Here is a 57,504-nt window from a genome sequence, read left to right on the forward strand (position 1 = left end):
GCGAGAATGGCCGGCCCATGCGCAAGGAGGGTTCCATCCTGGAGCCGGTGCCACGCAAGCGGCGGCTGAAGGCGCAGGAGATGGTGGGCGATTATTGCACCCGCTTCGTCCATGGCGCCGCCTTCCTCATGGAACGCCGGGCGTTCCTCGCCATGGGCGGTTTCGACGAGGCGATCTTCCTCTATCACGAGGATGACGATCTGGCGCTGCGGGCTCTGCGGAGCTACATCCCCATCACCGTCGTTGCCGATGCCCGCGTGGTTCATGCAGGTGGAAAATCCTCCACGGCGAGCTGGCGGCAGACCTTCCGCATCAGCCGCTTCAAGAAACATTCCGAGCGCTATGTCCTTGGCAAATATGGCGCATCGCGTGGAAAAGCTGCGGAATGCCTCTATCTCGCGGCCGGTTGTCTGCTATCGGTACTGATGTTCGATATTCATCGCCTGATGATCCGCTCCGGCAAGATCGCGGGCCTTTTTGACACCTTGCCGTCCCCGCCGGAGCCATCCGAGGACCGATCCCAAGGTCGTCCCGGTGATCGCCCCGGTGATCGTCCCCCAGCCATGAGGCGGCCTTGACCAATCCCGTACCCGTGCCCGTCAACATCACCCGCGCCTCGAAACATCTGTTTCTGGCGGCGGTGAAGATGTTCACCGGCTTCGACGGCAGCGCCAACGTGCGCAAGGCGCTGGGCCTGTTCGCCGCGCCGGACCTGTCGGCGGAAATCGCCGACGACAAGGATCTCAACACCCTGCGCAAGCGCGTGGTGCGGCCGCTGGAAATGGTGGGCAAGCGCCCGGTCTGCCTGTTCGCCTCCTACTCGCCGGACGGCCGGATCTGGCCGCACGTGGTCAGCTATTGCAAGGATCTGAAGGCGCAGGGCTTCGTGGTGGTCCTCATCGTCGCCACCGACCGCGCGGACCTGCGCTGCGACGATCCCGGCGCCGCCGTGGCCGACGCCATGCAGGTGGTGGAGAATTTCGGCTTCGACTTCTCCGCCTGGGCCCGCACCCTGCGGCTGTGGCCGGATCTGTGGAACGCCTCGTCGCTGCTGTTCACCAATGACAGCATCTATCATTCGCCGGCGGGCCTCGCGACGCTGATGGAGCGGGTGAAGGCCAGCACGACCGACGTGGTGGCGCTCACCGAGAGCACCGCCTTCCGCCGGCATTTCCAGAGCTATTTCTTCATCCTGCGGGAGAAGGCGCTGGCCAACGAAGCCGTGCGGGCCTTCTTTTCCGAGATCCGGGCGTTGGGCGACAAGCAGAAGGTGATCGAGGCCTGCGAGGTCCCCTTGCCGAGCCTCCTGTCCACGCAGGGGCTCAGCGTGGATGTGCTGTTCGAGCTGCCGGAGAGTGACCCGCGCGCGGCCAATCCCACCCTGGCTGCCCATGGCGATCTGTTGCGCAAGGGCATGCCCTTCGTGAAGGTGCAGCTGCTGCGCGAGAATCCCTTCAATGCCAACATCGCCAACTGGCGCACGGATCTGAAGGAGCGCGGCTTCCGTATGGATGAGCTGGAAATGCACCTCGGCAGCCTGAAAATTCCGGCGGCAGCCTTCCTCCAGCCCTGATGGGGGTGCAGGACGGGCGATCACGACATAAATGGGAGTATGTGGCTAGGGTCTGAGCCGCTTGCGCGTTGCGCCGGCTGGCCTGACTGTGTAACCCCTGATTTCCCGGCGCGATGCCGGCGCGGAGTGTATGGTGACGGTTAGCAATACGCCGCTTCTCGATACGGTGCGCGACGCCTCAGACGTCAGGCGCCTGCCGGAAGAGAAGCTTTCCCAGTTGGCCGATGAATTGCGGGCGGAGACCATCAGCGCGGTCTCCGTCACTGGCGGCCATCTGGGCGCGGGTCTTGGTGTGGTCGAGCTCACGGTGGCCCTGCACCACGTATTTGACACGCCCCACGACCGGTTGATCTGGGACGTGGGCCACCAGTGCTACCCGCACAAGATCCTGACCGGCCGCCGCGACCGTATCCGCACGCTCCGGCAGGGTGGGGGCCTCTCCGGCTTCACCCGCCGTTCGGAGAGCGAATACGACCCCTTCGGCGCCGCCCATTCCTCCACCTCCATTTCCGCCGGTCTCGGCATGGCGGTGGCCCGCGACCTCAAGGGCGAGGAGCGGAACATTGTCTGCGTGATCGGCGACGGCGCCATGTCGGCGGGCATGGCCTATGAGGCCATGAACAATGCCGGCGCCATGGACAGCCGGCTGATCGTCATTCTGAATGACAACGACATGTCCATCGCCCCGCCCACGGGCGCCATGTCGGCCTATCTGGCGCGCCTGATCTCGGGCCGCACCTACATGTCGCTGCGCGAGATGGGCAAGCAACTCGCCCACCGCATGCCGAAGTTCGTCAAGGACGGCGCGGCCAAGGCCGAGGAATATGCCCGCGGCTTCTGGACCGGCGGCACGCTGTTCGAGGAGATGGGCTTCTATTACGTCGGCCCCATCGACGGCCACAATCTGGAGCACCTGCTGCCGGTGCTGAAGAATGTGCGCGATGCCAAGACCGGGCCGATCCTCGTCCATGTGGTGACGCAGAAGGGCAAGGGCTATCCGCCCGCCGAGGCCTCCGCCGACAAATATCATGGCGTCGTGAAGTTCGACGTGGTGACTGGCGCGCAGATGAAGGCCAAGTCCAATGCGCCCAGCTACACCAAGGTGTTCGCCGAGACCCTGATCAGTGAGGCCGCGCGCGACGACAAGGTGGTGGCCATCACCGCCGCCATGCCCTCCGGCACCGGGCTGGACCTGTTCGGGCAGGCCTATCCCACGCGCACCTATGACGTGGGCATCGCCGAGCAGCATGCGGTGACGTTCGCCGCCGGCCTCGCGTCGGAAGGCTACAAGCCCTTCTGCGCGCTCTATTCCACCTTCCTCCAGCGCGGCTACGACCAGGTGGTGCACGATGTGGCCCTGCAGGGGCTGCCGGTGCGCTTCGCCATCGACCGCGCCGGCCTCGTGGGCGCGGACGGCGCCACCCATGCGGGCGCCTTCGACATCGCCTTCCTGGCTTGCCTGCCGGGCTTCACGGTCATGGCCCCCTCCGACGAGGCGGAACTGACCCATATGATCGCCACCGCCGTCGCCCATGACGCCGGCCCCATCGCGTTCCGTTTCCCCCGTGGGGAAGGGGTGGGCGTGGAGCGGCCGGAGCGCGGCGAGGTGCTGCCCATCGGCAAGGGCCGGGTGCTGCGGGAAGGGCGGGATGTCGCCATTCTCTCACTGGGCACCCGCCTTGCGGCGGCACAGGATGCGGCCGAGCGGCTGGCGAGCCTCGGCTACAGCGCCACCGTGGCCGATGCCCGCTTCGCCAAGCCCATCGACAGCGAGCTGATCCTGAAGCTGGCCTCCAGCCACCCGGCGCTGATCATCGTGGAAGAGGGCTCGGTGGGCGGTTTCGGCAGCCAGGTCATGCAGTTGCTCACCGACGAGGGGCTGCTGGACGACGGCCTGAAGGTGCGCTCGCTGGTGCTGCCGGACACCTATATCGACCACGACACGCCGGCGGTGCAGATGGCGGCGGCGGGGCTGGATGCGGACGGCATCTTCAACCGCGCTCTGGCGCTGGTGAAGGCGGGCGAGCGGCGCCCGGTCGCGACAAAACGCGCCTGACAAACAAAACGCGCCTGAGAGCCGAAGCTCCAGGCGCGCAAGTTGCTCTCATGTTGAACTGAAAAACCTTGTCCCGCCCGCGTTTGCGCGGGTCGGGAAGAGCCTGCGCGTCAGCCGCGGCAGGCCTTGTCGAATTCGGCATAGGCCTCGGGGGCGCCGGTCAGGGCGATGGGCTGCTTGGCGCCTTTCACCTCGACTGTCAGCACCTTGCCGGCCGCGAGGACCGCCTTCACATCGTCGAATTTGCCGCCGCCTTCCACGTCCACGGCGCTGGTCATCTCGTTCGCCACGGCCTTGCCGGGGAATTCCTTCTTCACCTTGCCGGCGGAGAGGAGGATGCGGGCCGGGTCGTTCGCCTTCAGGCCCTTGGAGCCGATCATGGAACTGACCAGCACCATGGTGTTGCCCGTGTTGCAGGTGAAGGTCAGCATCACATGGTCGCTTTCCGGCGCACCGAACGCCAGCGTGGCGCCGTTGTCGGTGGTGGAGGCAGCCCACACGAGCTTCTCCTGCGCCGCCAGAGGCAGGCTGGAGGCCACAAGCAGGCCAGCGGCGATGAAGGTGCGCAGCATTGGTCTTCCCCAGAACGGTTGTCGGGGATCATACCCAAGGATGCGCGGGCGGGAAGGGCGTCGTTAATTTTAGGTTAAGACGTCCGTGCGGCTGCCGGAAAAGCCTTTCATCTCAACGCCGGGCGAGACACACCCGCTCGAAGTCGGCAAGGCGGGAGCGGGCGCCGGCCAGCGGCAGGTTCTGGCTGGAGCCGGGCATCTTCACCACCAGCGTGTCGCCATCCCGGAACAGGTCCAGCACGCGGGCATCCAGCGTCACCGCCGCTTCCACCACCAGCAGGCCCTCATTGTTGACGAGGAAGGCGCTGGCGGCCAGCTCCAGCTTCCGCTTGCCGCTGGAGAGGGAGAGCGGCACGCCATCGCCGGAGCGGATCTTCTTGTCGTTGGGCACTTCCACGGCGATCTGCAGCAACTGGGCGCTGGGTTGGCAGGTGGCTGCGAAGCTGGGATCGGTGGCGCGGGGCAAGGCGTAGCGCAGCACATAGGCATCGTCGGCCTTGACGATGCTCCAGACCCGCGGATCGGGTGTTGCTTCTGCCTTGCTGCTCTTGTTCGTGCGGGGCGCCGCGTCGGCCGCTCCGGAAAGTCCGAGGCCCATCAGGGCTGTCAGGACCGCTGCCGCGATCACTTTCTGCATACTCACTCCCACCGGCAGGGTCCAGGACGCTGACGTATCGCTGCCCACAGGCGCGCCGCCGCACAGAAAACGCCCAAGACCGCGCTTGGTTCACAGCGCTTGAGGTATCTTTTCAAGTTCGTGCAAGTTCAAGGTCGTGGAAGCGCGGGCCCGCAACTGCGCCGCGCGGATGATGGTCTGTCCGCCCCTCTGCTCCGCATACCACGGACAGGCCCGTCTGCGCGACGGGTAAGCCTGTCCCGCGCCCTTGTGCCTTGCATCACCGGGCAAAATGGTAAAAGCCTCGCACCCTGAAACTCTTCCAGACGGAAAGCACACATGGCCGCGCGGGCGCGCATCGACAAGCTGCTGGTGGAACGGGGGCTGTTCGACAGCCGGGCCCGGGCGCAGGCGGCCGTGCTGGCGGGGCACGTGACGGCCGATGGTGCGGTGGTGCGCAAGCCGGCGCAGGAGGTGGACGAGACTGCCGTCATCACGGCACAGGACGTGCACCCCTTCGTGTCGCGCGGCGGGCTGAAGCTGGTGGCGGGGCTCGATGCCTTCGGCTTTGATCCTGCGGGCAAAAGGGCGTTGGACGTGGGTGCGTCCACCGGCGGCTTCACCGACGTACTGCTCTCGCGCGGCGCTGCCGCCGTGGTGGCGGTGGACGTGGGGCATGACCAGTTCCACCCCCGCCTGCGCGAACGTCCCGAAGTGACCGTACTGGAAGGTACGGACATCAGAAAGCTGACGCCGCAACAGGTTGGCGGGCCGGTGGACCTGATCGTCAGCGACGTCAGCTTCATCTCGCTGGCCCTCGTGCTGCCGGCGGCGCTTCCCTTTGCCGGGCCGAAGGCGGAACTGGTGGTGCTGGTGAAGCCGCAGTTCGAGGCCGGGCCGGAAATCGTGAGGAAGGGCAAGGGTGTGGTGCGCGATGTGACCGTCCACGAGACGGTGTGCGCGCGGGTGAAGGGCGAGGTCGAGGCGCTGGGCTGGCGGGTGCTGGGCATTGTGCCATCCCCCATCGAAGGCGGTGATGGCAATAAGGAATTCCTGCTGGGAGCGGTGCGGCCGTGAGTGAGATCGAGGCGGAGGTCCTGCGGGTCGGGGCGCAGGGCGACGGGCTGGCGGCGGGCGGGCTGTTCGTGCCCTATGGTTTGCCGGGCGAGCTGATCGCCGGCCAGCGGGAGAAGGACAGGCTCATCAAGCCGCGGGTGCTGAAGGCCAGCCCCGAGCGGGTGGAGCCGGAATGCCGGCACTTCGGCATCTGCGGCGGCTGCCTGCTCCAGCATTGGGAGACCTCTGCCTATCGCAGCTGGAAGCGCGGCCTCGTGGTCGAGGCGCTTTCGCGCGAGGGCGTGGAAACGCAGGTGCATCAACTGGTTGATGCCCATGGCGAGGGGCGGCGGCGGGCCATCTTCCATGCCCGCCAGATCGGGCCGCGCACCATTGTCGGCTTTGCCGAGCGCAAGTCCCATTCCATGGTGCCCATCGTGGAATGCCCCATTCTGGCACCGGCGCTGGATCAGGCCTTGCCGGTTGCCAAAGCGGTGGCGGAGGCGCTGGCGGGGCAGAAGAAGCCGCTCGATCTACATGTGACGGCCACTGAATCCGGGCTCGATCTGGACTTCCGGGGCTCCGGCCCGTTGCCGCCTATGCTGTTGATGGATCTGGCGGAAATCGCCGAGCGGTTCGATCTCGCCCGGCTCACCCGGCATGGGGAGATGGTGGTGCAGCGGCGTCTGCCCTTCCTGCCCATGGGCCTTGCCCGGGTCGAGCTTCCGCCCGCCTCCTTCCTTCAGGCCACCGCCGCCGGCGAGGCCATGCTGGCCGGGGCGGTGGAAGAGGGGGTGAGGGGGGCGAAGAGCGTCGCCGATTTGTTCTGCGGGGTCGGCACCTTTGCGCTGCGGCTGGCGTCCCATGCGCGCGTAAGGGGTTATGAATTCAGCGAAAGTGCCATCACGGCCATGCTGAAGGCGGTGCGCGGCACGCCGGGCCTGAAGGGCGCCGAGGGCGAGGTGCGTGATCTCTTCCGCCGCCCGCTCATGCCGGACGAACTCCAGCGTTTCGAAGCGGTTGTGATCGATCCGCCGCGTCAGGGCGCGGAGGCGCAGGCCCATGAGCTGGCCCGCTCCAAGGTGGAGCGGCTCGCCTATGTGTCCTGCTCGGCGGCCACCTTCGCCCGCGATGCCCGCATCCTCATGGCCGGCGGCTTCAGGTTGGCGGGGGTAACACCATACGACCAGTTCCGCTATTCGCCCCATGTGGAGCTGGTCGGACTGTTCCATCGCTGACGGTGGCACACGGTGACACGGACGGTCGCCGATGGCCCCGCCTTGTCCCCGTTATGGACAGGGACAGTGTCCGTGCCGGCGGCGGGGGCTCGCGCCTTCTGCCGCAAGGCGCGGCCTGCTGAGCGCCTGCCCAGTGTGCCATCGGATGGCCACAGATGGACAGGGACATGTCCGCGCCATGGGACAGTGGCGCGGGCGACACACGGCGATGCGTGCGATGGAGAGGCGCGGAAGGGATGCACGGGCCTCCGTTCTGCCGGGCTCACGGTGCCGAGGCGGCTCGCAATATTTCCTGCTCATAAGCCACGATGAACGGGAGGCTGGTTTTCACCTGCTCATCACGCTCCCTGGCATCCTTGTAGGGAGGGTGCCAATAGCCGAGATTGTGAAGGGCTTCATGCGCGATCTTGGAAGCCCAGAAGGATGGATTGTCGAAGCTGTCGCTTCCCGATGACATTTTGTCTGTGCTCAGACGAATGTACAGAAAGGATCCGGGAGGTGATAGCCGATTTAATTGCGTGTCAGGGCGATAGTAAAAATCATGATATCCACCGCCCCACCAAGTCTGGTCGGAGTAAGAGGAGATCACCAGCGCGGGGCGGCGATCCGCAGGTCCTGTGAGGGCGTGCTTCATTTCGTCGTAGAATGCTTCCGCGCTCACGGGCTTCAAGCGGCTCTTCAAGTACAGCCGATACCCGTTCGTAACGCCGGTGACGGTTCCGTCCGTGACTGTTCGGCTGGGAGTGGGAAGAGGATTGTCCGCAGCCCGGCGGAAGGCATTTTCGATGACCTCCCTGTTCAGGGCGGTCTTCAGAAAGAGGTGCCCGGCTTTTTCAAGAACCGGCTTCATATGTTCCGGAAAGGCCGGGTCGAGAATGAGTGACATCGCTCTGCCGGATGCGGGGTCTTCCACATTCGGAGCCAGGCGGCTGAAGTCTCTCAGGGAAAAATATTGAGCGAGGGCGCGATTGAGCTGGAGGGTCTTCTCATCTGCTTCGGCGGTTCTGCGGGCCGTATCCAGCTTTTCGATTTCAGCGATACGCAGCTTGAAATCATCGATCTGCTCCGCCCGAAGCAGATCGGAATAAGGTTCGTTTTGCCAGATCCATTGAGGCAGCCAAATGGGGTAACGGTCCTCAGCATTGGCGCCCGTAAGCGATGCCAGAGTGAGAGCTGTCACCATTAGAGAAATATAGCGCACCGTTCATTCCCCCCAACCCAAGGAGGGAATGTAAATTTAGGTTGCATAAATTGGAAGTAGTATTTGGGTTTGCTGTATCCCTTTCGGGAGCGACGCCCCGCCCCGCTCAATTATTCCAGCGCTCGCCCCAGATGCGCTCGCCCACGGTGCAGGAGACGCGGGGCGGGTTGACGGCCGGAACCACCAGGGGCGCGCGCGGCGGTGGCTTCACGCCCGCCACCTCGAGAACCATCTTGGTCTTGATGGCGCGGATGAATTCCTCGCGCTCGCGCACCGGGATGACGAAGGCGCCGGGGCCGCCGATCACGCAGTCCTCGTAATATTGATCGAGGTTCTCGATATCGAGGGACGCGGAATTGGGCCGCTTCAGCATCAGGGGCAGGCCGTTGATGGTGATGCCGCGCGATACCACCTCGTCGCGGGTGGTATCGACGCGCGGGCCCTGATTGTTCACCCCGTCGCCGGAGACGTCGATCACCTGCCGGAGCGCCTTGTAGCCACTGTCCGGAAACAGCGCCGCCGAGAACAGCAGGCCGCCGGAAATGGAGGTGCGGTAGACCCGGCGTAGCGGGGCGCTGGCGATCTCGGCGGAAACGGCGCGGGCGCTCTCCGGCCCGTCGATCATCCGCCACGGCATCACCAGCTTCTGCTCGCCATCTCCAGCCCATTCCACATAGGCGACGATGATGCGCCCGTTGGGGCCGAGCTTCAGGGCGGTGAGGAATTCCGGGGAGACGAGGGCCTGCGCATAGCCTTCCCGTTGCAGCGCCTGCTCCTCCACATCCATGGAATAGGAGACGTCCACCGCCAGCACGAGGGCCACGTCCACCGTGGGCAGGGCGGTGGAGCGGGAGACGCCGGCCGCCTGCGCCATGGGGAGGGGCAGGGCGCCGGCAAGACCTGCGGCAAGAGCGGCGGCGAGGGCGAGGCAGGCGAAGCGACGTCCTCGATGAGGGCGATCCGCCTCGCGGCCCTCGGCGATGCGGGAACCGATGGTGCGGCGCGCTTCCATGCGGGAACCAATGGTTCGGCGCCCGATGGTCAAGCCGTTCTCGATCCAGCGTCTGACTGTCCAGCGTCCCATTCGGCAGCCTCCGCTACCGGCTCGGCGGCCGGCTCAGGCGTGCGACACTTTGGTCATGCTGCCATTGATACGGTCGCGGCAAAAGAGCGGATGTTGCCAGATCGCCGCGTGTTCATATGACCTCGCGGAAGGGCTGGCGCCCCCTGTTACCGGCAGGGCGTGGCACGGGCCATGTCGGGTGCTGCCGCCCGGCCATCCGCCCCGTCTGCGGCAGGGGGCCGGAATGCCTGCGGCAGCGCCCGCCGCCGGTCAGCGGCGCAGGCTTTCCGCCACAGCCACGGCATCCACCCCGGCCGGCTGGCGCATGGGGGCGGCGGGATCGGTCGCCGCCCGCCATCTGGTGGCCGGCGGGCGGGAGAGCATGGCCGGGATCGCGCTGAAGGTGGGCTATGGCCCGGCGAGCGCCGTCTCCGCCGCCTTCGCCCGCCACGTTGGCCTTCCGCCCGCCCGATATGCGCAGCAGGCGCTGATGGGGCAGGTGCTGGCGGGATAGGTGCTGGCGCTCCAGGGGGTATGAGCGAGGCAGGTGAGGCGCGTGTGGCGAGAGTGCGCGGGCATCGGATGTCGCGCCGTGCCCCCTCCCTAACCCTCCCCCGCAAGCGGGAGAGGGGACCTGTTGCGCAGGCGAGGTGGGGAGTGCCCGGACGACGGGCCTTGGAATGCAATATTGAGCGGTTGAAAAACACAGCCTGGGCTTTCACCTGCGGGCGGGAAAGCCCTCTCCCGCTTGCGGGGGAGGGTTGGGAGGGGGCAGCGTGGGGCGCCACACACAGGCGGCCGCCCTCCGATCGGCGTTTGCGGCCGCTCGCCGATCCGCCCTCCCGCACGCCCTGCCTCAGGCTGCCCCGCCTCACCCCTTCCCCTTCTCCTTCCTGAACTCCGCATAGCGCTCATCCGCCATGCCGCGCAGGGCCCGGCCGATGGCCGCGTATTCATATTCGTTGAGGTTCGCCAGAGACGCGCGCCCCGCCGATTGCTGGGCGCCGAAGCCGCTGCCCGGCAGCAGCACGATGCCCGTCTCGTCCGCGATGCGGAACAGGAAATCGCTCGCGCCCGGACGCTTCACCAGCCAGTCGGAGAATTCGTCACCATAGATCTTGCGCGCGATCTCCTTCATGTCGAGCAAGGTGTAATAATCCACCGCGTTCGGATCGCTCTCCGGCTCCAGCCCCAGCTCGCGATAGAGGGCGGCCTCGCGGCGGCGGATCAGGGTTTTGAGTTCCTTCTTGTAACCATCGCCCGCATCCATGAGCGCGAACAGCGAGAACAGAACCATCTGCACCTGTTGCGGCGTGGAGAGGCCGGCGGTGTGGTTGAGCGCCACCGCGCGGCTGTCGGCGACCAGCCGATCAATAAAGCGCAGCGAGCGCACATCCGGCAGCAGCGAGCCGTAGCGGACATCCATCTCCTTCTTGAAGTCCTCGGGCAGGGCCTCAAGCTGCGCGTCCATCACATTCTGCTTGTGGGCGGCGATGACGCCCAGCCGCCAGCCGGTGCAGCCGAAATACTTCGAGAAGGAATAGACCAGCAGGGTGTTGCGCGGGCACACGGCGAACAGCGAATGGAAATCGTCCGCAAACGTGCCGTAGACATCGTCGGTGAGGATGATGAGGTCCGGCCGCTCCTTCACGATTTCGGCGATGCGGGCAAGGCCGGCATCGTCCATCTTCACCGATGGCGGGTTGGAGGGATTGACGCAGAAGAACACCTTCACCGCCGGATCGCGCAGCTTGTCCAGCTCCGCGTCCGAATACTGCCAGCCGGCGTTGGGATCGGCATTGATGGCCACTTCATGCAGGCCGTATTCGGCCAGCTCCGGGATCTCGATATAGGGCGTGAAGACAGGGAGGCCGATGGCCACCTTGTCGCCGCGCTTCACGAGGCCGTTCTGCTTCATGGTGTTGAAGATATAGGCCATGGCGGCGGTGCCGCCCTCCACCGCAAACAGGTCGACGCTGCCGCTCGGTATGAAGCCGCCGATCATTTCCTTGACGATGTACTCGCGCACGATCTTTTCAGACAGCTTCAGCATGCGCGGCGGCACAGGATAATTGCTGCCCAGAATGCCCTCCACCATCTCATGCAGGAAGGCGGAGCCATCGAGGCCGATCTGGTCGCGCACATAGGAGAGGGCACGGCCGAGGAAGACCACGCCGGGCTGGTCCTGATGATCGGACACGAAACGCTCGAACCGGCCCTCGATGCCCTCGATCTTGGGCAGCCCTCCGATGCCGTTGGGCATGTAGGAGAAGGAGAGTTCCGCCTCGGCGGTGGCGAACAGGCCGAGGCGGAAGAAAGCCCGCCGGGGCAGGGTGGCGAGAAAGTTCGGGTTGCCGCGCCCGGCATTCAGCATCAGCCGGTTCTCGCGCGAGGAGGCGAGCTTGATCAGCTCATCCTTCAGCTCGAACGGGCTCAGCTTCGCATATTGCGCATAGTCGGTTGTCATGATCGTCCCTCCCGAAACGCTCACGCGAAGGCCACCACCAGCGGGCCGAGCAGCGTGAGGAAGACGTTGGCGAGCGCATAGGTGATGGCGAACGGCGTGGTGGGGATGGAGTTTCCGGCCTTGTCCAGCACCTCGCCGAAGGCGGGGTTGGCGCTGCGCGAGCCGGACAGGGCGCCGGCGAAGATGGCGGCGTTGTCGTAGCGCAGCACATAGCGGCCGAAGAGCATGGTGATGACCAGGGGCACGATGGTCACGACCACGCCGATGAGAAACAGCGAGATGCCCCGATCGGCGATGGTGCTCACCGCCTGCAGGCCCGATTGCAGGCCCACCACCGCCACGAAGCCGGCAAGGCCGAGATCGCGCAGCAAGGTGGAGGCGCCCGTGGGCATGTTGCCGATGGCAAGGTTGCGGGTGCGGATCCAGCCGAACAGCAGGCCCGCCAGCAGCGCGCCGCCGCCCGAGCCCAGCGTGAGCGGAATGGAGCCGAGGCGGATGACGATGAGGCCGATGAGCAGGCCCACCACGAGGCCGAGGCCGTGGAAGACGAAATCGGTCTTGTCGGAGGGAATGATCGGCGCGCCCACCACCTTGACCACGCGCTGCACGTCGTCGGCGGAGCCGTAGAAGGTGGCCACGTCCCCCGGCTGGATCAGCGTGTCCGGCGTCAGGGGCAGCGGCTGGCCGCCGCGCTTGACCGCCAGCAGATAGATGCCGTGGCGCGTCTCCGGTTTGGTGGCGGCGCGGATCTCGCCGATGGTGCGCTTGGTGAGCTCCGGATTGGTGACGGCCACGTCGCGGGTCAGCGTCACCACGTCCATGCCCTCGGAGGACTGGATCTCCGGCCCGATGGCGTCTTCAAGGCCCACCACGCCCGCGCGGCGGCCCACCACCAGCACGATGTCGCCGGTTTCCAGCTTGAGATCCGGCTGAAGGCCGATGATGGCCCCCTTCCGCTTCACCCGCTCGATGCAGACATCGCCGGGGGTCGTGTCCCCCTCCAGCCCCGCCACGGTGCTGCCGGCGGCGCGCTCCACCTTGTAGAGGCGGCCCACCAGGTCCGGCAGCGCCGGCTGCTCGCCGGTGCCGAACACATGGGCGCCGGCCAGCAGCTCCGCCTCGGCCTTCAGCGCATCGTCATGGATGGTGCGGCCCATCAGCCATTGCAGGCCGTTGACGCACACGAGGATGGCCCCGAACGAGCCGAAGATGTAGGTGACGGCATAGCCCACGGCCACATTGCCCTGCAGGCGCTGCACCTCGTCCGCCGCCAGCCCCAGCTTGGAGATGGCCGCACCGGCGGTGCCGATGATGGCGGACTGGGTGAGCCCGCCCGCAGCCACGCCCGCCGCCAGCCCCTTGTCGAGCCCGAACAGGCGGGCCATGACGATGACGGTGAGCAGGCCGGAGAGGGCCAGCACCGCCGCCATGAGGATTTCGCGCAGCGACTTGCGGCCCAGCGAGCGGAAGAATTGCGGCCCGCTCTCGAAGCCCACCGCATAGATGAACAGGGCGAAGAGGACGGATTTCACCCCGTTGTCGATCTTCACGCCCACCTGGCTGATGATGACGGCGGCCAGCAGCGAGCCGGCGACCCCGCCCAGCTGGAACTTGCCGAACTGGAACTTGCCGATCCAGTAGCCGACGGCCAGCGACAGGAAGAGCGCGATCTCGGGGGACTGGTTGAGGATGTAATGCAGCCAGGACATGTGCGCCTCCATGGAGTGGATCGACAGCTCACAAGACGGCAAGGCCTCGAAAAGCAAATCCGCAATGGCAATGGCGCGACCGGCAAAAAGGGAAGACCGGCAACAGGCACGAACAGGAAAAAAGGGCACGGAAAAAGCGACACGAACCGAACCGGGAAGACGGCAGAGGTATGCGCGGCAGCCGCCCTTGCGGGGGCAGGAATATCTGGAACGCTGAACCCGAAACGCATGGCGTGAAATAGCGGGCCCAACGGCCCGAACGCCCTGAACGCAAGCCTCCCGGACGGGGAGGGGAAGATAGCTTGAAACGGCTAAATTATTGGGAACGCTCTATTTCCTAGCCACTATCAAGGCAGAAACTTAAGTTGTCCGCAAGCCTTTTGCTCGCCCGCGCTGCATTATCTGCTAAGCTTGCGGGATCGCTGGGAATTGCTGCGGTGCGGTGCCCGTTGTGCACGCGATCAAGTGGGGGCGCCCATGATTTTCGACAGTCCGCTGGCATTGAAGGCCCTGCGCGAGGTGGCGGCGGGGGAGCTGCTGGTGGTGGACTGGACCGACGCCCGCGGCGTCGCGCTGGTGATCAGCATCACAACAGAGGGGGTGCTGCTGATTCCCTTGTCCGATCCTCCCGGCGGCACCTCGGCCATGGAAGCGGTGCTGCACGGGCCGCAGGCCGGCACGCGCTGCCTGTCCTATGGCCATGACTGGGTTCTGCGCCCCATGGCGTCGCCGGCTCTGATCGCCTTCGAGCCCGATCCCGGCCCCGGCGCGGGCGTGGTGCATCTGACCGACGCCGGCCCGGTGCTGGGCTTCCGGCAGGCGCCCGCAGGCACGACGGATGCGGTCCCGGTGGCGGGCTACAATCTGGCGGGCGGCGGCACGGTGGCGGCCATCGCGCCGCCTTATGCCTCGATCTTCGACTGGGACATCTACCCCTCCGCGCGCGCCGCCGCCGATCCCGATGCCCGGCCGCTGGTCAGCTTCCGCTACAAGGGGGTGGGGTAGGGGCGGGCTGAAACGCGAACGGCGCGCCATAAGGCGCGCCGTTGCTGTCTCGAAGACGGCCGGAAGTCGGTCGCCTCAGCCTTCCAGGTGCTCGGTCTCGGTGATCTCGATGCCGAAGCCGGACAGGCCCACATAGGTGCGCGCCTTGGAGGCCATGAGGCGGATGGAGGTGACGCCGAGATCGCGCAGGATCTGCGCGCCGAGGCCGACCTCGCGCCAGTGGGCATCGCGCTCCACCTCGCTGGAGCTCTTCTCGCCCGCGCCGATGGCGGTGGCGGGCACGCCCGCCGTGCCGTCGCGCAGATAGACCAGCACGCCCCGGCCTTCCTGCTTGATGCGCTCCAGCGCCTTCTGGATCACCTTGGCGCCGCCGAAGGCGTCGGAGACCGGATCGGCGCGGTGCAGGCGCACCAGCACGTTCTCGCCATCGCCGATGCGGCCATAGACGAGGGCGAGGTGGTTCACCTGATCGAACGGGGTGAGATAGGAGAAGCCCTGCATCTCGCCGACCGAGGTGGGCACCGGGAATTCGGCGGCCCGCGTCACCAGCTTCTCGCGCGCCTGCCGGTAGGCGATGATGTCGGCCACCGAGATGGAGAGCAGATTGTGCTCCTGCGCGAAGGCCGCCACCTGCGGGCCGCGCTTCACGGTGCCGTCGTCATTCACCAACTCGGCGATGACGCCGATGGGCGGCACGTTGGCGAGGCGGCACAGGTCCACAGCGGCTTCCGTGTGGCCGGAGCGCATGAGCACGCCGCCTTCCTTGGCGATGAGCGGGAAGACGTGGCCGGGGCGCACGAAATCGGCGGCGCCCATGTTGGGATTGGCGAGCGCGCGCACGGTGTTGGTGCGCTCTTCCGCCGAGATGCCGGTGGTGGTGCCGTGCTTCACGTCGATGGAGACGGTGAAGGCGGTGCCGAGCGGGGCGTCATTGTTCGACACCATGGGGTCGAGGCGCAGGCGCTTGGCCTCGGAGGGCGGCAGCGGCGTGCAGACGATGCCCGACGTGTGGCGGATCAGGAAGGCGAGCTTCGCCGGGGTGGCCTGCGAGGCGGCGAGGATGAGATCGCCTTCATTCTCACGGTCGTCGTCATCGGTGACGACGATGATCTCGCCACGGGCGATGGCTTCGATGGCGAGCTGGACGCGGGACTGGGCAGTGTCGATCACGGGAAGACCTCGGATGCTCGGGGCGGGCAGCCCCAGAAAGTCATTGGGCGTTACCTGATGGCCGGTGGCGTCGGCGATCTTCAGCGCGCTCTCGCGGGAGAGCCAGGCGCTGTCGTCATTGCACAAGGCTGTGACGCTGGCGGGCGAGAGGCCCACCTGCCGGGCAAAGGCGCTGCGGGTGACGCCGGCATTCAGGAGCCAGTCGGCGAGTTTCATGACAGCAGGTTTAGCAGAGGCGAATTTCAGCGGCAATGAAAAGCTGGATCATTTCAGTGTGACTGAAATTCGTGCGGACGGTAGGGACTGACCGCGCCCGGCGCGAGCGCCGCCTTAAGCTGCCGGACGAATCCTGAGGAGATCCGCTTATGGCCGCCATCACCCGGCTCCAGCCCGCCCGCACCCTCGCCTCGGATGCCGACCGGACATGGTTCTGGACCCGCATCGACGCCACGCTGCCTGCCGACGTGGGCGACCAGTGCGCGCGCCTCGCCACGCAGCTGGAGCCGCTCACCGACCAGGAACTGGTGGACTTCATCCATCTGTTCCATGGCGTGAAGAACCAGCTCTATTCCTGGCGCCTGTGGGCGGCGGCCTATCTGATGAACGGCGGCTGCTCTGACGACGGCTTCATGGATTTCCGCAGCTGGCTGATCTCACGGGGGCAGGCGATCACGGAAGCGGCCATGCGCGACCCGGACACGCTCGCCGCCCTCGGGGTGGAGATGGACGAGGCCACCTTCGAGCCGTTCGGCTATGTGATGTCCGATGCCTTCCGGGCGCGGGCCGGCGGTTCCTTCCCCGCCATCGCTGGCGAGGCGGCCAGCGACGAACCGGCCGATCCGGACTGGGGATTCGATTTCGAGGACGGCGCGGAGATGGAGCGGCGGCTGCCGAAGCTCGCCGCCGAATATCTCGCCTGATCCGCGCCTTGCGGCCGGTCGGGCCGGGGCGGCTTTTCGTTTCGTTGCAGTCCCGCGCCCCAGCCTGTAAGCACCGCCTGACCTTCGGCCCGGCCGGAGGACGGACAGGGGGCGGATCGGGTCGGAGGCAGTCCGATCGGTGCATCCGCCTCCCGTGCTCAGGCGGAGGCGGCGCATGCGTATTCTTGTGACCAATGACGATGGCATCCACGCGCCGGGGCTCGATGCCTGCGCCCGCATCGCCGCTGCTTTGTCCGATGACGTGTGGGTGGTGGCCCCCGAGACCGACCAGTCCGGCGTTGCCCATTCGCTCTCGCTCAACGATCCGCTGCGCCTGCGCCAGGTGGGCGAGCGGCGCTATGCGGTGAAGGGCACGCCCACCGACTGCGTGATCATGGCCGTGCGCCATCTGCTCATCGACAATCCGCCCGATCTCGTGCTCTCCGGCGTCAACCGGGGCCAGAACATCGCCGAGGACGTGAGCTATTCCGGCACGGTGGCGGCCGCCATCGAGGGCACCATTCTCGGCATTCCCTCCATCGCTTTGTCGCAGTCCTTCGGGCCGGCGACGCGGGACAATCCGACCTATGCCACCGCCGAGGCGCATGGCCCCAAGGTGGTGCGCACGCTGCTGGACGAGGGCATTCCGGCGGGCATTCTGGTGAATGTGAATTTCCCGGATCGCCTGCCCGATCAGGTGGCGGGCATCGCCGTGACCGCGCAGGGCCGGCGCGACCAGAAGCTCATGCGCATCGAGCCGCGCAAGGACGGGCGGGGCAACGATTATTTCTGGATCGCCTTCGAGCGCCGCACCTCGCCCACCTCTCCGGGCTCCGACGTGCGGGCACTGGAGGAGGGCCGCATCTCGGTGACGCCGCTGCGCGTGGAGCAGACCGACGAGCCGCTGATGACCCGGCTGGCGCAGGTTTTTGAAGGCGTGAAGTAGGCCGCCTCCGCCGAAGCCGGCGAAAAAACATCGAACAGGATGGCGCTCTCGGGCGTTGCAGAGCTGAAGCCGGACAATCCGGCGTTGCTGCAACAGGGGAGGACCAGCAATGGCGCGCACTGAACGGGACAGGATGCTGGCGGGCGAGCTTTATCTCGCCGCCGATCCGGAACTGGTGGCCGAGCGCCGAGCCGCCGCAGACTGGATGGCCCGCTACAATGCGCTCGGCCTTTCGGACGCCGAACGTCTCGCGCTACTGCGCGAGCGCTTCGCCAGCGTGGGCGAGGCGGTGGAGCTGCGCGCGCCCTTCTTCTGCGACTATGGCGGCAATATCGAGCTGGGCGACCGGGTGTTCCTCAATTTCAACTGCGTCATCCTCGACGTGGTGAAAGTGACCATCGGCGACGGCACGCAGATCGGCCCCGCCGTGCAGATCCTGACCGCCGATCATCCCCGCGATGCCGCCGAGCGCGCCTCGGGGCTGGAATTCGGAAAATCCATCGTCATCGGCCGCGACGTTTGGATCGGCGGCGGCGCCATCATCCTGCCCGGCGTGCATGTGGGCGACAACGCCATCATCGGCGCCGGCAGCGTGGTGACGAAGGACGTGCCGCGCGGCGCCACTGTGGTGGGCAATCCCGCCCGGCAGGTTGGCGGGCGGCCGGTGGCGATCCCGTCTCAGGCCATGGGCTGAGATCCCGTAAGCACCAGCCGCCGCCCGATGCCGATGGCATCGAGAAAGGCGTCGTCATGGCTCGCCACCAGCAGGGCGCCGTCGAAATCCCGCAGCGCCTCTTCCAGCACTTCGATGGAGGCGAGGTCGAGATGATTGGTAGGCTCGTCCAGCATCAGCAGCCACGGCGGTTGCGCGCCCGCCAGCAGGCAGGCGAGGCCCGCCCGCAGCCGCTCACCGCCGGAGAGGGCGGCCACCGCCTTCTCCGCATCGCGATTGCGGAAGGCGAAGCGGGCGCAGGCCGCATGCGCCGCCTGCCGTTCCAGCGCCGGATTGAGACGGCGGAAATTCTCCACGATGCTCAGCGCCGGATCGAGCAGCCGCACATGCTGGTCCAGCAGCGCAACGCGCCCTGTTGATCGGCGCGCAATGCCGGTGGCGGGCGCCGCCAGCCCCGCCGCCACCCGGAGCAGGCTGGATTTGCCCGCGCCGTTGCGCCCCGTGAGGGCCACCCGCTCCGGCCCGTGCAGGGCCAGCGTCCACGGGCCGAGGGTACGCCCGCCCGCATGGAGCGTCGCGTTTTCCAGCGCCAGCACTTCCGTTCCCGCCGGCAGGCCGGTGGGCGGCAAGGCAATGGTGAGGGGCGTGAGCACCTCCACCTGCGCGCGGGCGGCTTCAAGCCTTGCCTCGGCCTCGCCGATCTGCCGCTCCCCGATGCGCTGAAGCTGGCCGCCGGTGGCCTCCGCGCGGGCGGCGCGGGCGCCCAGCAGGATCTTGGGCTCGGAGCCCTTCGCCGCGAAGCTGCGGCCGGCCTTGTCGCGCCGGTCTTTCGCCTCGCGCTGCTGCTGGCGGGCGCGGGCGGCGTCTCTCAAGCCTGCCTCGGAGCGCTCCAGCTCCTGCGTGGCGCGCGTGCGCTCGGCGGCGCGGGCGGCCGCGAACGCGCTCCAGCCGCCGCCGAAGATGCGGATGCCGATGGGGCTCAGCTCGACGATGCGGTCCATCTGCTCAAGCAGGGCGCGGTCGTGGCTCGCCACCAGCACGCCGCCCCGCCAGTCACTGACGAGCGCCGCGATGGCGGCGCGGCCATCGGCATCGAGATTGTTGGTGGGTTCGTCCAGCAGCAGCAGGTCCGGCTGTTCGAGGCGCAGGCGGGCGATGCCGATGCGCGTGCGCTCGCCGCCGGAGAGCGTGCCCATGGCGCGCTCCAGATCCATGCCCGGCAGGCCGACCGCCGCCAGCGCTGCGGCAAGGTTCGCCTCAAGCTCCCAGTCAGCAGTCTCGAAATCCTCCGCCCCGCCGTCGCCGGCTAGGATGCGGGCGAGCGCCTTCAAGCCTTCGGCCACGCCGAGGGCTTCGGCCACCGTTTCCTGCGCGGGCCACTCCTGCGCGAGGCTGCCCATGCGGCCGGCACGCAGAATGGAGCCGGCGGCGGGCGGCATCGCCCCGGCGATGAGCCGCAGCAGCGTGGACTTGCCGCAGCCGTTGCGACCGATCAGGCCGACGCGCTCGGGGCCGACGGACAGGCTCAGATCATGGAAGAGGCGCTGGCCGTCAGGCGTGGTGGCGGAAACGGAGTCGAGCGTGAGGAAGGAGGTGCGTGACATGAGGTGCCGTGAAGCTGGAGCGGGCGCATGGGTTCGACTGGGTCATGCGGCTGCTGTTCACGACACGGGCTCCTTCCCTCTGGATCGGTGGGCACTCTAGCGGCGGGCGGGGGCAAAGTTAAGGCGCGCCGGTAGCTATGTCTCCGAGCTGCCACCCGGACTGCCCCCTCCCAACCCTCCCCCGCACCGAAGTCGGATGTTTCCGACTTCGGCACCTTGTTGCCGAAACCGGCATGAGCCGGTTTCAGGCGGGAGAGGGCTTTTCTGGCAGGCGCGGGAGAGAGGGCGGGCCTTGCGGCCACGCGCGACAGGTCCCCTCTCCCGCTTGCGGGGGAGGGTTAGGGAGGGGGCAAAGGCGCGCCCGAACCGATGGCCGGCCGCCAGTCTTAGGCTCTCCACCGCAAGCCCTGTCCCCAACCCCACCCCCCAGCCACGCGCCCGGCCTCTCTCTGCCAGCCATGCGCCGCCCGCGCTTCCGCCATCCCCGCATTGCCTCTATATACGCCTCAACGGACGGGCCTCGCGGCCCGGCCGCGTTCGTGTTTGTCAGTCGCGAGAGGAGAGGCCCCATGTCGGGAAGCGAGATTTCGAGCGCCGGTCTGGATGTGCGGCGCCGCCGCATCATGTTCCGCGCCTGGCACCGGGGCACCCGCGAGATGGACCTCATCATGGGTCGCTTCGCCGATGCCCATATCTCGCTCCTCACCGAGGACGAGGTGGATGCCTTCGAGCAGATGCTGCTGATCGAGGATCCGGACCTGTTCAACTGGGTGAGCGGCTCCATCCCCGCCCCCGAAGAGGTGGCGACCCCGCTGTTCCGCCGCATCCAGGGGTGGCACCTCGCCGGCGGCTCGTTACCTGACTGAGCGCGCCAAGCGCTTTGCCGGACTGAGCGCCCCTCAAGCCCCCGTCGCCCGCCGCTGTTTGATTGGATAGACCCCCGTGAAGCGTCCCCGTTCCCTCGCCGAAGATCTCGCTCCGGGCCGTCCCCTCACGCTCTCCCGCGTGCCGGAGGGCATGGAGGGGCTGGTGGTGGCGGACCTTGCCCGCAGCGCCGCCGCCAGGAAGGATGCGCCGTGGCCGAGCCTCACCATCATCTGCCGCGACGGCCGCCGCCTCGCGGCGCTGGAGCGCGGGCTCGCCTTCTTCGCGCCCGAGATCGAGGTGCTGAGCTTCCCCTCGTGGGACTGCCTGCCCTATGACCGCGCCTCGCCCAACGCCGCCATCACCTCCCGCCGCATGGCGACGCTGGCGCGCCTTGCCCGCGTGAAGGGCGGCTCGGTGAGCGTGCTGCTCACCACGGTGAACGCCACCGTGCAACGGGTGCCGGCGCGCGAGCTGCTGGCGGCGCAGTCGCTTTCCGCCCGGCCGGGCAATGCCATCGCGCTGGAAGGCGTGACCGAATGGGCCGAGCGCAACGGCTATCTGCGCACGCCCACCGTGCGCGACACCGGCGAATATGCGGTGCGCGGCGGCCTGATCGACCTGTTCCCGCCCGGCCTCGATGCGCCGATCCGGCTCGATTTCTTTGGCGATACGCTGGAGAGCATCCGCGCGTTCGATCCCGAGACCCAGCGCTCCTCCGGCACGTTGTCCGCGCTGGAGCTGGTGCCCATGGCTGAGTTCCAGCTCACCACCGAGACCATGCGCCGCTTCCGCATGGCGTATCTGGCTGAGTTCGGCGCCAACACCAAGGGCGACACGCTTTATGAGGCGGTGAGCGAAGGCCGCCGCCATGCGGGCATGGAGCACTGGCTGCCGCTGTTCCACACCGGCCTCGACACGCTGTTCGACTATCTGGACGGCACGCCCCTCGTGATCGAGGCGCAGGCCGAGGATGCCGCCGCCGAGCGCATCGGCCAGATCGGCGATTATTACGCCGCCCGGCAGGAGGCGCTGACCTCCGGCGCGCCGGGCGCGGTCTACAAGCCGCTGCCGCCCGATCGTCTGTATCTGACGGAGAAGGAATGGCGCGGGGCGCTGGAGCGCACCCCGCTTGCCCGCATCACCCCGTTCGCCGTGCCTGAAAGCGGGGCGGGCAAGGTGATCGACGTGGCCGGCGTGGAAGGCCGCTCCTTCGCCGCCGAGCGGGCGGACCCGGAGGCCAATGTCTTCGACGCCGCCATCGCCCATGTGCGCGAACTGCAGGAGCAGCGCAAGAAGGTGATCCTCGCCGGCTGGTCGGAAGGCTCGCGCGAGCGCCTCGCCACCGTGATGGCTGATCACGGGCTCAAGGGACTGGTGCCGATCTCCAAGTTCGCCACCGTGGAGCCGACCCCGCGCGACAAGGTGACGCTCGCCATCTACGGCCTTGAGCGCGGCTTCGTGACGCCGGACTTCGCCATCCTCGGCGAGCAGGACATTCTCGGCGACCGCCTCGTGCGCCCGAAGCGCAAGGCGCGCCGCCCGCAGGACGTGATCGGCGAGCTGACCTCGCTCACCGCCGGCGACCTCGTGGTGCATGTGGACCACGGCATCGGCCGCTTCATCGGCCTGAAAGCCATCGAGGCCATGGGCGCCCCCCATGACTGCCTTGAGCTGCATTATGCCGGCGGCGACAAGCTGTTCCTGCCGGTGGAGAATCTCGAACTGCTGACCCGCTACGGCTCGGAGGATACCGAGGCGCAGCTCGACAAGCTGGGCGGCGGCGGCTGGCAGCAGCGCAAGGCGCGCATGAAGAAGCGCATCCGCGAGATGGCGGGTGAGCTGATCAAGATCGCGGCCGCGCGCAAGCTGTCGCAGGCGCCGCGCCTCGTGCCCGCCGCCGGTCTCTATGACGAGTTCCGCGCCGGCTTCCCCTATGAGGAGACGGACGATCAGGAAGCCGCCATCGAGGCGGTGCTGGACGATCTCTCCTCCGGCCATCCCATGGATCGCCTCGTGTGCGGCGACGTGGGCTTCGGCAAGACCGAAGTGGCGCTGCGCGCCGCCTTCGCGGTGGCGCTGTCCGGCAAGCAGGTGGCGGTGGTGGTGCCCACCACACTGCTCGCCCGCCAGCATTTCCGCACCTTTGCGGAACGCTTCAAGGACCTGCCGGTGAATGTGGCGCAGGCCTCCCGCATGGTGACGGGCAAGGACCTCACCGCCGTGAAGAAGGGCCTTGCCGACGGCACCGTGGACATCGTGGTCGGCACCCATGCGCTCTTGAGCAAGAGCATCCAGTTCAAGGATCTGGGCATCGTCATCGTGGACGAGGAGCAGCATTTCGGCGTCGCCCACAAGGAGCGCCTGAAGGCCCTGCGCGCCGAAGTGCATGTGCTGACCCTGACCGCGACCCCGATCCCGCGCACGCTGCAGCTCGCCATGACCGGCGTGCGTGAGCTGTCGCTCATCGCCACCCCGCCGGTGGACCGCCTCGCGGTGCGCACCTTCATCACCCCGTTCGACCCTTTGATCGTGCGCGAGGCGCTGCTGCGCGAGCGCTATCGCGGCGGCCAGAGTTTCTATGTGGTGCCGCGCATCGACGATCTCGCCGAGGTGCGCGAGTTCCTCGAAAAGTCGGTGCCGGAAGTGAAGGTGGCGGTGGCCCACGGCCAGATGGCGGCGGGCACGCTGGAAGACATCATGACCGCCTTCTACGACGGCCAGTATGATGTGCTGCTCTCCACCACCATCGTGGAGAGCGGGCTCGACGTGCCCAATGCCAACACGCTGATCGTGCACCGCGCCGACATGTTCGGCCTCGCCCAGCTCTACCAGTTGCGCGGGCGCGTGGGCCGGGCCAAGGCGCGCGCCTATGCCATCTTCTCCGTGCCGGCCACCAAGCCCGTGACCACGCAGGCGGAGCGGCGCCTGAAGGTGCTGCAATCGCTTGAAAATCTGGGCGCGGGCTTCCAGCTCGCCAGCCACGATCTGGACATTCGCGGCGCGGGCAACCTGCTCGGCGACGAGCAGTCCGGCCACATCAAGGAAGTGGGCTACGAACTCTATCAGGAGATGCTGGAGGAGGCGATCGCGCATCTGAAGGCCGGCATCACCGATTATGTGGACGACAAGTGGTCGCCCAACATCACCATCGGCATGCCGGTGCTGATCCCGGAGGATTACGTCACCGATCTGCACGTGCGCCTCGCGCTCTACCGGCGTCTTGCGGACATCACCGAGGATGCGGAGCTGGATGCCTTCGGCGCCGAACTGGTGGACCGCTTCGGCCCCGCGCCGGAGGAGGTTTCCCACCTGCTGCGCCTCTCGCAGATCAAGACGCTGGCGCGCCGCGCGAACGTGGAGAAGGTGGACGCCGGCCCGAAGGGCGTGGTGCTGGCCTTCCGCGAGAACCAGTTCGCCGATCCGTCCGGCCTTGTGCAGATGATCAATGCCGAGGGCCCGCAGGCCAAGGTGCGGCCGGACTTCAAGGTGGTGTTCCTGCGCGACTGGGCCAATGCGGAAGCCCGCGTGAAGGGCACGCTGCAGGTGCTGCGCAAGCTCGCCCAGCTGGTGGAGAAGCGCAAGGTGGCGTGAGGGGCGAGGGGCGGTCCGGGCAGTCAGTCACGTTGTCGGGGCTTGCGGCCCTTATGGTCGTGTTCGCACCCTCTCCACTCGTCATGCCCGGGCTTGACCCGGGCATCCACGTCCCTCCGCCGGGTGGGGCGTGGACATGTTCGCGAACGGTCGCCGCTTGCCGGTTCTCGCGCGGGCCGCTGTCGGCCTGACGTGGATCCCCGGATCAAGTCCGGGGATGACGATGCTCTGTTGGGTGGACGCGGTGTTCCATACTTGGGCAAATGCTTATCATCGCTTCCTATCCCCGCTCCCCCCGCAGCCGCGCCCGCAGGAAGGCCGCGAAATAGAGCCCGCCCACCGCCGCCGTCACCGCGCCCACGGGGAGTACGCGCGGGGCGAAGGCGGTGCGGGCGAGGAGGTCGCTACCCATCAGGAACACCGCACCGGTGAGGCCAGAGGCCAGAAGCGGCAGCCCCGGCCCACCGGACAGCCGCCGTGCCACCTGCGGGGCGATGAGGGCGACGAAGCCGATGGGGCCGGCCAGCAAGGTCGCGATGGCGGTGAGCAGAAGGCCGAGACCGGCCAGCGCCAGTTGTGCCCGGCCGACCCGCAGGCCCAGCGCCTGCGCCTTGTCCGGCCCCAGCTCCAGAGCCCGCACCGCGCGGGCGGCGGCCAGCACCAGTGGCAGGATGCCCGCCAGCAGCATCGCGCCCAGCGCGAGGCGGCCGGCATCCATGCCCGCCAGCGTGCCGAGCTTCCAGCTCGCCGCCGCCACCGCCGCATCCAGCCGCACGGTCATGATGATCCAGTCGTTGAGCGCCGTGAACAGTGCCCCCACCGCGATGCCGATGAGCACCAGCTTTCCCGGCTGCGCGTGCCCCGGCCCGGCGCAGCCATAGACGAGGCCGCCGGCCAGCAGCCCGCCCGCGAAGGCGGCCGCCGCCATCAGCACCGGGCCGCCGCCGGCAAGCAGGACGAGGAGCGCGCCGGTGAAGGAGCCGGCATCGAAGCCGATCACATCCGGGCTGCCCAGCGGATTGCGCAGCAGGGTCTGGAACAGCGCGCCCGCAAGGCCGAGCGCCAGCCCCACCAGCAGGCCGCCGGCAATGCGCGGCAGGCGCCACTCCATGACCACGAGATGCAGATCCGGCCCGCCGGTGCCGGCGAGGGCGCGGAGCACGTCGGCAGGGGCAAGGCGCAGCGTGCCGAGGGAGAGCCCGGCCAGTGCCAGCAGGGCGCAGGCGGCGAGCAGCGCGAGGCAGACGATGAGCGCGCGCGGGCGCACCGGCAGGGACAGGCCACCGACGCGCAGGGCGGGGCGGCGGGGCAGGGGGGTGTCGCTCATAGCCCCTTTGGAAATCCCCATCAGCTTGCAGCCATGCGCATTGTGACCGGCCTCGCCTGCCCCCTCCCAACCCTCCCCGCACAGAAGTCGGATGTTTCCGACTTCTGCACCTCGTTGCCGCAACCGGCAGGAGCCGGTTGCAAGCGGGAGAGGGCTTTCCCCGCCAGGCTTTCGAACCGGTCAGGACTGTTGGCGCGACAGGCTCCCTCTCCCGCTTGCGGGGGAGGGTTGGGGAGGGGGAAGGGTCCGGCGGACATTCTCAAACGGGTGCTCACAGGGCCACCCGGCGCCAGCGCAGGCGGGCGAGCGCGATGAGCACCGGCGCACCGATGAGTGCCGTCACCACGCCCGCCGGCACTTCGGAGGGGGCGGCGAGGCTACGGCCCAGCGCATCGGCGGCGATCAGCAGGGCCGCGCCAAGCACGGCGGCATTGGCCAGCACCTGCCGCTCATCGGCAAGGGTGAGGCGGCGGGCCATGTGCGGGGCGGCGAGGCCCACGAAGGCGATGGGGCCGGCGGCGGCGGTGGCACCGCCCGCCAGCAGGATCACCGCAAGCAGGGACAGCACTTGTGTGCGCGCCACGGAGAGGCCCAGCGCCGCCGCCCGGTCCGCGCCCAGCGTCAGCACGTTGAGCCGGGGGGCAAGGAGCGCCGCCAGCGCCAGCCCGGCGCCGATGGCGGGCAGCACGGCGGGCAGGATGACACGCGCATCGCCCGCCAGCGCGCCCACGCGCCAGTTGCGCACGAGGTCGAACCGTTCGGGATCGGACAGCGCGAACCCCTGCGCGAGGCCGAAGCACAGCGCGCCCACGGCGACACCCGCCAGCGTGAGCTGCACCGGGGGCACGCCGCCCTTCAGGCCGCCGGCGACTGTTCCCACCGCCAGCGCAGCGAGCCCCGCGCCCATCGCCGCCAGCGCGAGCAGGGCGCCGGTGCCGGTGAGGCCCAGCACGCCGGCGCCCACCACCACGGCGAGGCTCGCCCCGGCATTGATGCCCAGCAGGCCGGGATCGCCCAAAGGGTTGCGGGTGGCGGACTGGATGATGGCGCCGGCCACCGCCAGCGCGGCCCCCACCGCCAGCCCCAGCAGCACGCGGGGCAGGCGCAGCTCGCGCACGATGATCAGCGCCTCATCGGAGCCCTGGCCCATGAGTGCCGACAGCACGGCGGCGGGGGAGAGCGGCTTTGCCCCCGCCGCCAGCCCGGCCAGAACGGCGAGGGCGAGCAAAGCGAGGCTGAGGGCGAGCACGCCGGCCGCGCGCAGGAGGCGACGGGGTCTCATGCGGTGGCCCGCGCATAGAGCGCATCATACGCGGTGGCGAGATAGGCGGCGGTGTAGCAGGCGCCGAAGGTGCAATTGCCCTTCACGATCTCCACCCGCCCGGCACGCACGGCAGGCAGGCGCTGCCACAGCGCCTCGCGCGTGAGCGCCTCAAGCGCGCCATTGCCGAAATCCTGCAACAGCATGGCGTCCGCGGGGCCGAGCACGTCGCCCAGTGCCTCCAGCGCCACCTCGCCATAGGGGCCGAGGCGGGCGGCATCGATGCCATGGCCGCCCAGTTCCGCCAGCACCTGCGCCGGCATCACCTGCCCGTAGCCGGTGCCCGCCGTACTCACCATGGTTCGCCGCTTGATGGGATCGAACCAGATCGCGGCCACGAGGTTTTTGGCGATTGCCGCGCCATGGCGGGCGCGGATGGAGGCGATGACGGCGGCATGGGCGGCGATGGTCTTTTCCGCCAGCGCCTCCCGGCCGAGCCATTGGCCGAGGCTGGCGAGGTTCTCCTGCCAGGTGAGCCGGTGATTGCTGGGCAGCACCGGGGCGATGGCGGCAAGGCGCGTGAGCGGCCACCAGTCGGAGGCGGGCGCGGTGTCCGGACAGAGGATGAGATCGGGTTTGAGCGCAAGGATCTGCTCAAGGTCCGGCGGGGCGGCGAGGAAGGGCACGCTGGCGGGCACCGGCACCCATGGCCGGGCGCGGCTGTGGCTGTAGCCGATGAGCGGCAGATCGAGGGCGAGGGCGCATTCCAGGCTGATGCGGCTGTCGATGGCGATCACACGCTGCGGGTCGGCGGGGATGCCTGTGGCGCCGGGCGGCGTGCCGGCCCGCGTCTGCGCGGGGGCGGCAGCGGCGAGCCGGAACGCAGGCACGGCGCCCCCGAGGCCCATCAGGCCCCCGAGCACGCCGCGCCGGGAGATGCCCCTCCCCATGGAACTCAGAACTGGAACGTGGTCGAGATCTGGAAGGTCCGCGCCTCGCTGGGATAGAGCAGGCCGAAGCCGGGATAGACCGTCCAGTAGCCCTTGTTGAAGGCGTTGATCAGGTTCGCCTGCACGATCACCGGCTTGCCGCCCTCGCGCTCGAAGGCATAGCGGGCGCCGAAATCGAACGTGGTCCAGGCGGGGAGCTTCTGGTTGTTGATGCTGTTGGCCCAGGCCGCACCCGTGGCGTTCAGGCGGCCGGTCAAAGTGAGGTTCTTCAGGAAGAAGGGATCCCACTCCAGCCCCAGATTGGCGGTGTAGTCCGGCGTGCCGGTGGGCGTCTTGCCGTCATAGGTGCCGTTGGCGGTACGGGTGTTCTCCGCATCCAGCAGCACGAAGCCGCCGAGTACCCGCAGGTCGGGCCGGATCTCGCCCGCCACGTCGAACTCAAGGCCGCGATAGACGGTCTCGCCATCGGCGGTGAAGGTGTTGGTGGCGAGGTTGGCGATACCGGACTGCTGGGTGGTGTGGAACAGGCTCACCGTGGTCAGCAGCTTGCCCCAATCCACCTTCACGCCGGCCTCATACTGCTTGGTCACATAAGGCGGCAGCACCTCGCCGCCATTGGCATAGGTGGTGGGCACCACCACGCCGGCGGTGAGGCCCTCCGCATAGCTGGCGTAGAGGGAGACGTTCTCCCACGGCTTCACCACCAGGCCGATCATGGGGGTGAGGGCGTCGCTGTCGTTGAGGCTGGTCTGCGCGCCGGTGGCGATGCTGTAATTCTCCACATGCACATATTGCTGGCGCAGGCCGAGCGTGAGCTGGATGCGCTCATCCAGCACCGAGAGCGTGTCGGAGACGGCATAGGAGGTGAAGGTGATGGAGCTTTGCTGCGCCGGCACCATGAAGGGCACCGTGGGCTCGGCCACGAAGGCGGGATTGTAGATGTTGGAGGCGCTGACCGGCAGCGCGAAGGCGCCGGAGGGCTGGTTGGCCTGGCTGCGGTCGAAGATGTAGGTGTTGGCGGCCAGCGTCACCTTGTGGTTCAGCGGGCCGGTATCGAATTCGCCGCGCACGCCGGTCTCGCCCGAGCGGCGGGAGATGTCGATGAGATAGCGCGAGGTGGTGGCGGTGAAATTGCCGTTGGTCTGCAGGTTGGTGCCCGCCTGCACCAGCTGGTCCCAGTCCGTGGTGTCGAAGCCGGCCTTGGCATAGGCGGTCCAGTTGGGGGCGAAGTCATACTCCGCCGTTGCGAGGCCGTAGGTATCGGTGAAGTCCGAATAGTTCCACGGCGAAACCCAGGCATGGGTGGGCGCGGGGGCTTTGGCGATGGGCGGGCAGATCGCCGCGTTGCAGGCGGCCGGCGTCACCGTGTTGTTCATGCGGTCGGTGTTGAGCACCTGATGACCGAAATCCAGCGACCAGCGGAATTTCTCGCCGCGATAGTCCACACCCACCGTGCCGTTGAGCAGCTCCTGCGACTGCTGGGCGATGGGGGTGTCGCCGTCGCGATAATAGAGGTTGGCGCGCACGCCCAGCTCGTTGGCGGCGCCGAAGCGCCGGCCCACATCCAGATGGCCGCCGAACTGGGCATCGCTCATATAGATGGTGGTCAGGTTGGTGAGCGGCGTGTCACCCGCGCGCTTGGGCACCAGATTGATCACCGCGCCGACGCCCGAGGGCGAGATGCCGCCGATGAAGGCGCCGGGGCCTTTGAGGATCTCCACCCGCTCGATGCCGGCGAGCGTGGACTGGCTGTTGGGGGCGATGCCGAACAGGCCCTGATAGGCGATGGCGCCATTGCCCACCTGCACGCCGCGCACCAGGAAATAGTTGGCGTTGCCGACGTTTGTGGGGTCCACGTTGCGGATGGCGGGATCGTTGCGCACCACGTCCGCCACCGATTGCGCGCCCTGCTCCTGGATGAGCTTGGAGGTGTAGTTGGTGACGGTGAAGGGCGTGTCCATGACGCTACGCTCGCCCAGCACGCCGAGGCCGCCGCCGGTGGCGATCAGGCCGCCGGCATAGGGCGCGGGGAGGCGATCGCCGGTCACGTCCACGGTGTCGAGCGCGATGGCGCCGTCCGTGCCGCCCGCAAGGCCGGCGCGGGGGGCTGCGGGATCATAGATCTGCACGGTGGTGGCGTTGCTGAAGCGATAGGTGAGGCCGCTGCCGGCCAGCAGCATCTCCACAGCCTGTCCGGCGGTCATGGAACCGCGCACCGCATTGCCGGTGCGCGAGGCGGCGGGGGTCTCGGCGAAGACCACGTCGATGCCGGTCACGCGCACGATGTCGTTCATGGCCGCGCGGATGGATTTCTGGGGGATGTTGAAGCTGAAGGTCTGCGCCTGCGCCTGCGCGACGGCGGGCGCCATCGTGGCGGTGCCTGCGGTCGCGAGCGCCAGAAACGTGCTCGCGAGCCACTGCGCCTTCGTGCCGGCTCCGGTGCTGCCCTTCATCCCACCCATCCCTTCAACGCGACTGGCCCCGCGCAAGCGCGCCCCGAACCGGGGCCGCGCGGCGTGCTCTCATCTGTCTGTCGCCTGCCGGGCGGGGACACCCTCACGGATTTTCGGAATTTTTTCGAGGGGGCGGGGAGGGGCAGCGGGCATGGGCGACGTGTCCCTCAGGTCAGGCACCAGCTCTGTTAGGCGCGGCTGGGAGGGGCAGGCCGGGCGGAACCCAGCCGGGCGCAACCCTTTCCTCCTCAAGGTCCGATCACCGTCACCTTGCCGAGGCTGTGCATGGGGAAGCCCACCGTGGCGCGTACGGCGGCCAGCGCCGCGTCGGTGTCGCGCAGGGAGATGTTGCCGCTCACCCGCATGTCGGCCAGCGTGGAGGACAACAGCACGATGCGGCCGTCCCGATAGCGGCCGATGCGCTCCAGCACATCCGCCAGCCGCGCGTTGGTGAAGATGTAGCGCCCCGTGCGCCACGCCATCGCCTCGTCCACATCCACCTGCCGCAGCGGGCCGAGGCCGGCGGCGCCGTAGTCCACGCTCTCGCCGGGCTTCAGCAGCACGTCCTGCGTGCGGTCGGTGAGGTCCACCTTCAGGCTGCCGGTGGCGAGCGTCACGGTCACGCCTTCGGCATCGCTCTCGTGGGCGGCCACCTCGAAGGTGGTGCCGAGCACACGGGCCTCGCCGTTGCGGGCCTCCACGATGAAGGGCACGGGTCCCTTCTGGACTTGGAAGAAGGCTGTGCCGCGCAGCAGGTTCACCCGGCGCGCCTTGAGGCTGAGCGTCACGTCGATGGCGCTGTCCGCATCCAGCAGAACGGTGGAGCCGTCGGCGAGCGCGACCGTGCGCATCTGACCGCGCGGGGCCACGTGGTCGGCCGCCAGATCCTGCAGCAGGTGGGGATGGTCGAGCCACAGCCAGCCGCCCAGCAGCAGCGCGGCGAGCCCCAGCGCGATGCCGGAGGCGGCCTTGCCCATGCGGCGCTTGCGGCGGATATCCTCGATGCGCGCCAGCGGCCCGGCGAGCACGCCCGTCTCCGGCCCGGGCAAGGGGCTGGACAGATCGGCGGAGAGCGGGCCGAGCTGATCCCAGAAGGCGCGCACATCCGCATAGGCGTCCGCATGGGCGGGGGCGGCGAGCCAGTTCGCGAAATCCTGCCGGTCGGCGGAGGAGGGGCGGCCGTTCATGCGCGTGAACCAGGCCACCGCTTCCTTTTCCACCCGCGCGCTTTCCACCCGCGCATCGGCGGGCGCGGCATCGGCGCTTCCTCCGGCGGCGGGAAAGGTGGGTGAGCGGCTGGTCATGTCCTTGTCCGTTGCCGGAACCTCGGGGGTGTCAAAGCTCTGGAGGCGGATTTACGGGGCGGATTTCACCTGCCCCGATCCGGCTCCAGCGTCGCCCGCAGCGCCAGCAGCGTGCGGGCGATGTCGCGTTCCACCGTGGCATAGGAGATGCCAAGCGCTTCGGCAATCTCGTCATAGGTGCACTGGTGCATGCGGTTCAGCAGGAACACCTGACGGGTGCGGGCGGGCAGGGCCGCCAGCGTCTCCAGCAGCCGGCCGAGATCCTGCCGCGCGGCCACCACCTGATCGGGCGGGGCGATGGGGGCGGCATACTGTTCCTCGGTGAGGGTTTCCAGCAGGCGGCTGCGCCGCAGCTCGGCGCGGTGCAGGCTGATGGCGGCGAATTTGGTGGCGCCGGACAGATAAGCGGCCGAATAGCTGCTCTCGCCGCGCGTGCGCGCCCACAAAGCCGCGAATACCTCCTGCACCACATCGGCCGCATGCGCAGGGCCGACCCGGCGCGCGGCGAGACGTTCGAGCCGGCGCTGCTCGGCGCTGTACAGACGCTCGAAATCCTCAAGGCGCGCGGCCGTGTCCAGCGGCTTGGACATGAAGAAGGGATCCCCACAGCGACGCAATAAGATCGCAAGCTGTTTTTAACATCCCGACATTCCGGCATCAATCTACTTACTTTATAAGTATTATAATCTGAATTTTGTGAAAATCATTTCCAATTGTCCGGCGGGTCTTTATGAGCACTGTCCCGCGGGCGTCCTGCCGTGCCGAACAACGGCGCGGGGGCCCGGCCTTCCCTTTTCCTTGCGCGGACGGGACTTATGGAACAGCAGGTTTCCCAGCGGGCGACGTTTCATGAGGCGGCGGTAATCGCGCGGCGGCTGCTGACCCCCGGCATGGTGCGCCTCACCTTTTCCGGGCTGGATGCCTTCCGCTCCACGGGCATCGGCGACGAATATATTCGCCTGTTCTTCCGCGACCCCGACACCGGCACCCTGCCGCTGCCCGCCATCGATGCGGACGGGCGCTGGACCTTCCCGGAGGAGGGGCCGCCGGTGCGCTATTCCACCTATACGGTGCGCCGCTTCGATGCTGCGGCCTGCGAGATGGATGTGGACTTCGTGGTGCATGAGGGCGGCATCGCCTCCAGCTGGGCGCAGGCGGCCGAGCCCGGCGACACCATCGTCATCAATAATCCGCGCGGCCTCTACCAGCCGCCGGAGGGGCACCGCTGGCAGGTGCTGCTGGCGGATGCCACCGGCCTGCCGGCGCTGGCCCGCCTCATCGAGCAGACACCGGCCCATGTGGCGAGCCGGGTGGTGGTGGAGGTGGCGGATGCCGCGCATGTGCAGGCTCTGCCGGCCCATCCGCGCCTGTCGGTGAGCACGGTGCACGGCCGGGGCAATGGCGTGTGCGCCAGTTGCCTTGAGGAGGCGTTCGCCTTGCTGCCGCTGCCGGAGGGCACGGGCTATGTCTGGATGGCGGGCGAGCAGGCGGCGGCGCGCCGGCTGCGCCAGAGCGTGAAGACCATGCCGGCGCTGGGTAGCGCCCGCTCAAAGGTGGTGGCCTACTGGATCGCGCACGACGGGGAGGGCGAGGCGCCTGCGCCAGTCGCGGCGCTGGGGGAGCACCTGCGGGCGGAGCTTGCCGCCGACTGGGCGCATCTGCTGGCGGACGGCTGAGGCGGGGCCACCAACCTCACGACCTCAGGGCTTGAAGCCGACCTTGTTGATGAAGTCGGCAGTGACGTTCGCGGCCTTGCTGTTCGCATCATTGACCGCATTGAGCGGGCCGCCGACGAGATTGCCAAAGGGCAGGCTGGAGAAGGCATCGCCGCCGGAAACCGCGTCCAGCTCGCCATCGGACAGGGCGACACCCGGCGTGGCCTGCACCTCGGAGGTCGCGGCCTGAAGGGTCACGTCGCTGTCGGGCTTCTGCGTGTCGCTCACCGGAGTCTCCGTCGATTGGGTTGCACGTGCGCCCGTGAATGGGTGCCTCGGAAACCGGCGTTGACACTATACCGTCCGCGCCGGTGGCGTCCATGGTCCGCAATGGTGGCCCGGCATCGGCCGGCCGGCGGCGCGGGAGCGACCCCGAAAATCCGCATCTGCCGTTGTCAGGCGAAAAGGCCGCGTCTATGGTCGGGGCACCTCGCCGACGTGCCGGGCGCGCCACTTCTCGCACGCCGCCGGGAGGCCATCCTCATCTGCGCTTCGGCCCATCCGGGCTGTGAGCCCTGCTGCCCATCGGGTTGCGTCGTCATGGCCCCGTGCCTTGCCGAAGCTGCCGGGGGTGGCGGACCGTCGCGCGCCTGTCCCGTCACTTTCGGAGATTTCAGATGGCCCTCACCATGGAAGGGGAGATCCTGCTCCCCGCCGACCGCGCCACCGTGTGGGAGAAGATCAACGACCCGGAGGTGCTGCGCGCCTGCATTCCCGGCTGCGAGATGCTGGAGAAGACCGGCGACGACGCCTTCAAGGCGGCGGTGAAGCTGAAGGTCGGCCCGGTGAGCGCCACCTTCAAGGGCGCCGTGACCCTGACCGAGATCGACGCGCCCAATTCCTATCTCATCTCGGGCGAGGGCGAGGGCGGCATCGCCGGCTTCGCGAAGGGCGGCGCCCGCGTGCGCCTCGCGGATGCCCCCGAGGGCGGCACCACGCTGGCTTATACGGTTGAGGCGAATGTGGGCGGCAAGATCGCCCAGCTCGGCGCGCGCATGATCAACAGCGTGGCCAAGAAGACCGCCGACCAGTTCTTCGCCAACCTCGCGGCGAACATCGGCGGGGTGGTTGTGGAGGCGTGAGAGGGCACGCGTTCGCTGGCCTGGACGTCGTCCTCCGCTGCGCAAGGCGTTCCCTCTCCGAGCACAGAGCCCGCGCTCCCTCCCGCGCAACGCGCTTCCCTTCCGCACATGGAGCCCGTGCTCCCTCCCGTGCAACGCGCCCCCTCTCCCGCTTGCGGGGGAGGGTTGGGGAGGGGGCAGGCCGGGTGGAGTCCAAGGATATCCGTGCCTTAAAATTTCCCTTTAATTCCATATCGTTGCGGCGATCCCCGCGCTGGCGCGCGGCCCCCTCCCTAACCCTCCCCCGCAAGCGGGAGAGGGGATCTGTCCCGTTGGGAGAATACCGGCCCTCCGCACACGGAGCGCGTCCCCCTCCGCCCGCGCAACGCGCTCCCTCTTCCGCTTGCGGGGGAGGGCTGGGGAGGGGGCAGGCCGGGTGGAGTCAAATTGGATTCGTCATGCCCGGACTTGATCCGGGCATCCACGTCCCGCCGCCGGGTGGAGCGTTTTCGAAACAAGCGCATGGCTTTGGCGCGGCAACTTTCGAGCCCTCCACGATCGGCCCGACGTGGATGGCCGGATCAAGTCCGGCCATGACGAACTGAGAGGGATCGGCCCCTGATTATCGACAGGCTGTGTGGAGCGTTTTCGATACAAGCGCACGGCTTTGGTGCGCCAAGTCCGGCCATGACGAACCGAGAGGGATCGGCCCCGATCATCGACGGTCTGTGCACCGCTTCTCATTGCTGAGAGAGCGTAAGCTCTCCGCCCTCCACCCCCCTCACGCCCCCGCGCGCTCCGACAGATAGCGCCCCGGCGTCACGCCGAAGGCTGCGCGGAACATGGCGATGAAGGCGCTCGGCCCCTCGAAGCCGAGCGTGTCCGAGATGCGGCTCACCGGCTCGCGCGCCGCCACCATCTCCAGCGCCCGGAACAGTTTCGCCTGTCGCCGGAAGGCCCGCAGACTCAACCCCGTCTCCGCCTTGAAGCGCCGCTCCAGCGTGCGCGCGGACATGTTCAGCGGCGCCGCCCAGGCTTCCAGCGTGCGCTTGTCCGCCGGATCCGCCAGCAGTCCGTCCGCCACCCCGCGCAACGCCGGGCTCGCGGGCAAAGGCAGGTGCAGCGGCGTGACGGGGGAGGCGGCGATCTGGTCCAGCAGCACGCTCACCAGCCGCCCGTCGGCGGCGCTCTCGTCATAGTCCGGCGGCAGATCGGTGACGGCATCGATCAGGCAGCGCAGCAGCGGCGAGACCTGCACCACCGCCATGCGGCCGGGCATGGCGAGCGCCGCGTTGCGCTCCACATAGACCGTGCGCAGCTGCGTCATGGAGAGGTGGCGGGTGTCGTGGCGCACGTCCGGCGGGATCCACAGGGCGCGCTCCGGCGGCACCACGTAGGTGCCTTCCCCGGAACTCACCGCAATGGAGCCGGACAGCACGGAGAGCAACTGCCCGCGCCGGTGGGAATGGGGCGTCTTGCCGGTGCCGCGACTGTTCTCCGCCTTGAAGGCCACCACCCGCCGGGGACGATCCGGCACCGGCATGTCGGCGAGAAAGCCGTTGGCATCGCGGGGGCCGGCGAGGTCGGCCGCCGGTTGCGCCTCCAGCGGCACAGTCGTTTGCGCAGAATCCTTCGCCCGCAAGGCTTTTGCGGCAGGGGCGGCGCGGGACCTCCGGGCGGGGGAAGGCGGCATCAGCGTGTCGTCTCAGCGATAGTCTTCGGCAGATTAGCGCTAACGGACACGCGCTGGATAGACCTATTCTCAAACCCAAGCGGGGAGACCTCGGTGAAGTGGCGCCGGGGTGCCAAACAGCCCCGCACCCTGACCTTTCGGAGACGATCGTCATGCGCTCGACCGTGATCGGCGGCGCCATGCTGCCGCATGCGCCCCAGTTCTTCACTTTGCCCGACACCGAGGATAAGGCGACCGTGGCCGCCGTGAAGAAGGCCGGCGCCGACATCGGCGAGAAGCTTAAAGCGCTCAATCCTGATCTGTGGATCATCTTCTCCAACGACCATGCGGAGCAGTTCTTCCACACCTCCGCCCCGCCGTTCACCATCCATGTGGGCGGCGAGTCCAGCGGCGAGTTCGCCGGCCACAAGTTCCACTGGCAGGTGCCGAGCGAGATCGGCTTCGAGCTGGTGCGCGAGCTGTACCGGCAGGGTTTTGATCCGGCGTTCACCTCCACCGCCAAGATCGACTATGCCATCGGCATCCCTTTGACCCATCTCGGCGTCACCGCCCCGGTGCTGCCCATTTATGTGAACGCCTATCTGCCGCCGCAGCCCACCATGGAGCGCTGCTACGCCTTCGGGCAGGCGATTGCCCGCGCTGTCACCAGCATGGGCCTGCGCACGGTGGTGGTGTGCTCGGGCGGCATGTCGCATTTCCCCGGCACCGACCGCTATTCGAACCCCATGCTCGACTGGGACACCAAGGCGTTCGAGCGCCTGTGCGCCGGCAACCTCAAGTCGCTGGTGGGCTATGACGAGGTGGAGCTGGACGACACCGGCAATATCGAGCTGCGCTGCTGGGCCTGCGGCGCCGGTGCGCTGGGCGAGCGCAAGCCGGACCTCGTCTCCATGGACCCGAGCTGGCACCACAATTATGCGTCGCTCGGCTGGTTCGAGCCCAAGACCACGGACCATCAGGCCCATTATCCCAACATCAAGCCAGAGCTGGTGGCGCTCACCAGCGCCCTGCACACGCTGGCCCATGACGGCGACAAGCGTGTGGCCTATGTGGCCGACCCTGCCGCTTATGTGGCCGGGCTGGATCTGCCCGAGGCGCAGAAGGCGGCGCTGGCCGCGCTGAACGTGCCGGAGATGGTGGCCATGGGCGTGCATCCGCTGGTACCCTTCCTCGCCAACATGCAGATCCAGCGCCTGAAGCCGCGCCAGCCGGCGGCGGAGTGAGCCGCATGGGCATGATGGACAGCGCGCCGAAGCGCCTCACTTCCTTCGTGGACGGCGGCATCGTCGCCCATGAGGGTGCCGCGCTCGATCTGGTGCGCCCGCAGGACGGCACCGTGCATGCGCATCTGGTGGAAGCGGGCGCGGCCGGCGTGGATGCGGCGGTGGCCTCGGCGCTCGTCGCCTTCAAGGCCAACCGCAAGTCCACTATCGCCCAGCGCGTCGCCTGGCTGCGTGCCGCGCAGGCGGCGGTGGCGCGCGAGGCAGACCTGATCGCCGACATGATCTGCGCCGACGTGGGCAAGCCCATCCGCCTCGCGAAATTCGAGGCCGGGCGCTCTGCGCATTTCCTCGACGCCACGGCGGGCGCGCTCGCCAACATGCCGGCGGGCGAGGTGGTGCCGGTGGATGCGGCGGCGAACGGCGCCGGCCATTTCGGCTTCACGCGCCGGGTGCCCTATGGGGTGGTGGGGGCCATCACCCCCTTCAACGCGCCCGCCAATCTGCTGGTGCAGAAGGTGGCTCCGGCCATCGCCGCCGGCAATGCGGTGGTGGTGAAGCCCGCACCCTCCGGCACCCGCACGGCGCTCGCCTTCGCGCGCATTCTCGCGGAAAGCGGCCTGCCCAAGGGCCTGTTCAACGTCGTGACCGGCGACCGCGAGACAGCGCTGGCGCTGGCCGCGCACAGGGATGTGGGCGCGGTGAGTTTCACCGGCGGCACCACCGCCGGCGAGGCGCTGGTGCGGGCGGCGGGCGTGAAGAAGTTCTGCTCGGAACTGGGCTCCAATGCCGCCAACCTTGTGCTGGCGGATGCGGACCTCGACGATGCGGCGAAGAAGATCGCTTCCGCCGGCTTCGAAGCCTCCGGCCAGCAGTGCGTCTCCGCCCAGCGCGTGCTGGTGGACCGGAGCGTGATGGAGGCGTTCGCGGTGAAGCTGGTCGCCGCCGCCTCCGCGCTGAAGGTGGGCGCGGCGGAAGACCCGGCCACCGATGTCGGCTCCATGGTGCATCGGGCCGCCGCTGATCGCGTGATGAGCATGTGCGCGGATGCCATCGCCCATGGCGGGCGCTACCTGCTTGAGCCGAAGCAGGAGGCTTGCATCGTCTCCCCCGGCATCCTCGCCGATGTGCCCCGGGCCGCGCGCCTCTGGCAGGAGGAGGTGTTCGGCCCGGTGGTCATCCTCGTGCCGTTCGACGGGCTCGACGCCGCGCTGGAGATGGCGAACGACTCCCCCTTCGGCCTTCAGGGCTCCGTCTTCACCGCCTCGCTGGCCTCTGCCATGCGCGTGTCGGAGGAATTCGACGTGGGCGCGCTGTGGGTGAATGAGGCCAGCCGCTTCCGGCTGGATATGTATCCCTTTGGCGGCATGAAGCTTTCCGGCACCGGCCGCGAGGGCGTGCGCTATGCCATCGAGGAGCTGTCGCAGCTGAAATTCACGGGCTTCAAGCCGTGAGCGAGGGGCTTCTCGCCCTCATCCGGGAGAATGTGACGGCGAGCGCCCCGCGCGTCGTCACCGCCGCCCATGCCGCCTCCGCCTCGGCGGGGGCGATGGCGTTCGCGCGTGGCGGCAATGCCTTCGATGCCGCGCTCGCCGCCTGCTTCATGGACGCCATCACCTTGCCCATGAAGTGCGGCCTGTTCGGCGACCTCGTGGCGCTCGTGCGCCGCAAGGGCGGGCCGTTCGAGGCGCTGGTGAGCGTGGGCGCAGGATGCCTCGCGCTGGGCGAGGGCGCGACGCTGGAGCGTGTCGGCCCGCGCTCCATCGGCGTGCCCGGCGCGCCGCACGGTTATGCGCTGCTGCATGCCCACGCGCGGCTCGATCTGGAGACGCTCATCGCCCCGGCGGTGACGGCGTCCGAGGCTGGCGTGCCATGGAGCCGGGTCTCGCGCTCCTATGTGGTGGAGGCGAAGGACATGCTCGCCCGCCTCTCGCCGGAGAATCCCTATGCCCCCGGCGGCGTGATCCCGGAACTGGGCGACACACGCCGCCTGCCGGGCCTCGGCCGCCTGCTGCAAGCCTTTGCGCGCGATAGTGAAAAGCTGTTCGAGACCGACATCGGGGAGCGGCTGATCGCCGATCTCACCCTGCGCGGTGGCATCCTGCGCATGGAAGATTTTGCCCAGCGCCCCGGCGCCTTTCATGAGCCGGCCGAGGCCGCCATCGCACCCGGCTGCACGCTCAGCGCCACCCCGTTTCCCACCCATGGCCCGCGTCTCGTCTCGGCAGTGTCGGACGTGCTCTCGGGCGCCGCCTCCCAGCTGGATGCCGTGCGCGCCGTGCGCGCGGCAGCGAAGCGCGAGGGGCGCGAGCATCTGGACGGGGGAACCACCCTCGTCACGGCGGCGGATGACGAAGGCAATGTGGTGGTGGTGCTCCACTCCAATTCCTTCCCGCAATTCGCTTCCGGCATCGTCATGGATGACGGGCTGATCCTCAACAACCGCCCCGGCCGCGGCTTCGATCTCACCGCCCCCGAGGGCGCTGCCAATGCGCCCGCCGCCGGCAAGGTGCCCTGGACCACGGTGCATGCCTGGACGCTGGATCGTGCCGGCCAGCGCTTCGTCGGCGCCACCCCCGGCGGCGTGAACCAGATGCCGTGGAACGTGCAGATGGTGAGCGAGCTGGCGCAAGGCGGGGAGCCTGCGGAAACCGTCACCAACCCGCGCTGGGCGCTGGATGCCGAGGGCGTGCTCTCCGCCGAGCCGGGCGCGTTGCCGGAGGCGGTGACGCCGGACAAGGCGCTCTCCGCGCTGACGCTGCGCTCCTGCCAGCAGGTGATCGCCCTTGCGGAGGCCCCCGGCGGGCTGCATCTTGCCGCTGCCGATCCGCGCACGGGCTGCGCGGCGGTGGGCGTTTACTGAAGGCCGGTATTGAGGGGCGGGTCATGAAGGTCGGCATCATCGGGTATGGCGCCATGGGCGCCGCGTTCCGCTCCGTGCTGGAAGACGAGGGGGGGAAGGTGACTGCCGTGCTCGGCCGCGCCTCATCTCTGGCGCGCACCCGCGCGGAGCTGCCGACGTCCGTGCTCGTCACCGATGATGTCGCTGCCTTCTGCGCAGCCGTGGACGTGGCGGTGGAGTGCGCCGGCCATGAGGGCTTGCGTCTGCACGGCCCGCGTGTGCTGGCCGCCGGCATCGACCTTGTGGTGGCCTCCGTTGGCGCGCTGGCCGATGCGCCCACGGAAGCCGCGCTGCGGGCGGCAGCGGAGACGGGCGGGCGGCTCGTCATTCCGGCCGGTGCTCTGGCCGGGCTCGATGCGCTCTCCGCCGCCCGCGCCGCCGGGCTGGAGGAGGTGCGCTACACCTCCCGCAAGGCGCCGCGTGCGTGGCGCGGCACCAAGGCCGAGACGATGATCGACCTCGATGCCGTCACGCAGGCGACGGTTTTCTTCGAGGGCAGCGCGCGCGAGGCGGCGCTGGCCTTCCCGCAGAATGCGAATGTGGTGGCCGCAGCAGCGCTGGCCGGTGCCGGCTTCGAGGCGACCCGCGTGGCGCTGATGGCTGACCCGCAGACATCAGCGAATCGCCACCAGCTTGAGGCGCGCGGCGCCTTCGGGGAGCTGTCTTTGCAGGTGCTGGCCCGCACGCTGGAAGCCAACCCCAAGACCTCGCTGCTGGCACCGCTGAGCCTCGTGCGCGCGGTGCTCAATCTGGGACGCAAGGTGATCGTCTGAGCTGATCAAATAATCAGCAGAAGGCCGCCATGGACGGACGAGGGCCGAGCGACATTCAAATCAGGCCGCCTCTCGAATAGAACACCGTCATACCCGGGCTTGTCCCGGGTATCCCCGCCGTTCCGACAGTGCGGACCTCTGAAGACTGCTCCGGGCGGCACCGCGTGGATGGCCGGGACAAGCCCGGCCATGACGGCTCCTTTGCTGCATCAGCCGCGCGCTGCAATGTCGATCATCATTGCGCCGTCCCGGTTTTCGGGATCGTCCGCATCTGACAAAGGCACCGGAAAACGCGCTTGGCCCGACGTGTGCATCGCACGCTATGTGACCAGTGTCCGGGATGACCTCGTTATTGCTTGAAAAGACTTGAAGAACGCCGTTTCGCGCCGGTGGTGCGGTTGTGCCGTTTCGTTGCGGCACAAGGCTTTGCCTGCCCATTTCTGTTGCAGATGCACACGCATTGATCTGGATCAAAAAACTTGCGCGGCCTATTGATCCCGGCGCGCTAGTTTGTAAGTATCCTTACATTCTGAACCGGACCGGAGACGGTCGGGGCGGGGGCGATGAAGGCCTCCGTGGACGCGGAGCCGCACAGCTTCCGCGCGGCAGGGCGATGCGGGGCCGGGATGGCCCCTCAGGCAAGATTCTGGCGGGGCTGAACGGCCCCGATGACAACAGCTGAACGGGGCCGCCACGCATCACGGGCGGCACCCGATTGCACCGGCATGCTTGGGGCCATGCGGCCTCCCTTTCACTGGCAGAAGCGGGGCCTTCGCTGCCCCTGTTGAACGAGGACGTGACGATGGGTGCGGTTGAGCGTGTGATCGTTTCGGGCTGCGGGCCGGTGGGTGCCGTCATGGCGCTGGCGCTGGTGCGCAAGGGCATTCCCGTCACGGTGCTGGAGGCGGATGCCGAGCCGAAGATGGACCAGCGGGCCGCCACCGTGCACCCGCCCACCGTGGCCATGCTGGCCGAGCTGGGCCTGCTGGAGGATGCCTTCGAGACCGGCTTGCAATCTCCCATCTTCCATTTCCGCGACCGCGCTTCCGGCGAGCTGGTGGCCATCTTCGACGTGAAGGTGCTGGAAGGACAGGTGGAATATCCGTTCGTGCTGCAGTGGGAGCAGTACAAGCTGGTGCGCGCCGTCATGAAGATGCTGGCGAACGACCCGCTCGCCGACGTGCGCTTCTCCACCCGCCTCACCGATCTCGGCCAGACCGAGGACATGGTGGAGGCCACCGTGCAGAACGAGGCCGGCGAGACGGAAGTGCTTCAGGCCCGCTACATCATCGGCACCGATGGCGGCCGCTCCACCGTGCGCCGCCTCGCCGGGATCGAGTTCGAAGGCTTCACCTGGGAAGAGCGCTTCATCAAGATCGGCACCCAGTTCGATTTCATCGACGCCGGCACGGGCTATTGCACCCGCAACTATTTCTCCGATCCGGACGAGTGGCTGAACCTGTTCAAGGTGAAGGGCGAGGACGAGACCGGCGTGTGGCGCGGCATCTTCCCGGTGCCCGCGAACGAGCCGGACGAGGTGGCCATGAGCCTTGCCGGCGTGCAGCGCCGCCTCAAGGGCCTGTTCCCGAAGGAGGGCGATTACGACATCGCCTATCACGCGCTCTATGCGGTGCATCAGCGCGTTGCGCAGACCTTCAACAAGGGCCGCGTCCTGCTGGCCGGCGACAGTGCGCATGTGAACAATCCCATCGGCGGCATGGGCATGAACGGCGGCATCCACGATGCCATGAATCTGGCGGAGAAGTTGGCCGACGTGTGGTACGGCCGCGCCCAGAGCGACGTGTTCGACCGCTACACCCGCCAGCGCCGCAAGGCGCAGGTGGACTTCGTGCAGGCGCAGACCATCCAGAACAAGAAGTCGCTGGAGGAGCGCGATCCGGTGCTGCGCCGCGAGCATCTTGATCGGCTGCGCAAGACCTCCGAGGACATCGAACTGCACAAGAAGTTCCTCTACCGCTCCTCGCTGTTCGACAGCCTCAGCGAGGCCAATGCGGTGCTGTGAGCGGTGCTCATTGCCCGCGCGACCTGCTCCCTCTCCCGCTTGCGGGGGAGGGGTGGGGAGGGGGCAGGGCGAGACGTTGGACGTGAGAGACGGGGAGAGGTTTGCGTAGATGGCCGCGACGACTGAAACCAAGGGCTGGATCGGCGCCCGCCTGCTGCGGAAGGAGGACGCGCGCCATCTGCTCGGCGCCTCCACCTTCACCGGCGACGTGCGCGTGCCCGGCCTGAAGGACGTCGCCTTCGTGCGCAGCCAGTTCGCGCACGGTCTGCTCAATAGCGTGGTGAAGCCGGACGGCCTGGAGACAAGCGTCTTCTCCGCCGCCGATTTTCCGGACCTGAAATCCATCGACGGCGGCCCCGAGCTGCCGTCCTTCCGCACCGCGCCCTATCACGCCTTTGCGCGGGAGAAAGTGCATTTCGTTGGCCAGATCATCGCCGCCTGCCTCGCGCCCACGCGCGGCGCGGCGGAGGACATTGCCGATCAGGTCTATGCGGATATCGAGCCACGGCCCGCGGTGGTGGATATGGTGGAGGCGTTGGAGCCCGGTGCGGAAATCCTGCACGAGGGCTTTCCCGACAATGCCTTCATCCATGCCACCGTGAGCGAGGGCGACATCGCCGCCATCGCCGCGCGCGCGGAGGTGGAGATGCGCCGCAGCTTCCGCATGAACCGGCAGGCCACGGTCTCGCTGGAGGGGCGGGGCGTGCTGGCCTATTGGGACCACCGCCTTGATGAGCTGGTGGTCTATCTGTCCACGCAGGGCGCGCACATGATGCGCATCGGCCTCTCGCTGGCGCTGGGCCTGCCCGAGCACAAGCTGCATGTGATCGCGCCCGATGTGGGCGGCGGCTTCGGCGGCAAGAATCGCCTGATGCCGGAAGAGGTTGCGGTGTGTGCCATCGCGCTGAAGACCGGCCAGCCGGTGCGCTGGATCGAGGACCGGCGCGAGCATCTCATCGCCTCGGTGCATTGCCGCGAGCATCATTATGACCTCACCCTCTATGCGGAGAAGTCGGGCCGCATTCTCGGCCTGAAGGGCGAGGTGCATATCGACGCCGGGGCCTATTCCTTGTGGCCCTCCGGCCCCTTCATGGAAGCCAGCATGGCGGCCCGCAACCTGCCCGGCCCCTATCAGATGCAGGCGCTGCATGTGGAGACGCACACGGTCGCCACCAACAAGGCGCCCATGGGCCCCTATCGCGGCGTGGCGCGGCCCGGCGCCTGCTACGCCATCGAGCGTGCCGTGGACGAACTGGCCCACAAACTCGGCATGGAGCCCGCCGATGTGCGGCGGATCAATCTGGTGACGCCCGACCAGATGCCCTATCGCACCATCGGCGGCCTGCGGCTGGACAATGGCGATTATCCCCGCGCGCTCGATATGGTGCGCGACATGGTGGACCTGCCCGCCATCCGCCGCCGGCAGGCGGAGGGAGAGACGGACGGCCGGCGCATCGGGGTGGGCTTTGCGGTTTATACCGAGCAGAGCGGCCATGGCGCGGCGGAATGGATGAAGCGAAAGTCGCGCATCGTGCCGGGCTATGAAAGCTGCACCGCCCGCGTGCTGCCCGATGGCTCCATGCTGCTGCTGGTGGGCATCCAGAACCACGGGCAGGGGCTGGAGACCTCGCTGGCGCAGATCGCCGCGCACGAACTGACGCTCGATCCCGCCTTCATCTCCGTGCGCTATGGTGATACGGCGCTCACCCCGTTCGGCTTCGGGACCTTCGCTTCCCGCAGCACCGTGTTCTCCGGCGGCGCGGTGGCGAAGGCCACCCGTCTGGTGGCCGAGAAGGCGCGGCGCATCGGCGCCCATCTCATGCAGACGGAGTATGAGGAGACGCGGCTGGAGGACGGCGCCGTGCACGGGCCTTCGGGCAAGGTGCCACTCGCCGAGATCGCCCGCGCCGCCAATGTGCGGCAGGAATTCCTGCCCGCCGGCATGTCGCCGCTGCTGGAGGCGACCGCCACCTATGAGCCTGAGGAATCAGGCGGTTTCTTCTCCTATGGCGCCCATGCGGTGGTGGTGGCGGTGGACCCGGAGACGGGCGTCACCTCGCTGCTGGACTATGCCATCGCGGAGGATTGCGGCACCATGATCAACCCGCTGATCGTGGACGGCCAGATCATCGGCGGCGTGGCGCAGGGCATCGGCACCGCGCTCTATGAGGAGATCCCCTACGATCCCGATGGCCAGCCGCTGGCCACCACCTTCGGCGATTACATGGTGCCTTGCGCGCCGGAGCTGCCGAAGCTGCGTATCGCGCATCTGATCACTCCCGCGCACGGCACCGAATATGGCGTGAAGGGCATGGGGGAGGGCGGCGCCATCGCGCCTCCCGCCGCCATCTCCAATGCGGTGTGCGATGCCCTGCACGGGCTCGGCGTCATCATCCGCGAGACCCCGCTCACCCCGCGCCGGGTCTCCGACGCGGTGGCGGAGGCGGAGGAACGCCGCGCGGCTGTTTCCCTTAAGGAAGAGGTGCCGGCATGAAGCCCGCCGCCTTCGAATATGCCCGCCCGGCGGATCTGGCCGAGGCCTGCGCGCTGCTCGGCGAGCTGGGCGATGCCGCCATGCCGGTGGCCGGCGGCCAGTCGCTGGTGCCCATGATGAGCCTGCGCCTCACCGGCTTCGAGACGCTGCTGGACATCTCCCGCCTCGACGCCCTGAAGGTGGTGCGGGATGAGGAGACCCACGTCTTCATCGGCGCTGCCGTCACCCATGCGATGATCGAGGACGGCAAGGTGCCGGACCCCGCCTTCGGCCTGATGGCGCGGGTGGCGTCGAAGATCGCCTATCGCGCCGTGCGCAACATGGGCACCATCGGCGGCTCCGTGGGGCTGGCCGATCCCGCTTCCGATTGGCCCTGCTGCCTGCTGGCGCTGGGCGCGGAGGTGGTGCTGGCGGGGGCGGAGGGCGAGCGCGTGCTCGGTGCCGGCGGCTTCTTCCTCGGGCCGTACGAGACCGCGCGGGATCCGGCCGAAATCATCACCGGCTTCCGCATCCCGAAGCTCTCGGCGGGGGCTCGCTGGGGCACGTTCAAGGTGGCGCGCAAGAGCGGCGCCTTCTCGGATTCCCTCGCCATCGCCGTGCTCACGGCCGAGGGCGAGGCGCGGGTGGCGCTCACCGGCACGCTCGATCACGCGCAGCTGCTGCCCGGGGCCAGCGCCGCGCTGGCGGCCGGGGATCTTGCCGCCGTGCGCGAAGCCGCCCGCGCCGAGGTGGCGCAGGCCGATCCCGATGCGGATGCCTATCGCCTGCGCTGCCACGTGGCCACCGTCACCCGCGCGGCGGAGGAAGCCCTGACCATGGAGCCCCGGCGATGAACGCCATCTGCCTCACCCTCAATGGCGAAGAGCTGCGCGAGCAGGTGGAGCCGCGCGAGATCCTGGCCGATGTGTTGCGCGACCGGCTGCGGCTCACCGGCACGCATCTGGGCTGCGAGCATGGCGCGTGCGGCGCCTGCACCGTGACCATCGACGGCGTGCCCGCGCGCTCCTGCATCGTGCTGGCAGTGATGTGCGACGGCAAGACCGTCGAGACCATCGAGGGCACGCGCACCGATGACATCATGAACGTCATCCGTCGCCATTTCCACGAGCAGCACGCCCTCCAGTGCGGCTTCTGTACGCCGGGCATGCTGATGGCAGCGCGCGACATCATCGCCCGCCACCAGCAGCCTGATGAGGCGACCGTGCGCCGCGAGCTGTCCGGCCAGGTGTGCCGATGCACCGGCTACATGGGCATCGTTGCCGCCATCCAGTCCGCTGCCGCCGAGCTTCATCCGGCGGCGGCCTCCGCCGTCTGTGCCAATTCCTGATCATCCAACGGGGTCGTTCCATGCGTCTTGATGCCTTCACGCACCTGTTCCCGCCGGCCTATTTCACGGCGATGCAGGAGCACATCACCAACAAGGGCGCGGTGAAGCGCTGGCTCAATTTGCCGACCCTGTGGGACGTGGAAGCGCGCCTGCGCATGATCGACAGTTTCGGCGATTATCAGCAGGTGCTCACCAATTCCATGCCGCCGCTGGAATATGTGGGCGGCCCGGAGGTTTCCCCCGGCCTTGCCCGCATCGCCAATGACGGCTTTGCGGAGCTGGTGGCGAAATATCCCGACCATTTCCCGGCCTTCGTCGCCTCGCTGCCCATGAACAATGTGGAAGCCGCCGTGGCCGAGATCGACCGCGCCATCGGCCAGCTCGGCGCCAAGGGCGTGCAGATCTTCACCAATGTGAACGGCCGCCCGCTGGATGATCCGGAGTTCTTCCCCATCTTCGAGCGCATGGCGCACCACGATCTGCCGATCTGGCTGCACCCCACGCGCGGCGCCGATTTCGCCGATTACAAGACCGAGAAGAAGTCCAAGTACGAGGTGTGGTGGACCTTCGGCTGGCCCTATGAGACCTCGGCCGCCATGTCCCACATCGTCTTCTCCAAGATGTTCGAGAAACTGCCGAATCTCAAGGTGATCACCCATCACATGGGGGCGATGATCCCGTTCTTCGACGGCCGCGTCGGCCCCGGCTGGGACCAGCTCGGTTCGCGCACCTCGGATGAGGATTACGAGGGCCTGCTGAAGTCCATGAAGAAGCGGCCCATCGACTATTTCAAGATGTTCTATGCCGATACGGCGCTGTTCGGCTCCACCGCCGGCACCCGCTGCGGCCTCGAATTCTTCGACATCGACCAGATCGTGTTCGCCTCCGACTGCCCGTTCGATCCCGAGGGCGGCTACCAGTTCATCCGCGAGACCCTGAAGGTGCTGGACGAGATGAACCTCAGCGCCGAGCAGAAGGACAAGATCATGGGCGGAAACCTGCGCCGCATGATGAAGATCGCCTGATCAACAGAACAGGCCGGCGGGCGGGGGCACCCGCACGCCGGCGGAACGGTCCGGCACAAGGATCGGCCAACAGATGACGTCCAGATCCCTTTTGAAGACAACCAGATGGGGAACCCTATGACCAGTGAAACGACTGCGGTCGCGCAAGGTCTCAGCCGGCGCACGCTCCTGAAGGCGGGCGCGGCCCTCGGCGCGGCGGGCTTCATCGCCATGCCGCACGTGGCCCGCGCGGCGGACAATGTCCGCTTCGCCCTCGAATTCCGCATCTATGGCGGCAACGCCCCCTTCTTCTATGGCGTGGAGAAGGGCTACTTCAAGGATGCGGGCATCGATATCCAGCTCGACGGCTCGGCCGGTTCCGGTGAGGCGGTGCGCCGCATCGCTGCCGGCACCCACGAGTTCGGCACCGCCGATTACGCCTCCATCATCGAGTTCGTGGGCCGCAATCCCACCTCGGGCATGAAGGCGAACATGACGGTGTTCGACAATTTCCCCGCCGTGGTCCTCAGCCTGAAGCGCAAGCCCCTGCGGACGCTGGAGGCCCTCGTGGGCGCCAAGATCGGTGTCGCCGCCTCCTCGGCCGCCACCCGCATCCTGCCGGCGCTGCTGAAGGCCCACAAGATCCAGCCCGAGCAGATCCAGTTCGTGAACATCGACGTGAAGCTGCGCGACACCATGCTGCTCAAGGGCGAGGTCGATGCGGTGATCGCGTTCGATTACACCGCCATCTTCAACCTGATGGAAAGCGGGGTGAACCGCGACGACATCGTGCTGCTCTATTATTCGCAGAACGGCTTCCCCTCGCCGGGCAATGCGCTCGTCTCGTCCAAGGCGGCCATGGAGACCAAGCCCGATCTGGTGAAGCGCCTGGCCGAAGCCACCGCCCGCTGCTGGGTGGAGGGCAACAAGGACCGCGAGGGCTGCATCGCCTCGGTGGTGAAGCGCGAGCGCCTGCTCGATGCCAAGACGGAACTGGCCCGCCTCAGCTTCCTCTATGATACGCACGTGCTCACCGAGAACGTGAAGAAGAACGGCCTCGGCGCCGTCACCGACGAGCGCTTGCAGGCCACGCAGGATATCCTGTGCGAGAGCCTCGACATCACGCCCCGGCTGATGGTGCCGAGCTGCTACGATCCGCGCTTCCTGCCCCCCATCGCGTCGCGACGGTTCTCCTGATGCTGGCCCTCGCAACGCCCCCAGCCGCGATGGCCCCCTCCGCTTCCTCAGGGCCGGACACCGCCCCGTCCAGCCCGCCCGGAACCCCGTTCGTCCAGCTGGACGGCGTCGGCCTGTCCTATGGCGGCCCGCAGGGTCTCAAAGCCCTGAACAATACGAACATGGCCATAGAGAAGGGCCGTTTCATCGCCGTGGTCGGCCCGTCCGGCTGCGGAAAATCCTCGCTCATGAAGCTGGTGACGGGCCTTCAGCCGCCCACGCAGGGCTCGGTGTCGGTGAACGGTGCCAAGGTGAACGGCCCGCTCAAGATCGTGGGCATGGCGTTCCAGAACCCCTCGCTGCTGCCGTGGCGGCCGCTGCTCTCCAACGTGATGCTGCCGCTGGAGATCGTGCAGCCGCATCGCTCCCGGCTGCGCGCCAACAAGGCCGAGTATCTGGCCAAGGCCCGTGCCCTGCTGGAGACCGTGGGCCTCCAGGAATTCGAGACCAAATTCCCCTGGATGCTCTCCGGCGGCATGCAGCAGCGCGCGAACCTCTGCCGCTCGCTGATCCATGATCCCGACCTGCTGATGCTCGACGAGCCCTTCGGCGCGCTCGATGCCTTCACCCGCGAGGAATTGTGGGGCGTGCTGCAGGAGGTGTGGATGGAGCGCCGCTTCACCTGCATCCTCGTGACGCACGATCTGCGCGAGGCGGCGTATCTGGCCGACACCATCTATGTGATGAGCGCGCGCCCCGGCACCATCATCGCCAGGCACGAAGTGGACCTGCCGCGCCCGCGCACGGTGGACACCACCTTCGAGCCGCGTTTCGTGGATCTCGTGCACACCATCCGCAGCGAGATCGCCCAGGTCCGCAACGAGGCGAAGAAGGCCGCGAAGGCCGGCGCCACAAAGGCCGGAACCACCGAGCAGAAGGCGTCCTGACATGACCGCCAGCAAACGCAGATGGCTCGAACGCCTCGCCCCCTGGATCGTCACCATCGGCCTGCTCGTCATCTGGCAGGTGGTGGTGGTGGCGTTCAGGATCGAGCCCTTCATCATGCCCTCGCCGAGCGCCATCTTCGATGCGTTCGTGCAGTATCGGGACTCGATCCTCATTCACGCCTGGCAGACCATGGTCTCCACCTTGCTCGGCTTCTCGCTCGGCATCGTGGTGGGGCTGCTGCTGGGCATCTTCATCGGCTCCTCGCGGCTGGTGTATGCCGGGCTCTATCCGGTGCTCATCGGCTTCAACTCGGTGCCGAAGGTGGCCATGGTGCCGGTGCTGGTGCTGTGGCTGGGCATCGGCCAGCCCACGGCCGTGGTCACGGCCTTCCTGCTCTGCTTCTTCCCCATTGCGGTGAACGTGGCCACCGGCCTTGCCACCGTGGAGCCGGAACTGGAGGACGTGTTGCGCTCTCTGGGCGCCTCCAAGACGGATCTGCTGATCAAGGTGGGCCTGCCCCGCGCCATGCCCTATTTCTTCGCCTCGCTGAAGGTGGCCATCACGCTCGCCTTCGTGGGCGCGGTGATCTCTGAGACCTTGGCGTCCAATGACGGGATCGGCTATCTGATGATCCAGGCGTCGTCGCAGTTCCGTGTCCCGCTCATGTTCGCGGGCCTTGCGGTCATCGCGGCCATGGGCGTCGTCACCTATGTGGTGTTCGCCGTGATCGAGCGGCGGGTGACGGGCTGGGCCGTGCGCGGGCAGAACATGAGCATAAGCGGCGGCGGCGGATGAGCGGGCCGCAGAAGCTGGATACGCTGCGCCGCGCGAAAGCACGGCGGGCAGAAACGGACGATGTGCCCCTTCGCGCCAAAGCGCGGCGGGGCAAAGAGGGGGATCTCGTGGTGAAGATGACCGGCGACGAGGTGACTGAGCCGATCGAGGGCCTGTTCTCCCTCTGGTCGCGTCCCGGCTTTCTCGTGCGGCGGCTGCACCAGATCTCGGTGGCCATCTTCATGGAGGGCATGGCCGAGCTGGAGGTCACGCCGCTTCAGTTCGGCGCTTTGTCCATCATCGCGGTTTCCCCCGGCATCGAGCAGGCGGCGGTGGGCACCGAGCTGGGGGTCGACCGTGCCAACAATGGCGACGTGCTCAACCGGCTGGAGAAGGCGGGCCTCATCGTCCGCCACACCGCCCCGCACGACCGGCGCACCCGCAAGGTGTATCTGACCGTGAAGGGGCGCGACATGGTGCTGGTGGCCAACGAGCGTTTCGCCACCATCCAGAAGCGCTTCCTCGGGCCGCTGACGGCGGCGGAGAAGAAGGTCTTTCTCGGCCTGCTGTCGAAGCTGATCGAGGAGAACAACGAACTCGGCCGCACCGTGCTGCGCTTTGCGGAGCGCTGATTTCCGGCGCGCGCCGGCACCCGGCTCCCGGCCCGTTGCCGACGTGCATTTTCTCCCCGGAATCGTTCGATTTCCGCATCATCTCCTTGTGACCGCGCCCGCCCGCCGAAAGGCGTCGGCGGGCGCAGGCGCGCCATGGTTGGGTCGCTAGTCTGACCGTGGAAGCGGCGCGTCTGACGCCGCCGGCACGAGGAGGCGACCATGGCCGTCAACATCATCGGCACCCCCGGCGACGACATCCTGACCGGCACGCCGGAGGGCGAATACATCTCCGGTCAGGAAGGCGATGACACGCTGAGCGGTCTCGGCGGCGACGACTATCTGAACGGCGGCGTGGGCGACGACACGCTCTCCGGCGACGATGGCAACGACATTCTCTCCGGCGGGCTCGGCAGCGACACGCTGGACGGCGGGGCGGGCGACGACATCCTCTATCCCGGACGCGACTTCAACAACCAGCCCGGCTTCGACGGCCCGGACATCGTGAGGGGCGGTGCCGGCACCGACGCCGTGACTTACGGCACCTCCGACGAAGGCGTGACCGTCAATCTCATGACCGGGCTCGGATCCGGCGGGGATGCGGAAGGCGACCAGTATTTCGACATCGAGGACATCATCGGTGTCGGCGCGCAGCATGATGTGCTGATCGGCAACGATGCGGACAATTATATCGAAGGGCGCTCGGGCAACGACTATGTGTCGGCGGGGGGCGGAGATGACGAGATCTCCGTCTATGGCGCCGCGCAGGTGGATGGCGGGGCGGGCGAGGACACGCTGCGCATCAATGTGGACGGCCTGCTGGATGCCACCAGCGGCACCATCGCGGGCGGCGGCTCCTTCACCAACATCGAGAACTTCATCGTCTACGGCAATCAGGACAACGACGTCTTCATCACCGGGGATGGCGACGACCTGATCTACGGCAATGGCGGCGAGGACATCCTGTTCGCCGGGGCCGGCGACGACTTCCTGCAGGGCGGCATCGGCGACGATCTGCTGGGCGGCGGCGCCGGGGCGGACGAGATCCGCGGCGACTATCAGCGCACCGGCTATTTCGACACCGCCACCTATGCGTCCTCGACGGCCGGCGTCACGGTGAACCTTGCCACCGGCGAGGGGCAGGGCGGGGATGCGGAAGGCGACACGCTGTTCTACATCCATGGCCTCGTCGGCTCGGCTTTTGACGACGTGCTCATCGGCTCCACGGACGATGACGTGCTCGACGGCGGGGCGGGCAACGACCATCTGATCGCCGGCGGCAATGAGGATGGCGACGCCTTCCAGAACGGCGGCGACCTGCTGCGCGGCGGCGCCGGCGCGGACATCCTCGAAGGCGCGGACGATGAGGACGAACTGACCCGCGTCACCTACGACACTTCGGGCACGGGTGTGGCCGTGAACCTCGGCACCGGCCTCGGCTCGGGGGGCGATGCGGAGGGCGACAGCTTCATCCGCATCCGCGACGTGGAGGGCTCGGCCCATGCGGACACGCTGATCGGCGGCGCGGGGCGGGACTATCTGGATGGCGCGGCGGGCGCCGACACGCTTCAGGGTGCCGGCGGGCATGACAGCCTGCACGGCGGCGACGGGGCGGACACGCTGGAGGGCGGGGCCGGCAACGACTGGCTGGTGGGCGGTGCCGGGGCGGACATCTTCCTCTTCGACACCGAGGCCGGCAGCCGCGACCTGATCGTGGATTTCGAGGCCGGGACGGGCGGCGACGTGATCCAGCTCAGCGCGCCGCTTCAGGACTGGTCCGGCATCCATTCCTTCGCCGATCTCGCCGCGCATGCCACCGATACGGCGGACGGGCTCTATATCGACCTCGGCGACGGCCGCCCGTGGACCTTTGGGGTGCTGATCGAGGACACGCAGCTCTCCGACCTGACGCCGGAGAATCTGCATCTGGCGTGAGGGCCCTCACGCACTCAAGCGGTGGTCCTCCGCCAGCACGCGGCGGGCCTGGGCGGCGCGGGCGTAGGAGTCGATCACGTCCACCGCGCCCTGAAGCTTCAGCACGCGCGGCGGGATCGCCCTGATGGTGATCAGCCGCTTCTTCGCATTCAGCTTGATGCGCCGCGCCCCCTTCACCTTGGCCGGGAACGGCGCGTCGGGCGCGATCTCCACCAGGATCACCAGATTGCCCTTGTCGTTCTGATAGCCGAGCCCGCTCATCTCAGCCCATGGAATGGGGCGGTCGAGGCCGGGATGCACCAGCGCGTCCCGCTCGAGGATCAGGAACGGTTTCTTGCCGCGCATCAGCAGCGGAATGCCGGCGAGGGCGAAGATCAGGCCCAGCCCGGCGCCAAGCGCGGCAATCAGGAGGGTCTGCGAGGCCGAGGTGCCCGGCACCTGCCCGACGATCGCCAGCGACAGGCCGGCGGCGATGAACAGGCCGCCGAACACGAACAGGAAGATCGCGCCCACCCGGCTGTTCTCATACAGCGGTAGCGGCTCCACGCGCACCTCGTCGGCCACCGCCTGCAAGGCGTCGCGATGGGCGTCGAGATCCTGCCGGAGGGTGCCGAGGAAGCGGGCGGTGGCGGTGCGGGCCAGCGCCTCGGGCGCCGCGAAATAGGCGGCGAGGCGGGCGAGCGCATCCGGCGCGGGCGGGGCGGTGGCCTCCGCGATGGCGGCGGGCGTCACCTCCCGGCCGAGCGCCGCGATGCGCTGCGCGGTGGGCGGATGGGTGTCGGTGGGGTGCGGCTGGCGCTGGCCGAGATGGGGCGTGGGATCATCCGCCCCGCGCGCCGTCACATGCTCCACCGTGACCGCCACGAGGTCCGGCGGCGTGCCCTTTGGATCGTCATAGGCGGCCTGCAGCACCTCGGTGATGCGCGGCCCCACCGCCAGCGTGCGCAGGAGGGCGCGGGCGCCGGCGTCATTGGAGGTGACGCGGGCGCCGGCCGCGTCGGCCTCGAACTCGCGCTTGCGGCTCCAGTGCAGCACCGCGCCGTCAAACTGGTTGAGCACGAACACACCAAGCTGGAAGGCCGGATAGACGAGGGGCGACATCCGCCCGTCGCCGCCCATGCCGGCGGTGGCCACCGCCTCCAGCGAGCGGGTGACGCCGGCATAGAGCGGCACGAAGCGCAGGCTGTATTGGGTGTCGCCGCCGGAAAAGTGGCCAAGCTCGTGGCCGATGATGGTGGCCACCTCGTCCGCGCGCAGCAAGGCCAGATAGGGCAGGGGAAGGTAGAGCGTGTTGCCGGAGATCTGCGTGCCGTCGGGCCGCAGCACCTTGTCGCCGGAGGAGACGAAGAAGCCGCCGTCGATGCCCACCACCACATTGTCCGGCTTCAGCGCGCCGAGGCGGCCGGCAAGGTCATCCACCAGCCCCCACAGGCCCGGCGCCTCGGCGCGGGTGACGGCGTGGCCGGTGATGGGCATGGGATCGGGCTCGAACAATTGCACCGCACGCCTGAGGCCCACCACGGCCTTGAAGGCGGTCCAGGCGGCAATGGCGATGATCACCACGCCGGCCCCGAACAGCTTGGCGCCGTTGGCGGAACTCAGGCCCCAGCGCAGGAAGCCCAGCGCCTCGAAGGCGATGATGGCGATGATGGCGGCCGAGGCGAGCAGCACCTGCAACAGAAGGGCGGGCCGCAGCATGGCGCGGGAGAAGTTGAAGCCGGACACAAGCGCATCGCGCGAGGCGCGCCCGGCGCGACCGAGCAGGAAGGCGGTGGCCATCACCAGCGCCGAGAGCAGGATCAGCACGCCCGCGCTGACGATGGTGACGGGCGGCAGATAGGTGCGGACCTGATGCAGCTGGACGTTCTCATCCAGATAATCGAGCGTCTTGCGGGCCTCCGCGATGGCGAGCGCACCCACATAGGTCTGGTCGCCGCGCCGGAAGCGCAGGGTCATGTCGAAGCCGCCGCCGGGCTTCTGCTGCGCCTGCATCTGCGCCAGCATGCCGGCCATCCGCTCGCGCTGGGCCACGGCATCGGCGAGCGAGGCGGCCACGCGCTCGCGCTCCCACAGGCCGACGCCCGCCAGCACGATCGGCAGGAGCAAGGTGACGGCCAGCAGGATAAGCACGGCCCGCACGCGGGCGGCCGGTTTCTGGATGGACTGATCCTCCATGGGGCGTGCTCCTGAAATCTTCAAACAATGCAGGTGGGCGCATGTATATCGCGCCCCGAATTTCAGCTTTGCGTCTGGCCCGAGGGACGGGCAAGACAAGGTCAGGCATTCAGCCGTGGACTGTGCGGGAAACGAAGCGGAGGCTGGATGGGGATACCGCGCTCGGGGCCATGATTACGCTCGCGATAAGAGCGCAGGTGCGTGGGTGCAGGCTGATGATGTCACGAGAGGTAGCATTTACCTTTGACTCGCAGGAGGCCAGGCCTTGGACCAGAGGCTGGTCCAGCGGCACAACGCGCCGCCGCCCTCCCGGTTCCCCGACATCTGAGGGATTTTTTTACGTGCCGGCCCTGTGGCTGCGCGAGCGACGAGCGGCACCGCGGGGCGCGCTCCAGCAATGAGATCGCAAGCGGTGTATGTCGTCGATTTGGGGGATGTTAGCCGCCTTCCGGTATTCAGGGGTGGCTTTCATCGGTAGCACACTACAAGAAATGGCTCAAAATAACACAATTATATAATGCGAAAATATTGCACAACTTAACATGGGTTATTGCAGTTGCGTGGCGGTTGCAATTCAGGATAGCCAAATTTGATTTGATGCAATCGTGATTCGACCTGATGGTTGTATCCACGTATCAACCCTTGGCGATGGTGGGAACAGGGTATGTCTCCAGAAGACAATGATAAGAACATTGCCGCCCGGTTTGCCGTCGATCTGATCAAAAGCACACTTGATGATGGTGGAGACGAGAGCCGCCTGCTGTCCCGCGCAGAGAACACGATCCTTGCGGTTTTTCTCGCCAACGAGCGCATTTTCAGGGTCGGGAGGGCCGATAATCTGGCCCGGCTGGACTCCATGTTCGCGCGTCTGTCGCGTCGGCTGGCGCACGCCAGCCGGGAAGGCGGGTGAATGGCCCGACGGCGGGGCGTGCATGGTGGAGCCCACCGGCGATGGATCTCGCACGGTTCGCATGCCCCGGCATCGTCCCCGCCCCGGCGGTCCCTGCCGCGTTCCATCCGCAGCAGGGCTTTAGCCGATCGGTGCCGGGGTCAGGTTTTGCACTTCTCCGGCTTGATGTCGGGTTGCAGGGGGGCCTGCTGGGACGTCTTCGTGCGCACGATGACCGAGAGCGGATCCGGCGGCGGAGCGCCGGCCAGCATCATCTCCAGGGCAACGGCCGCCGGCCCGCTGGGGCCGCCATTGGTGGCCCAGCGCACAACGGTCTGCCCCGGGTCACGGCCCCCAAGCCGCAGGGCGCGTCCCATCTCCGACAATCGCAAGGGGCGTCCCAGGCCCCACATGCAGCCCAACTGCTCCTGGGCGGCGCGAATCTTCGTACGACCCATGACTTCACCCCTGGAAATCTGTTGAGTCCATGGAACAGTGTTCCACGACCGTTTCGCCCTGACATATCCCATTTTGGATATGGCTCTGCGGCTGTCGGCATCGCCCGCCGGGAACCAGATCCGATGCGGATGAAATGAACTGATCGATCAATCAGTCTCTACTCCATTGATAAAAGGAGTGTTTCCGGCCGGATTTCGATGCGGTCCGGCCGGTGCCGGCCGCTAGCTGGCGGAAAGCTGATGCACGATGGCCCGCTCCGGCTCCGGTGCGGCCGAGGACGCGGCGCTGGAAAAGGCGGTGGAAAGGCTGGCCCGGTTGAGATCGGCGGCCACCATCATGCGGCAGAGATCGTCCAGCGATGTGCGCGGCCGCCAGTTCAGGATGCGCCCGGCCTTGGCCGGATTGCCGAGCAGGAAGTCCACTTCCGCCGGCCGGTAGAAGCGCCTGTCCACCACCACGAGGGGGCGGCCGGTCTTGGCGCAGGTGCCGCGCTCGTGCGCGCCCTCGCCATGCCATTCGATGCCCATGCCGGCCGCCGCGAACGACTTGGTGGCGAACTCGCGCACGCTGGTGGTGACATTGGTGGCCAGCACGAAGGTGTCGGGCTTGTCCGCCTGCAGGATGGCCCAGATGCCTTCCACATAGTCGCCCGCAAAGCCCCAGTCGCGATAGGCGGAGAGATTGCCGAGGCGCAGCGGCTCCT

Annotated in this window: 49 protein-coding genes (2 of these 49 cut by a window edge); 30 read left to right on the top strand and 19 right to left on the bottom strand. The window is 67.9% G+C overall.

Annotation, left to right across the window (positions count from 1 at the left end):
- The 3 genes from IEW24_RS05745 to dxs form a co-directional block, all read left to right on the top strand.
- Positions 1-578, top strand: partial view of a glycosyltransferase family 2 protein gene (locus tag IEW24_RS05745; protein ID WP_188576228.1) — the 3' portion only. It extends 382 nt beyond the left edge of the window; the window shows 578 of its 960 coding nt (coding positions 383-960); its start codon lies beyond the left edge, outside the window; the stop codon is at positions 576-578.
- Positions 575-1,573 carry a rhamnan synthesis F family protein gene (locus tag IEW24_RS05750; protein WP_188576230.1) on the top strand — a complete coding sequence of 333 codons (999 nt, stop codon included), beginning with the start codon at positions 575-577 and terminating at the stop codon, positions 1,571-1,573. The genes IEW24_RS05745 and IEW24_RS05750 overlap by 4 nt, the downstream gene beginning before the upstream one ends.
- A 130-nt stretch (positions 1,574-1,703) precedes the next feature.
- Entirely contained in the window at positions 1,704-3,629 is a 1,926-nt protein-coding gene (gene dxs, locus IEW24_RS05755) for a 1-deoxy-D-xylulose-5-phosphate synthase (RefSeq protein WP_188576232.1), read from the top strand.
- Positions 3,630-3,739: 110 nt separating this feature from the next.
- On the opposite strand, the gene IEW24_RS05760 is transcribed toward dxs, so the two are convergent.
- Positions 3,740-4,201 carry a hypothetical protein gene (locus IEW24_RS05760; protein ID WP_188576234.1) on the bottom strand — a complete coding sequence of 154 codons (462 nt, stop codon included), beginning with the start codon at positions 4,199-4,201 and terminating at the stop codon, positions 3,740-3,742.
- Between the two features lie 112 nt (positions 4,202-4,313).
- The gene (locus IEW24_RS05765; RefSeq protein WP_188576236.1) at positions 4,314-4,838 is read right to left on the bottom strand and encodes a hypothetical protein; all 525 of its coding nucleotides are present in this window, start codon (positions 4,836-4,838) and stop codon (positions 4,314-4,316) included.
- Positions 4,839-5,156: 318 nt separating this feature from the next.
- Here IEW24_RS05765 and IEW24_RS05770 point away from each other — a divergent pair, with 318 nt between their 5' ends.
- Positions 5,157-5,894, top strand: coding sequence for a TlyA family RNA methyltransferase (locus IEW24_RS05770; RefSeq protein WP_188576238.1), 738 nt, complete (start codon positions 5,157-5,159; stop codon positions 5,892-5,894).
- Positions 5,891-7,111 carry a class I SAM-dependent RNA methyltransferase gene (locus IEW24_RS05775; RefSeq protein WP_188576239.1) on the top strand — a complete coding sequence of 407 codons (1,221 nt, stop codon included), beginning with the start codon at positions 5,891-5,893 and terminating at the stop codon, positions 7,109-7,111. The genes IEW24_RS05770 and IEW24_RS05775 overlap by 4 nt, the downstream gene beginning before the upstream one ends.
- Positions 7,112-7,373: 262 nt before the next feature.
- On the opposite strand, the gene IEW24_RS05780 is transcribed toward IEW24_RS05775, so the two are convergent.
- Together IEW24_RS05780 and IEW24_RS05785 are read right to left on the bottom strand one after the other, a co-directional pair.
- Positions 7,374-8,312 carry a hypothetical protein gene (locus IEW24_RS05780; protein ID WP_188576241.1) on the bottom strand — a complete coding sequence of 313 codons (939 nt, stop codon included), beginning with the start codon at positions 8,310-8,312 and terminating at the stop codon, positions 7,374-7,376.
- 106 nt (positions 8,313-8,418) lie between these two features.
- A complete protein-coding gene (locus tag IEW24_RS05785; protein ID WP_373870012.1) occupies positions 8,419-9,396 on the bottom strand; it encodes a DUF1194 domain-containing protein in 978 nt (325 codons plus the stop codon).
- Positions 9,397-9,619: 223 nt separating this feature from the next.
- Here IEW24_RS05785 and IEW24_RS05790 point away from each other — a divergent pair, with 223 nt between their 5' ends.
- On the top strand, positions 9,620-9,889 hold the full coding sequence (locus tag IEW24_RS05790; RefSeq protein WP_188576243.1) for a helix-turn-helix domain-containing protein: 270 nt from the start codon (positions 9,620-9,622) through the stop codon (positions 9,887-9,889).
- Between the two features lie 357 nt (positions 9,890-10,246).
- Here IEW24_RS05790 and IEW24_RS05795 read toward each other — a convergent pair whose 3' ends face one another.
- Entirely contained in the window at positions 10,247-11,842 is a 1,596-nt protein-coding gene (locus IEW24_RS05795; RefSeq protein ID WP_188576245.1) for a bifunctional aspartate transaminase/aspartate 4-decarboxylase, read from the bottom strand.
- A 20-nt stretch (positions 11,843-11,862) separates the two neighbouring features.
- A complete protein-coding gene (aspT, locus tag IEW24_RS05800) occupies positions 11,863-13,551 on the bottom strand; it encodes an aspartate-alanine antiporter (protein ID WP_188576247.1) in 1,689 nt (562 codons plus the stop codon).
- A 10-nt stretch (positions 13,552-13,561) separates the two neighbouring features.
- Here aspT and IEW24_RS05805 point away from each other — a divergent pair, with 10 nt between their 5' ends.
- A complete protein-coding gene (locus tag IEW24_RS05805; RefSeq protein ID WP_188576250.1) occupies positions 13,562-13,768 on the top strand; it encodes a hypothetical protein in 207 nt (68 codons plus the stop codon).
- 260 nt (positions 13,769-14,028) lie between these two features.
- Entirely contained in the window at positions 14,029-14,556 is a 528-nt protein-coding gene (locus IEW24_RS05810; protein WP_188576253.1) for a hypothetical protein, read from the top strand.
- A gap of 75 nt (positions 14,557-14,631) precedes the next feature.
- Here IEW24_RS05810 and ribB read toward each other — a convergent pair whose 3' ends face one another.
- Entirely contained in the window at positions 14,632-15,942 is a 1,311-nt protein-coding gene (gene ribB / locus IEW24_RS05815; RefSeq protein ID WP_188576255.1) for a 3,4-dihydroxy-2-butanone-4-phosphate synthase, read from the bottom strand.
- A 149-nt stretch (positions 15,943-16,091) separates the two neighbouring features.
- Between ribB and IEW24_RS05820 the strand changes: the two genes are divergently transcribed.
- The 3 genes from IEW24_RS05820 to IEW24_RS05830 all read left to right on the top strand — a co-directional run bounded on the left by IEW24_RS05820 (position 16,092) and on the right by IEW24_RS05830 (position 18,286).
- Positions 16,092-16,646 (top strand): DUF4240 domain-containing protein, encoded by a 555-nt coding sequence (locus IEW24_RS05820; protein WP_188576257.1) that lies wholly within the window; start codon positions 16,092-16,094, stop codon positions 16,644-16,646.
- Between the two features lie 175 nt (positions 16,647-16,821).
- Entirely contained in the window at positions 16,822-17,592 is a 771-nt protein-coding gene (gene surE, locus IEW24_RS05825; protein ID WP_188576258.1) for a 5'/3'-nucleotidase SurE, read from the top strand.
- Between the two features lie 109 nt (positions 17,593-17,701).
- Positions 17,702-18,286 carry a sugar O-acetyltransferase gene (locus tag IEW24_RS05830; protein WP_188576260.1) on the top strand — a complete coding sequence of 195 codons (585 nt, stop codon included), beginning with the start codon at positions 17,702-17,704 and terminating at the stop codon, positions 18,284-18,286.
- On the opposite strand, the gene IEW24_RS05835 is transcribed toward IEW24_RS05830, so the two are convergent.
- Complete coding sequence (locus tag IEW24_RS05835; RefSeq protein WP_188576262.1) at positions 18,271-19,869, bottom strand: ABC-F family ATP-binding cassette domain-containing protein; 1,599 nt, start codon at positions 19,867-19,869, stop codon at positions 18,271-18,273. The two genes, IEW24_RS05830 and IEW24_RS05835, sit on opposite strands and share 16 nt — an antisense overlap.
- A gap of 569 nt (positions 19,870-20,438) precedes the next feature.
- Here IEW24_RS05835 and IEW24_RS05840 point away from each other — a divergent pair.
- Both IEW24_RS05840 and mfd read left to right on the top strand, forming a co-directional pair.
- Positions 20,439-20,735: an FAD assembly factor SdhE gene (locus IEW24_RS05840; RefSeq protein ID WP_188576264.1), complete on the top strand. Its 297-nt coding sequence runs from the start codon at positions 20,439-20,441 to the stop codon at positions 20,733-20,735.
- 76 nt (positions 20,736-20,811) lie between these two features.
- Positions 20,812-24,327, top strand: coding sequence for a transcription-repair coupling factor (gene mfd, locus IEW24_RS05845; protein ID WP_188576266.1), 3,516 nt, complete (start codon positions 20,812-20,814; stop codon positions 24,325-24,327).
- A 280-nt stretch (positions 24,328-24,607) separates the two neighbouring features.
- Here the strand turns inward: mfd and IEW24_RS05850 are convergent, their stop codons facing one another.
- The 6 genes from IEW24_RS05850 to IEW24_RS05875 all read right to left on the bottom strand — a co-directional run bounded on the left by IEW24_RS05850 (position 24,608) and on the right by IEW24_RS05875 (position 32,212).
- Complete coding sequence (locus IEW24_RS05850; protein ID WP_188576267.1) at positions 24,608-25,654, bottom strand: FecCD family ABC transporter permease; 1,047 nt, start codon at positions 25,652-25,654, stop codon at positions 24,608-24,610.
- A 271-nt stretch (positions 25,655-25,925) separates the two neighbouring features.
- Entirely contained in the window at positions 25,926-26,936 is a 1,011-nt protein-coding gene (locus IEW24_RS05855; protein ID WP_188576269.1) for an iron chelate uptake ABC transporter family permease subunit, read from the bottom strand.
- A complete protein-coding gene (locus IEW24_RS05860) occupies positions 26,933-27,865 on the bottom strand; it encodes an ABC transporter substrate-binding protein (RefSeq protein WP_188576271.1) in 933 nt (310 codons plus the stop codon). Before IEW24_RS05860 ends, IEW24_RS05855 begins: the two co-directional genes overlap by 4 nt.
- A 5-nt stretch (positions 27,866-27,870) precedes the next feature.
- The gene (locus IEW24_RS05865; RefSeq protein WP_188576273.1) at positions 27,871-30,318 is read right to left on the bottom strand and encodes a TonB-dependent receptor; all 2,448 of its coding nucleotides are present in this window, start codon (positions 30,316-30,318) and stop codon (positions 27,871-27,873) included.
- A 248-nt stretch (positions 30,319-30,566) separates the two neighbouring features.
- Positions 30,567-31,622 (bottom strand): FecR family protein, encoded by a 1,056-nt coding sequence (locus IEW24_RS05870; RefSeq protein ID WP_188576276.1) that lies wholly within the window; start codon positions 31,620-31,622, stop codon positions 30,567-30,569.
- Between the two features lie 65 nt (positions 31,623-31,687).
- Positions 31,688-32,212 (bottom strand): RNA polymerase sigma factor, encoded by a 525-nt coding sequence (locus IEW24_RS05875; RefSeq protein WP_188576277.1) that lies wholly within the window; start codon positions 32,210-32,212, stop codon positions 31,688-31,690.
- A gap of 225 nt (positions 32,213-32,437) precedes the next feature.
- On the opposite strand from IEW24_RS05875, the gene IEW24_RS05880 reads away from it, so the two are divergent.
- Positions 32,438-33,298 (top strand): siderophore-interacting protein, encoded by an 861-nt coding sequence (locus tag IEW24_RS05880; RefSeq protein ID WP_188576279.1) that lies wholly within the window; start codon positions 32,438-32,440, stop codon positions 33,296-33,298.
- Between the two features lie 24 nt (positions 33,299-33,322).
- Here the strand turns inward: IEW24_RS05880 and IEW24_RS05885 are convergent, their stop codons facing one another.
- Positions 33,323-33,565: a DUF2589 domain-containing protein gene (locus tag IEW24_RS05885; protein ID WP_188576281.1), complete on the bottom strand. Its 243-nt coding sequence runs from the start codon at positions 33,563-33,565 to the stop codon at positions 33,323-33,325.
- 389 nt (positions 33,566-33,954) lie between these two features.
- Here IEW24_RS05885 and IEW24_RS05890 point away from each other — a divergent pair, with 389 nt between their 5' ends.
- Positions 33,955-34,419 (top strand): SRPBCC family protein, encoded by a 465-nt coding sequence (locus IEW24_RS05890; RefSeq protein ID WP_188576283.1) that lies wholly within the window; start codon positions 33,955-33,957, stop codon positions 34,417-34,419.
- Between the two features lie 760 nt (positions 34,420-35,179).
- Here IEW24_RS05890 and IEW24_RS05895 read toward each other — a convergent pair.
- Positions 35,180-36,010 carry an AraC family transcriptional regulator gene (locus tag IEW24_RS05895; protein ID WP_188576285.1) on the bottom strand — a complete coding sequence of 277 codons (831 nt, stop codon included), beginning with the start codon at positions 36,008-36,010 and terminating at the stop codon, positions 35,180-35,182.
- A 233-nt stretch (positions 36,011-36,243) separates the two neighbouring features.
- On the opposite strand from IEW24_RS05895, the gene IEW24_RS05900 reads away from it, so the two are divergent.
- From IEW24_RS05900 to IEW24_RS05965, 14 genes are all read left to right on the top strand, one after another.
- Positions 36,244-37,314, top strand: a complete 1,071-nt coding sequence (locus IEW24_RS05900; protein ID WP_188576287.1) for a DODA-type extradiol aromatic ring-opening family dioxygenase — start codon at positions 36,244-36,246, stop codon at positions 37,312-37,314.
- 5 nt (positions 37,315-37,319) lie between these two features.
- On the top strand, positions 37,320-38,765 hold the full coding sequence (locus IEW24_RS05905; RefSeq protein WP_188576289.1) for an aldehyde dehydrogenase family protein: 1,446 nt from the start codon (positions 37,320-37,322) through the stop codon (positions 38,763-38,765).
- Complete coding sequence (locus IEW24_RS05910; RefSeq protein WP_188576291.1) at positions 38,762-40,174, top strand: gamma-glutamyltransferase; 1,413 nt, start codon at positions 38,762-38,764, stop codon at positions 40,172-40,174. Before IEW24_RS05905 ends, IEW24_RS05910 begins: the two co-directional genes overlap by 4 nt.
- A gap of 23 nt (positions 40,175-40,197) precedes the next feature.
- A complete protein-coding gene (locus tag IEW24_RS05915) occupies positions 40,198-40,986 on the top strand; it encodes an aspartate dehydrogenase (protein WP_188576293.1) in 789 nt (262 codons plus the stop codon).
- Positions 40,987-41,788: 802 nt separating this feature from the next.
- Positions 41,789-43,009, top strand: coding sequence for an FAD-dependent oxidoreductase (locus tag IEW24_RS05920; RefSeq protein WP_188576295.1), 1,221 nt, complete (start codon positions 41,789-41,791; stop codon positions 43,007-43,009).
- A 109-nt stretch (positions 43,010-43,118) separates the two neighbouring features.
- The gene (locus tag IEW24_RS05925; RefSeq protein ID WP_188576296.1) at positions 43,119-45,503 is read left to right on the top strand and encodes a xanthine dehydrogenase family protein molybdopterin-binding subunit; all 2,385 of its coding nucleotides are present in this window, start codon (positions 43,119-43,121) and stop codon (positions 45,501-45,503) included.
- Complete coding sequence (locus IEW24_RS05930; protein WP_188576298.1) at positions 45,500-46,336, top strand: FAD binding domain-containing protein; 837 nt, start codon at positions 45,500-45,502, stop codon at positions 46,334-46,336. The genes IEW24_RS05925 and IEW24_RS05930 overlap by 4 nt, the downstream gene beginning before the upstream one ends.
- Positions 46,333-46,830: a (2Fe-2S)-binding protein gene (locus IEW24_RS05935; RefSeq protein WP_188576300.1), complete on the top strand. Its 498-nt coding sequence runs from the start codon at positions 46,333-46,335 to the stop codon at positions 46,828-46,830. The genes IEW24_RS05930 and IEW24_RS05935 overlap by 4 nt, the downstream gene beginning before the upstream one ends.
- Before the next feature lie 20 nt (positions 46,831-46,850).
- On the top strand, positions 46,851-47,855 hold the full coding sequence (locus tag IEW24_RS05940) for an amidohydrolase family protein (protein WP_188576302.1): 1,005 nt from the start codon (positions 46,851-46,853) through the stop codon (positions 47,853-47,855).
- A 117-nt stretch (positions 47,856-47,972) separates the two neighbouring features.
- Positions 47,973-49,031 (top strand): ABC transporter substrate-binding protein, encoded by a 1,059-nt coding sequence (locus tag IEW24_RS05945; RefSeq protein ID WP_188576304.1) that lies wholly within the window; start codon positions 47,973-47,975, stop codon positions 49,029-49,031.
- A gap of 113 nt (positions 49,032-49,144) precedes the next feature.
- Entirely contained in the window at positions 49,145-49,957 is an 813-nt protein-coding gene (locus tag IEW24_RS05950) for an ABC transporter ATP-binding protein (protein WP_244644246.1), read from the top strand.
- A gap of 1 nt (position 49,958) precedes the next feature.
- A complete protein-coding gene (locus tag IEW24_RS05955; RefSeq protein ID WP_188576306.1) occupies positions 49,959-50,753 on the top strand; it encodes an ABC transporter permease in 795 nt (264 codons plus the stop codon).
- Entirely contained in the window at positions 50,750-51,364 is a 615-nt protein-coding gene (locus tag IEW24_RS05960; RefSeq protein ID WP_210324128.1) for a MarR family winged helix-turn-helix transcriptional regulator, read from the top strand. Before IEW24_RS05955 ends, IEW24_RS05960 begins: the two co-directional genes overlap by 4 nt.
- Before the next feature lie 201 nt (positions 51,365-51,565).
- Positions 51,566-53,278, top strand: coding sequence for a calcium-binding protein (locus tag IEW24_RS05965; protein WP_188576308.1), 1,713 nt, complete (start codon positions 51,566-51,568; stop codon positions 53,276-53,278).
- Between the two features lie 6 nt (positions 53,279-53,284).
- Here IEW24_RS05965 and IEW24_RS05970 read toward each other — a convergent pair whose 3' ends face one another.
- On the bottom strand, positions 53,285-55,453 hold the full coding sequence (locus IEW24_RS05970) for a M48 family metalloprotease (protein WP_188576310.1): 2,169 nt from the start codon (positions 55,451-55,453) through the stop codon (positions 53,285-53,287).
- Between the two features lie 664 nt (positions 55,454-56,117).
- On the opposite strand from IEW24_RS05970, the gene IEW24_RS05975 reads away from it, so the two are divergent.
- Positions 56,118-56,363: a hypothetical protein gene (locus IEW24_RS05975; protein ID WP_188576312.1), complete on the top strand. Its 246-nt coding sequence runs from the start codon at positions 56,118-56,120 to the stop codon at positions 56,361-56,363.
- A 140-nt stretch (positions 56,364-56,503) separates the two neighbouring features.
- On the opposite strand, the gene IEW24_RS05980 is transcribed toward IEW24_RS05975, so the two are convergent.
- Positions 56,504-56,800 carry a hypothetical protein gene (locus IEW24_RS05980; RefSeq protein ID WP_188576314.1) on the bottom strand — a complete coding sequence of 99 codons (297 nt, stop codon included), beginning with the start codon at positions 56,798-56,800 and terminating at the stop codon, positions 56,504-56,506.
- A 222-nt stretch (positions 56,801-57,022) separates the two neighbouring features.
- Positions 57,023-57,504, bottom strand: the 3' portion of a protein-coding gene (gene gmd, locus IEW24_RS05985) for a GDP-mannose 4,6-dehydratase (RefSeq protein ID WP_188576316.1). It continues 619 nt past the right edge of the window; only the last 482 of its 1,101 coding nucleotides appear in the window; the start codon falls outside the window, past its right edge; the stop codon is at positions 57,023-57,025.

This window comes from Azorhizobium oxalatiphilum (assembly GCF_014635325.1).
Taxonomy (GTDB): Bacteria; Pseudomonadota; Alphaproteobacteria; order Rhizobiales; family Xanthobacteraceae; genus Azorhizobium; species Azorhizobium oxalatiphilum.

Bases quoted from the DNA above. Each gene is read 5' to 3' on its own strand.
- IEW24_RS05840 (WP_188576264.1), top strand. From the start codon at position 20,439: ATGTCGGGAAGCGAGATTTCGAGCGCCGGTCTGGATGTGCGGCGCCGC.
- IEW24_RS05975 (WP_188576312.1), top strand. From the start codon at position 56,118: ATGTCTCCAGAAGACAATGATAAGAACATTGCCGCCCGGTTTGCCGTC.
- IEW24_RS05925 (WP_188576296.1), top strand. From the start codon at position 43,119: ATGGCCGCGACGACTGAAACCAAGGGCTGGATCGGCGCCCGCCTGCTG.
- IEW24_RS05935 (WP_188576300.1), top strand. From the start codon at position 46,333: ATGAACGCCATCTGCCTCACCCTCAATGGCGAAGAGCTGCGCGAGCAG.
- IEW24_RS05820 (WP_188576257.1), top strand. From the start codon at position 16,092: ATGGCCGCCATCACCCGGCTCCAGCCCGCCCGCACCCTCGCCTCGGAT.
- IEW24_RS05860 (WP_188576271.1), bottom strand. From the start codon at position 27,865: ATGGGGAGGGGCATCTCCCGGCGCGGCGTGCTCGGGGGCCTGATGGGC.
- IEW24_RS05940 (WP_188576302.1), top strand. From the start codon at position 46,851: ATGCGTCTTGATGCCTTCACGCACCTGTTCCCGCCGGCCTATTTCACG.
- IEW24_RS05765 (WP_188576236.1), bottom strand. From the start codon at position 4,838: ATGCAGAAAGTGATCGCGGCAGCGGTCCTGACAGCCCTGATGGGCCTC.
- IEW24_RS05770 (WP_188576238.1), top strand. From the start codon at position 5,157: ATGGCCGCGCGGGCGCGCATCGACAAGCTGCTGGTGGAACGGGGGCTG.
- IEW24_RS05900 (WP_188576287.1), top strand. From the start codon at position 36,244: ATGCGCTCGACCGTGATCGGCGGCGCCATGCTGCCGCATGCGCCCCAG.
- IEW24_RS05805 (WP_188576250.1), top strand. From the start codon at position 13,562: ATGGAGTGGATCGACAGCTCACAAGACGGCAAGGCCTCGAAAAGCAAA.
- IEW24_RS05960 (WP_210324128.1), top strand. From the start codon at position 50,750: ATGAGCGGGCCGCAGAAGCTGGATACGCTGCGCCGCGCGAAAGCACGG.
- IEW24_RS05980 (WP_188576314.1), bottom strand. From the start codon at position 56,800: ATGGGTCGTACGAAGATTCGCGCCGCCCAGGAGCAGTTGGGCTGCATG.
- IEW24_RS05850 (WP_188576267.1), bottom strand. From the start codon at position 25,654: ATGAGCGACACCCCCCTGCCCCGCCGCCCCGCCCTGCGCGTCGGTGGC.
- IEW24_RS05865 (WP_188576273.1), bottom strand. From the start codon at position 30,318: ATGAAGGGCAGCACCGGAGCCGGCACGAAGGCGCAGTGGCTCGCGAGC.
- IEW24_RS05760 (WP_188576234.1), bottom strand. From the start codon at position 4,201: ATGCTGCGCACCTTCATCGCCGCTGGCCTGCTTGTGGCCTCCAGCCTG.
- IEW24_RS05855 (WP_188576269.1), bottom strand. From the start codon at position 26,936: ATGAGACCCCGTCGCCTCCTGCGCGCGGCCGGCGTGCTCGCCCTCAGC.
- IEW24_RS05915 (WP_188576293.1), top strand. From the start codon at position 40,198: ATGAAGGTCGGCATCATCGGGTATGGCGCCATGGGCGCCGCGTTCCGC.
- dxs (WP_188576232.1), top strand. From the start codon at position 1,704: ATGGTGACGGTTAGCAATACGCCGCTTCTCGATACGGTGCGCGACGCC.
- aspT (WP_188576247.1), bottom strand. From the start codon at position 13,551: ATGTCCTGGCTGCATTACATCCTCAACCAGTCCCCCGAGATCGCGCTC.
- surE (WP_188576258.1), top strand. From the start codon at position 16,822: ATGCGTATTCTTGTGACCAATGACGATGGCATCCACGCGCCGGGGCTC.
- IEW24_RS05945 (WP_188576304.1), top strand. From the start codon at position 47,973: ATGACCAGTGAAACGACTGCGGTCGCGCAAGGTCTCAGCCGGCGCACG.
- IEW24_RS05785 (WP_373870012.1), bottom strand. From the start codon at position 9,396: ATGGGACGCTGGACAGTCAGACGCTGGATCGAGAACGGCTTGACCATC.
- IEW24_RS05905 (WP_188576289.1), top strand. From the start codon at position 37,320: ATGGGCATGATGGACAGCGCGCCGAAGCGCCTCACTTCCTTCGTGGAC.
- ribB (WP_188576255.1), bottom strand. From the start codon at position 15,942: ATGAAACTCGCCGACTGGCTCCTGAATGCCGGCGTCACCCGCAGCGCC.
- IEW24_RS05965 (WP_188576308.1), top strand. From the start codon at position 51,566: ATGGCCGTCAACATCATCGGCACCCCCGGCGACGACATCCTGACCGGC.
- IEW24_RS05875 (WP_188576277.1), bottom strand. From the start codon at position 32,212: ATGTCCAAGCCGCTGGACACGGCCGCGCGCCTTGAGGATTTCGAGCGT.
- IEW24_RS05795 (WP_188576245.1), bottom strand. From the start codon at position 11,842: ATGACAACCGACTATGCGCAATATGCGAAGCTGAGCCCGTTCGAGCTG.
- IEW24_RS05880 (WP_188576279.1), top strand. From the start codon at position 32,438: ATGGAACAGCAGGTTTCCCAGCGGGCGACGTTTCATGAGGCGGCGGTA.
- IEW24_RS05835 (WP_188576262.1), bottom strand. From the start codon at position 19,869: ATGTCACGCACCTCCTTCCTCACGCTCGACTCCGTTTCCGCCACCACG.
- IEW24_RS05830 (WP_188576260.1), top strand. From the start codon at position 17,702: ATGGCGCGCACTGAACGGGACAGGATGCTGGCGGGCGAGCTTTATCTC.
- IEW24_RS05930 (WP_188576298.1), top strand. From the start codon at position 45,500: ATGAAGCCCGCCGCCTTCGAATATGCCCGCCCGGCGGATCTGGCCGAG.
- IEW24_RS05920 (WP_188576295.1), top strand. From the start codon at position 41,789: ATGGGTGCGGTTGAGCGTGTGATCGTTTCGGGCTGCGGGCCGGTGGGT.
- IEW24_RS05970 (WP_188576310.1), bottom strand. From the start codon at position 55,453: ATGGAGGATCAGTCCATCCAGAAACCGGCCGCCCGCGTGCGGGCCGTG.
- IEW24_RS05870 (WP_188576276.1), bottom strand. From the start codon at position 31,622: ATGACCAGCCGCTCACCCACCTTTCCCGCCGCCGGAGGAAGCGCCGAT.
- IEW24_RS05890 (WP_188576283.1), top strand. From the start codon at position 33,955: ATGGCCCTCACCATGGAAGGGGAGATCCTGCTCCCCGCCGACCGCGCC.
- IEW24_RS05810 (WP_188576253.1), top strand. From the start codon at position 14,029: ATGATTTTCGACAGTCCGCTGGCATTGAAGGCCCTGCGCGAGGTGGCG.
- IEW24_RS05790 (WP_188576243.1), top strand. From the start codon at position 9,620: ATGCCTGCGGCAGCGCCCGCCGCCGGTCAGCGGCGCAGGCTTTCCGCC.
- IEW24_RS05955 (WP_188576306.1), top strand. From the start codon at position 49,959: ATGACCGCCAGCAAACGCAGATGGCTCGAACGCCTCGCCCCCTGGATC.